This is a genomic window from Coleofasciculus sp. C1-SOL-03 (assembly GCF_040220555.1).
Classification (GTDB): domain Bacteria; phylum Cyanobacteriota; class Cyanobacteriia; order Cyanobacteriales; family Coleofasciculaceae; genus Coleofasciculus.
On the sequence record NZ_JAVJUO010000251.1, the window covers coordinates 1 to 41,427 of the forward strand.

The window sequence follows — 41,427 nt, forward strand, 5'->3', positions numbered from 1 at the left end:
TGCAAAGAACAAGTTACAGTAAATGTCTATTTTGGGTGTATCGAACCCCAAAATAGACTTGGGGAGTGAAGGCATCTCGACGCTTGCGTCAAAGATTATGGCGTGAGACTTATAGCTCCCCAAACCCCTCGTCAGTTAAAATGTGGCACTAATACCCAGCCGAAAACTGCGTCCCACGGCAGGAAAACCGGGAAATTGCTCATATTGTTCGTCAAATAAATTATCCAGGTTGCTGGAGAGGTAAATGAGCCATTCACTAGGCTATTGAAATCTTGTCGCACCCCCAAGTTGACGCTGAAACTGGGGGTAAAGTTAACCTCATAGCGAGCGAAAAGTGCGCCTTGGCTGATGTCGCCATCGTAGTTCACTTGGGTACTGTTAGTAGTGTAACTGAAGGTGGTATTGCGCGATCGCGTGTTGCGGTAATCGGCGCCATAGGTGAGTGTTTGGTTCTTCGCCACTTGCCAGTTATGCTGTACCTGAACTCCTATAGCCCTACGGTTCACTTCATCTCGAGTCCCGAAGGTATTTGGGTCGGGATTATCGAAGTTATAGTTGAGAAAGTCGGTATAGACGCGGCTGGTTAGCAAAGAGTCGTCGCTATTTCCTAACTTAGATTGCCAAGTCAGATCTAACAACACTTCATCAGTATATTGCCGTGCTTTAGGGGCGATCGCACTTGGGGTAGAAGCGATCATCACTACCGTTATCAATCCTGTCAAACTCCCGCCCAACATCCCCACATTCTGGGGGGAAAACAAACAACTGCTATCCACTGAAACCTCGCAAAATGCCTGAAAAGGGTGTCCAGATGCGTTACTCACGACTACAATTCGTCCCTTTATGACGCCTTGCCGTCGCCATAACAAAGAAATTATCCTAAGCAACAACGTAACTGTTGCCCAAAACAACTAATTGAATGAAAAAAGTTTGGTGAAGGCTGACGAGAGCGTTCTACTCTACGTCAAAACCAGCGAGTCAAAACCAGCGAGTCAAAACCAGCAACGCTAGAGATGTAGCGGCAAAATTATTCGAGAGAGTTATTGAACGGGGAAAAAATACATTGACCATCCTCTGTACCTCGCAGATAGAATTACAGTTCAACCAACATCGGCGGGCATCCTGACTCAGAGACATCAGTCTCATCACAGTTGCGGGACAGCGCCGGATTTACACCGAACTTTCCCCGTTACCTCTAACGGCTGTTCCCCGTTAGAACCGAGTTCCGGTTTTAACTATATCACCATTCCAGTCATTAGCACTTGTCAGGCTTTGACTTTTTAGCTATTCGTAGAGCGTTGTGATGATTTCTGGATTCGCCTTAAATGAAACACCATGACTCTGCCCGCGCCAAGATGTGATCGCTCAATGGCTCAACAGATCCAACGAGTTTCACGTCCTTGGCAGTATCTTGGGTTGCTGCAAATGAAGTCTTTAGCACTATCCCGACTAGCTGTCAAATTTGGCTCTTTAGCATCTCCTGTCCTTAGCTAAAATATTTTTTATTAAAATACGGCTTGGGTACGCCGATCAAGTCAAATCTTGTTGATCCAGTTGCCATCAATACTATGGTGTCAAGGTGGCTGAAAAGCACGGATATCGGCAGTTTTAGCCTTTAAAGTCTTTGTGGACATTTGATCACCACCCCTTAAAGGTCAGATTTTTTGCACAGAGATACTTGACAAGGAAACCCATTTAGCAATACATCTATTGAAAATAATTATCAGCTTGTACGCCCACGGTACGCCGGAAAGCTGGCTGAGCTTATTGAATCATAATTGCAAGAGAGGCTATGCCCATTATTCCATTTTTCCAGGCAGGCGGAATCGTCGCTTGGCCCCTACTCCTGTTTTCCCTAGCGGCAGTCACCCTGATTGTAGAGCGATTGTTTTTTTGGTTTCGGGTTACTCGTCGGCAACGCCGAGTTGTGAGAGATGTTCTGAAGCTTTACCGAGAAAAGCCAGACGTGGCGATCAACTATCTACAGCAGAATGCTGATTTGCCGATTGCCAAGATTTTTCTGGAAGCGTTAGAGCTTGATAACCCCAACCCGGAGGAATTCCGTCTGGCTTTAGAGAGTGCAGCTCAGGCAGAATTGCCAACGTTGAAGCGATTTAATACCGTATTTGATACGATTGTCGGCATTTCTCCTCTCCTCGGTCTTTTGGGAACGATTTTGGGCTTGATCACAGCGTTTTCTTCCCTAAATATTGGTGATGTTGGCGGAACCCGCACGACGGGAGTCACGGGGGGAATTTCCGAAGCTTTGGTGTCAACCGTCATGGGGTTGGTTGTGGCAATTTTCACCCTCTTTTTCGCCAATATTTTCCGAAGCTTTTATCAGCGACAACTGGCGTTGATTCAGGAGTATGGCGGTCAGTTAGAACTGCTTTATCGTCGTCAATATGAGCAAAGGAGAGAGGTTTATGCGGCTTCCCGATGAGTCAGAGAAGCCAGGGGAAATTAACATCGTGCCGATGATCGATGTGATTTTCTCGATTTTGGCATTTTTCATTATTTCGACGCTATATTTGACCCGTTCAGAAGGGTTGTCGGTGAATTTACCGAATGCTACAACTGCCCAAAATCAGCCGAGTACTGAAATTACGGTTACGATTCAGCCGGATGGAAAAATTGCCCTGAATCGCCAGCCGATTGAATTAGAGGCGCTTGAAGAAGCTGTTCGCGCTTTAGTTGTGCCGAATAGTGAATCCCTTGTTATTGTCAATGCTGATGAAAAAGTCGATCATGGTCGGGTGGTGAGCGTGATGGATCGGTTGCGTCAAATTGAGGGAACCAAATTAGCGATCGCCGCTCAGAGACAGTAGAGGCGATCATTTTTTTTGAACGTTGGAAAAATTAACTCTGCCCGACAAAATTTATGTCCAGGTACTTACCGCAAAATCCGATCTAGCTTCCACATTCATGCAGCAAGCCCTAACTACTCGATCAAAAAAGCACCGAGTAGCTGGGGATTATCCTACATTGTTGTCAAGGAGGATTAATGTTCAACGCGGTTTCCAGAAAGGGTTTAAAAATTAGACAGCAAACCAGTTCTCAGATACTGCCAGGGACAATCGTTCGATATCGGGGTAGTATTGATCGTCTCAAAGAGTTCTTATTGATTCACGAAGTTAACCCAGAATATACGGCGCTCAAAAATGCCGATGGCAGTCCACAGAGAGAACATGATATGGTCAAAGCCGAAGTTCTCAAACCGGAAAATGGTTATTGTGATTACTGCCTATTTTGGGTGGAAAAGAAGCAGTTAACCCCTCTGAACGAAAAGGAGTATAGAGAGATTTTGGCACACCTGATTTAGACGCCTGATTATGAATTCGTTGTCATTTGCCAGAGAACAGACAATTAAAGTTCATCGGTCAGACTATTTTCCTTTAATACTCTCATAGTTCTCGACAAACCATTGATAGGTCAATTCTAAACCTTTCTTTAACGAAATGTTGGGTTGCCAACCAGCGGCATTAATTTTTGAGGTATCTAACAGTTTACGCGGTGTGCCATCGGGTTTAGAGGAATCAAATTTTAACTCACCCTCATAACCAACCACCGCTTTAATTAACAGCGCCAAGTCTTTAATCGAAACCTCTTCCCCTGTCCCCACATTCACGAATTGGACATCGTTATAGTGATTCATCAGGAAAACTAAGGCATCAGCTAAGTCATCCACGTATAAAAATTCCCGCAGTGGCGAACCCGTTCCCCAAATTTCCACAGCCTCAGCATTGTTAATTTTAGCTTCATGGGTTTTTCGCAACAGGGCGGGGAGAACGTGGGAATTGGCTAAATTGAAATTATCATTAGGACCATAGAGATTCGTGGGCATAGCTGAGATGAAATTCACCCCATATTGCCGACAATAATTTTCGCAAAGTTTCAGTCCGGCAATTTTGGCGATCGCATAAGGTTCATTCGTCGGTTCCAGATACCCACTGAGTAGGTTTTCTTCCTGCATCGGCTGGGGACAGAGTTTGGGATAGATACAGGATGAGCCGAGAAATAACAATTTTTCCACACCAGACAAATAGGCGCTGTGAATAATATTCGACTCGATCATTAAGTTGTCATAGAGAAACTCAGCCCGGTAGGTATTGTTAGCATTAATCCCCCCCACTTTTGCCGCTGCGATCAACACATACTCCGGGCGTTCAGCCGCAAAGAAATCCTCGACAGCTTGTTGGCGTCTTAAATCCACCTCTTGGCTGGTTTTGAGGATAAGATTGGTATACCCGTTATCGCGTAAACATCTAACAATGGCGCTACCCACTAAGCCGCGATGACCGGCTACATAAATTTTTGAGTCCTTGTTCATGATAATATTAGATACATGAAAACACTGAATAATGGGTAATTCCAGGGCGGATAGTCTTGATAGGTTATTGGCTACCGTCTCCTCAGATTGACTCGCATCCGCCCTTAAGAATGCGTACTTTTGACCTTTTCTCAATCAACAGGGGCGTGATACCGGGAATGTTCGTAAGTATTTTCCTTGTATTTTTCAAACAGTTGTGATCCTTCACTGTTAGAGGATGACTTGCCGAAGGTTCGTAAATCAGCTTCTACCATTAAGGCGACTAACTGTTCAAAGGATAAAGAGGGTTGCCAATTTAACTTTTCCTTAGCTTTTGCGGGGTCACCAATCAGTAATTCCACTTCCGCTGGACGTAGATAACGGGGGTCAAACTCTACATAGTCTTGCCAATTCAAATTGACACATTTAAAGGCAATATCTAGGAATTCGCGAATTGAGTGAGTTTCACCTGTGGCGACGACGTAATCGTCGGGTTCGTCTTGTTGCAGCATCAGCCACATGGCTTGAACATAGTCTTTAGCATAGCCCCAGTCTCGCTTGGCGTCTAGATTCCCCAGATAGAGTTTTTTCTGCTGTCCAGAGACAATCCGGGCGATCGCCCGAGTAATCTTACGGGTGACAAAGGTTTCTCCCCGACGCGGCGATTCATGGTTAAACAAGATACCATTGCAACCAAATATCTCGTAAGACTCGCGATAATTCACCGTTTGCCAATGGGAATACACCTTGGCACAAGCATAAGGACTACGGGGATAAAAGGGAGTGGTTTCCTTTTGGGGGACTTCCTGGACTTTACCAAACATTTCCGACGAACCCGCCTGATAGAAACGCACATCAATACCCGTGCGATTACGATAATCCCGAATCGCTTCCAACAGGCGCAGGGTTCCCATTCCCACGGCATCCACCGTATATTCGGGACAGTCAAAACTGACGCGAACGTGAGATTGAGCGCCCAAATTGTAAATTTCTTTGGGTCTGACTTCCTCCAGAATGCGGCGCAAGGTTACGCCATCGGTCAAGTCCCCGTAGTGTAGAAATAATCGGGCAACTTGATTGTGAGGATCAACATAGATATGGTCAATGCGATCGGTGTTAAAGGTAGAAGTCCGCCGGACAATCCCGTGAACTTCGTAGCCTTTGTCCAGTAATAACTCACTCAAATAGGAACCGTCTTGACCAGTTATGCCTGTAATCAGCGCTCGTTTGGGTTGCGTCATCCTTGAATCGTCCTGTGATGCGTATGGGCAACAGTGCTTGACAAGAGTGTTAATGTCCCGACTGGATCTTGGGATCAGGGAAATGATTCCTTAGATTATCCTAAAATTCCCAGCATTGATCAACTTGCTCTTGACTCATGACCTATCAAGCCTACCATGTCGGAGTTCGATGATCTCTCTTGCCCGATTGTATCACCGTCGTTCAGTCAAAACTCAGGGAAGTCCTGTCTAGAATAGTCTGTCTAGAATAGTCGCCTCCCTGGTTTGAGGTTTAAACGCCGATCGCCTATTCCCAACTTTCCCCGTCAATAGCGATAGAGAACGTCAGCATTGAACGCTGAAGTCATCACAATGCTACACTCATGGACTGGGTTTGAGCCGAGAGGTTTAATTCCGAATTAATCCTCCCATGCTCCCCAGGATTAACTGATCAGTAAGCCCCATTATTCTTTGGGGCAATCATTACGCCAATTGTCTTCAATATCAGCCATAAGTCAAGCCAAAAATTTTGAAAATTCACGTAATAAACATCGATTTGCACCCGACGGTTATAGGGAATGTCATTGCGCCCTGACACTTGCCATAGTCCAGTAATGCCCGGTTTAATGGTCAAGATTTTATCCATGTAACGCCCGTACTTATGCATTTCTTCCGGGACTAAGGGGCGAGGACCGACCACACTCATATCTCCTTTCAAAACATTCCAAAATTGCGGAAACTCATCCAGGCTCGTATATCGCAAGAATTTACCAATCCAGGTCACCCTAGGGTCTTCCTTGAGCTTGAAATTTTCTTCAAACTCACAACGAATAGAGGTTGATTCGGTCATCATTTCTAGCAATAGTTCATCGGCATTTTCCACCATGGTTCTAAATTTAATGCATCGAAACGGTTGATAATCTTTACCGATTCGCTCCTGGATATAAAAAATGGGACCCGGTGAACTGATAGCGATTAAGACCGCTAAGATCAGGTAAATCGGGAAAAACAACGTGAGAACCGATAGGGAAAACACGACATCAAACAGCCGCTTGGCAAAAATTCCGTCTAAGCGATATCGAGACAGACCTTTGGGTCTGCGGCGTGGAGCGCGGGGCTGGATACCACGCTTCACGAACGCTCGCAACGTCTTGACGGAGATAAGTTGGCTTTGGGCAGTCATCTTACTCCTTCACTTCACACCACACGTCACGATCATAAAGCCAGAAGCGGTTAGCTACGGCACTAGCGACCAGGAAACTGGAATTTATACTCATTCATCGCGACAGGTGGTCTCGATAACAGCCGTCCAGAAACGTCAAGTAGCGATCGCTAAACACAGTTGGCGCAAATTGAGCCGCGTTGAATTGTATCTGTTCGGGACTAAAAGCAGTGGCTTGGGCTTCAAAGGCTTCCACCGCCTCCATCAAAGCCTGGGGACTTTGGTCTAGAAAAAACAGACCCGTACCCTTATCCGGATGTTTCCGGATATCTCGAACGGTTTCCAACGCCCCCCCCGCACCATAGGCAATCACAGGTGTACCACAGGCTTGTGCTTCCACCAAGGCAATGCCAAAATCTTCACAGGCAGCATAAACAAATGCCTTTGCCTGTGCCATATACTCCTCGACCACCTGATCAGGACAAAAGCCCAGCACCTGCACATTGGGTTGAGCCTGATCCCGCAGCGCCTGCAATTGCGGTCCATCACCAATGACGACCAAAGGATATCCCAATCGATTGAATGCCTCCACGATGACAGACACTTGCTTATAACTCACCAATCGCGAAACCGTCAGGTAAAAATCCGACTTTTGCGCCTGGAACGAAAACCGTTCAAGATGAACTGGCGGATAAATCACCTCTGCCTCTCGCCTGTAACAACGCCAGATCCGTTGTGCGGTATGGCGAGAGTTGGCAATAAAATAATCCACTCGATTGGCGGAGATCACATCCCATTGGCGCAACCGATGCAGCAGATACCGGGTGAGTAACCCCGGTACTCCCCGCCCCATCTTGCTGTTGCGGAGGTAATCGAAGGTCAAATCCCAAGCGTAGCGCATCGGTGTATGGCAGTAACAGATGTGCAACTGCTGCGGACGAGTAAGGACACCTTTAGCCACAGCATGGGAGGAGGAGAGGATCACATCGTAATCCCGCAAGTCTAGCTGTTCAATCGCTAAGGGCAGCAGGGGTAAATACTTCTGCACCCCCTTACTCGCCAACGGAAAATGCTGTAAAAAAGTCGTGCCAATCGAGCGTCCAAACAAATAACTTTGGGGATTGGTTGATTCAAAATCAATCAAGGCATACAAATCCGCCTCAACGGACTTGAGGATTTCTCGAACCACCAGTTCCGAACCACCCGTTGCGTTGGGAGTCAGCCACTCATGCACCAAGGCATACTTCAAGAATAGTTATCCCCCAATCCAATACTGCTCAGATAAGCTGTAATTTCATTTATTGTCCCCCAGCTCCCAGACGTGCCATGGCACGTCTCTACATGATCCTCGGCTTCTCCATCTCCCCCATCTCCCCCATCTCCCCTATCTCCCCCATCTCACTATTGACCCGAGCAATAAGCATTCAGGTCATCCACTAATTGCTTTTCTGGAGTCGTGGCTTGTTGCAATTTCATCTGTGCCGCTTCCGCCGCTTGACGGTCTTTCTGCTCAAACGCCACGGCGAAATCACGCATCGCTTGACTCATATCGCGATACATGTTAGCAAAACTGTCTTGATAGTCTTGTAGCGTCTCGTCGGTTACTTCGATCGCGTTCATTTCTGTAGCTGCCTTATCCATCACCGCCGCCGCTTGTCGCATTGTCTCAGCTTGCGGATTGTCCTCTTGCAGACCATGGGTAACAACTTTGGCGTCACTGACCGCCTGATTCGCCACTTGAATCATTTGGTTACACTGGGCAACTCGGCTCTGACCACAGCTTACCGCGAATAAGCTAATCACAGCCGTGACACTTAGCCGCAGGACTTCTCGCCGGGGACGATACATGAATGTTCTTGGGTTCATTTAGGAATCAGCCGTCCAACATTTTAATGCTACTCCTAGCTTACTGACTTCTGCTGGGCTTCGATGGCAGTAGCAAGGCGTTGAAGTGTTTCCGTAAGTTCTCCTAGTTCTGCGAGTGACTCATTTTGATTTTCGGCTAAGGTTTGCACCGCATCACTCAAGGCGAAGAGTTGGTAGCCTTGTTGTTGAACTTGATGCCCTTGGTGTTGAACCTGCACAGCTAAGGCATCAACTCGTTTTCCTAGACTCTCAACCGTCTCAGTTGTGGCAAGCACCGCCTCACCAATTTGCCCCACAATGGATTCCAAACGGCTGAGTCGAGATTCCAGGGCAAGAATCCCTTTGTTGGTAGAGTTGAGGTTGCTTTTAGCCTTTTCGGTCTGGGTGTGTCTATTCACCGATAATTGTTTCACTGCTTCAAAAAACTTATGTGAACTCCCAGTTTCGTGAACTAAACTAATGATGACGCCGTTGATGCCACTGCCAAGCATCGCTGATAATTTTACTGAGTTCCGGGTATTTGGCAGACCAACCCAAAATTTTCCTCGCTTTGTCACTACTACCCACCAAAATCGGTGCATCACCAGGGCGGCGATCGCACTCAACGATTTTAATCGGTTTCTGGGTGACTTGCTTGGCTGTGTCAATCACCTGTCGCACAGAGAACCCGTTACCACTGCCTAAATTAAAGATTTCACTTTTGCCGCCACCTAACAAATACTCTAGCCCGAGGATATGGGCATCTGCCAAGTCACTGACGTGAATATAATCGCGCAAGCAGGTTCCGTCGGGGGTGGTGTAGTCGGTTCCCCAAATGGCAATGGAGTCCCGTTTGCCTAATGCGGTCCACAGGACTAAGGGAATCAGATGGGTTTCTGGATAATGGTCTTCACCCAGTAGTCCTTCGGGATTCGCCCCAGCTGCGTTGAAGAAGCGAAAGACGATGGAACGTAAATTGTATGCGCGATCAAAGTCCGCTAGCATCCGCTCCATCATCCATTTACTCGTGGCATAAGGATTAATCGGATTTTGCGGATGATCTTCGGTCATTGGCACTCGCTGAGGCATCCCGTAGACCGCACAGGTAGAGGGAAACACTAAGGTTTTCACATTAGCAGCGACCATGGCTTCTAAGAGGGTCAGCGTACCACTGACGTTATTGCGGTAGTATTTGGCAGGGTAGGTAACCGACTCACCCACGGCAATATAGGCAGCAAAGTGGAGTACCGCCGCAATGTTACGGGTAGCGAAGAGGTGGTCTAACAGAGTGCGATCGCCCACATCCCCGATCACCAGTTCCACTTTCAGGATCTCTTCGACGAACTCTCGATGTCCACACACTAGGTTATCCAGAACAACGACATGATAACCTGCCCGTTGTAAGGCTAATGCTGTGTGAGAGCCAATGTATCCAGCTCCGCCAGTGACTAGAATTTCCGGTTGGACTTGCGACACACTCAAACTGCCCCTGTTATGTTTTATAGACTCACTTTACAAATATTTTCCCTCTTTGTCTGTGCCTGAATAGTAATTTTGCTCAAACCTGCTTCTGTCCTATCGTCTCTATCCCCCTCTCCCTGATTTCCCTCATACTGGTGGGCAATGCCGAGTATAATGCCCGTGTTAGGGGAATTTCAACTGTGGCTCTACCCAGGTGATACGTTACACAAAATCTAATCCCCATCGCCCCTAACTTGTTAATTGTTATTTTGAGGAGCCAACTAACCCGTAAAAATTCCTCGCTCACCATCAAAACGTTACACCATCAAAACACAATGTTTTTACTACTGACTCGAGTCCTACTCTGGCTGCTGATTGCCGTTATTCTCTATAACCTGTTTAAGAAGGTTATCCCCAAGGAGTATTTTACCTTGCTTGGGGGTTTATTTCTGTTTGGCTTCATTGTTGTGGCGTTTTTCTCTCCCAACAATGACCTGGTATCAACGATTTGGAATGTTCTCTCATTTCCCTTGAAGCCTGTTGGTGCTTCCATCGTGCTGTTGAGTTTTGCCCTGCGCCAAGGGTTGGAGAAGTCAAAGAACCAGGTTTTGGCAGCGTTACTGATTTTACTCCTCACCAGCACGCCCTTTTTCTCCAACCTGTTGGCGGCGACGACTGAACAACAAGTCGTCACCCCGGAAGCGGCGGCGACGCAAACCGCCGCAGCGGTTGTGGTACTCGGACAAGGAACCACCCAACCCGATGAACCGCCTCGCACTCAAATTCAACTCACCGATACCGGCGATCGCATTCTGTATGCGGCTCAACTGTATCGCCAATCGGGGAATAACCCCTTAGTCGTGGTTAGTGCCGGTCCTCGACCGAATCTGGAAGGAAATGAAGACCAAGTGGTCGAAGCCAATGATATCCAAACCTTACTGGTTCAGTTAGGAGTTCCCCAAACCCGGATTGTGGTCGAACCCACCGGGACTGATCTCCGTAGCAGCGCCGAAGCCGTTGATGATATTTTACGCGATCGCGGATTAGCGGACAATCGCATTTTCTTGGTTTCTTCAGCCTATAACAGCCGTCGCGCCCAGCAAACCTTTAGCAATGTTGGTTTAACGAATGTTGTGGCTAAACCAACGGGTTTCTTTACCTTTCAACCGGGAGCAACACCCAGCGTCCCCCTGCGAGTTGAATCCTTTATCCCCTCGGTAGAAGCGCTGACGGTTACAACGCGAATTGTGGAAGAGTTTTTAGCCTCGATTTACTATTATTTGCGAGGGTGGCAAACTCCTATTACTGGTGTTTAACCATTTCGGGAATCGAAAAAATTGTCTAGGTGAACCCTTCGTTTTGCTCAAGGGAACCTGGTTTTTCGGGGCGGGTTTCACCATTATCGTTGCTTACCTTACCCAGATGCAGCTAAACCCGCCCTATCTCCTTCCCTCAGAAGGCAGAAGTCCGAAGGCAGAGGGCAGAAGGCTATAAGGAACCTAATGTAGCTGCTTTTAGGGAGCTTGTTAACTGGTTAGTTATTTCTGCCGTGCTGCACTACAAGCATAGTCTAATAAAGGTTCTTGAAATCGATCCGCTTTGAAATAGTTTTCATCTACGGAAATAGTATCCGTTACTTGACCATTTTGCACATCGCCAATTTTAATTCGCGATAACAACTCACGTTGGCAATTTCCTGAATATCGGACATATTTGCCATTGGCATTCACATCGAAGTTAATCGCATTTCCATTACGACTAATGGTATTAATTCCGACTTCCCAAGGTTGAGTATCGACCTGACCTAATTCACCCCCAGACTCGGCTGTAGTCCCAGGAACAGGTCGCCACACAACACCTTCAATGGAATTCAAGCAGGCATTTCTACCACTCATATCTTTAAAGCAGTCGCCGTTTTTGTCGAGAATAACCACTTGGTCAACACTATTAAACTGTTTGAGTGTATTGGTAACTGCTTTTTGGATTCCCGCATCTTCGCCAAGTCCAGCCGTATAGACGGTGCGACAAAATTTGAGTTGGGCAATTCCATTGGAGATATCAACAGTAAAGTTTTCACCACAGGTCGATTCGCCTCGGAAGTCAATCAAGTCAGCAAATCCTTCCTCTTGTTCGGCGGATGTAGGTCCTTGAACGACTTGCTCAATTGCAAATTCAGCAACATCGACGCGGGATGTAGTGCGGGTAACGGGTTCAACGTACCCTAAGGTTTGATTGTCGGCGGAAGGCTTGGGTAAAAAGACTTGAATTTGCCTGGGTTCATCTGGATTTTGGCTAATTGTCTGGGGTTGAGGTTGTGAGGTTTCAGAGTTCTCCGGAGTGGTTACAGAGGTACTCTGGGCTTCCCCAGCCGCTGCGGTGGTGAAGGATAGCGCCAAGACAGCACTCATTAAAATTGATTGGTGTTTTAAATTTATTTTATTCCTACTCATAAAATATCTAACATCATAGTTTGCCGAGTATTTTTATGATCACCATTATTTCAATACGCTTCATCTTGCTAAAGTCATATCTTGTGTAAGGCTTTTGGGTGAAGCCTTCATGATAAAAATTTGGCAGTTAATCCGAAAACTATGGGGGCGAAGGCTTCGCCCCTACGTAAGGTTTAATTTTGGTCGTCTGCTGACTTTCTCAGATTGGGTGCAGATTTTGGGGTTTGGTTCAATTGCTGTAAGATGCTCTCCAGTTCTTGTTGATATTGACCATATTTTTGCCAATTCCCTTGACGCATGGCTTCCTGTGCTTTTTGATAGGTTTCCAAGGCGGATTGGGCGAGTTTGGACACTCCTTCTTTGGGTGGAGTAGAGGGTGGAGTCGGAGTCGGTTGTTGCACCTCTGGTTGGGTTGCACCAAAGATAGCCGCTAAGGCTTCCTCCAAGGTTTCTTCCATCACCACTTCTTTAGCGTAAGCCACAATCACCCGCTTCAATTCTGGAAGTTCCCCTTGTTCAGCTCGCAGATAAACGGGTTCGACATACAGTAATGATTGATCAATGGGAATCACTAATAAATCGCCACGAATCACTCGCGAACCTTCCTGACTCCATAAGGTTAATTGTTGAGAAATTTGCGGATTTTGGTCAATGCGAGCTTCAATTTGGGAAGGACCATAGACGAGTTCTTGTTTCGGGAATTCGTACAAGAGCAATTTGCCGTAGTTTTCCCCATCAGAACGCGCTGCCATCCACGCAATCATATTATCTTTATTGACGGGCGTAAAGGGTAGAATCAGAATAAATTCTTCACTCGACGCTTCGGGTAAGCGCATGATCACATAGTAAGGTTGCATGATCTGCTCATTCCCTTCATAAATTTCCGTGGGGAAACGCCACAAATCCTCCCGATTGTAAAAGACTTGGGGATTATTCATGTGGTAGGACAGATACATCTGCGCCTGAATAGTAAACAGATCCAGGGGATAGCGAAAATGGGCTTTTACATCGGTAGGAATCGCGTCGTTGGCGGTAAATAAGGTGGGGAATATTTTGCGATAGGTTTGCAGTACCGGGTCATCTTCATCAACGACTAAAAACTGCATAGTACCATTAAACGCATCCACGACAACTTTAACCGAGTTGCGAATATAATTAATATCGCCTTGAGACATTTGGGCGATATCGCCGCCTTGGACGATCGCGCTGGCATTATTACTTTGAGAAACAGGTTCAGAATAGGGATAGCGATCGCTGATCGTATAGGCATCAATAATCCACTGCAATCTGCCGTTAATTAGGGTAATGTAGGGGTCTTTATCGAACCGTAAAAAGGGTGCAACTTGGTTTACTCGTTCCTGAATCTGACGATGGTAATGAATGTGGGAGGTGTTGATAAAGTAATTGGAGATTAAAATCTTGAGATCGCCTAAATCATAAGCATACGCCAATCTTTGCCAGAGAGAAGGGATGGGTACACCACCTTTCCCGGCGTAGGTGGTGAAGGCATTTTCATCGCCACGGGGATAGTCAAATTCTTCGGTAGTTGTCCCGGTAAAGATATAGGTATCGGTTTCTTCGCCGTAGTAAATGGCGGATTCATCCACTTGCAGATCGACTTGGGAGATAGGCGGAATATCTTTGATAAACAGTTCGGGTAAGCCATCCTCTGTCACTATATTAACCGGACTCATCACCAGACCATAGCCATGGGTATATTTTAGCCGTTCGTTGACCCAAGTCTGAGCGCGATCGGGGACTTGGGAATACACTAATTCCCTGGGTGAAAGCATCACCTGTCTGTAATTCTCGTCAATGGTATAGCGATCAACATCGACATCTTTAAATCGATAGTAAAGGCGAATTTCTTGCAGTTGGCGATAGGTACTTAATAATGGTCGATAATCCCACAAGCGAATATTACGAATCGTGGATTGATTTTCTTGCAACGCTTGGCGACTTAATTGTTCTTCTGCTGGATAGTCCTGAGTGGGGACTTCATCTAAATCATAAGCTTTGCGCGTATAGGCGATATTATGTTCAATGTAAGGCTTTTCTTTTTCTAGTTCATTGGGTTCGACAATAAATCGTTGTTGAAACCAGGGAAAAAGACCACTGAAAACCAGAAAAGCAATCAGATAAATCCCGATTCCATAGGTGGGTAAGGTAATGTTGTTTTGCCAAATCGCCAGGATAAATGACAAGCCCAGCACGAGTGATACAATGCTCATAATCCAGAATGCCAGACGTTGAGCATGAGCATCGGTGTACCCTGCGCCATAGACTACACCATCGTTTGTGTAGAGTAATTCATAGCGTTCTAACCAAAAGCCGATCGCGATCACTAAAGCAATTCCCGCTAACAGTAGACTGAGATGGGTTTTCACATCTTTGGTTAGGAAATGTTGCCAGTAGCGATCTAACCTTATTTTGCCTTTTAACACATAAACCGCAACAGCTAGAACAAACCCCCAGCCCAAGAGAGTCAATACCCAATCTTTTAACCCCTCATAGAACGGAAACTGAAACAGGTAAAACCCAATATCCTGTTGATAAATTGGGTCAGTCAGATTAAAATCAGTGGCATTCAGATATTTTAATATCGTCTCCCAAGCCGATGCACTGGTTGTGGCGGCGGCTAAACTAATCAGGAAGATTACCACTAAGACGGCGGAATTGGCGATCGTATCGGTATAGGGAGCTAAATCGCTGGCGTCTAGGAAACGAAACGCGCGATCGCGAGTTAGACGCTGCGCCATCCAATAGTTAAACCATAAGAATAGTCCGTAAATAATAAACGTCCCCACCCAAGCCATAATTTTCCAGGTGATCCGCGTCCAGAAAACATCTGAAAAGTTCACCGCATCAAACCACCAGGCTTCAGTAAGAATGTGAACCAAGGTGTGCGAGAAGGGTAAGCCGAGGATGACGACTAAGAGAAAGCCTATGATAATTTTATTGGCTGATTTCATAATTTTTTAATTAACTCACCGGAATCCATAAGCCATAATCCAACCCTAACACGAATGTTATGGACTAACCTAAGTTCGTAGTTGCGCTTCAGCGCTAAAAATCCTAGCATCACCCACTACAAACCCATAAATCAACGCTATTCTTCTGCAACATCAGGTTTCCAACTCACAGTTAAGGTATCAGCACTTCTGATTATAGGAAAGAGACATCATTTTTCCCTCTAACAAACGGTAGAAAAATAATGGGGTAGTGATTATTTTGTCACATCGCTACAAGGAGCTAGTTCTATAAAAGATATGAGTTGATAAGTTAACTATCAACATAAATTGTCAACTGTAGATAAAAATTGAGATTTTTTATCAATAAAAACTACTTGAAATTAGGAACGACTAATAGTTACTGACATACCTACCAGAAGAGAGATGAGAGATCAGTAATAAGTCACTACATTAATTACTGTATCGAGCGAGGTTGCTACTTATCCATTGATGTGACTGATGCTTTTGACGTTAATAAATAGGATATTGCTGTCTCTACATTCATTAGGGAGGAAATAATGTCTATCCAACTTAATCATCTAAAACAAGTATTAAACCAGCAACACAGGCAAAATGTTGTCCGGATTACGGAAATTATTCGCCGCACGATTTACCTGTTGGGTTTATCTGCCATTTTTATCAATCCAGTTGCAGCTAGTGCAATCCAATTATCCCAAACCCGTGCTATCACAACTGACAGTTACATTGCCCAAACCACTGCAGAGGATTTTGTTCAGCAAGGAGTACAAAAATTAGAAACAGGAGACTTAAAAGGAGCAATTGAGGACTTCAATCAGGCGATTCAAATTGATCCAAATTCTGCCTCAGCTTACTCCATGCGAGGGCAAACCTATACCTTACAGGGAGAATTTCAGCAAGCGCTTAATGATTTCAATCAAGCAATAGAAATCAACTCAAACTTTGCTCCAGCCTATAACAATCGCGGGTTTGCCCACCTGCAAATGGGAGACTTGGAAGGCGCGATCGCGGATTTTAATAAGGCAATTGATATAAATCCAAACTTAGCTCTGGTTTTCAACAATCGGGCACTTGCCCATTTGCAACAGGGAAATATTCAACAAGCTATTGCTGATTTTAATCAAGCTATTGAGATTAACCCTGACCAAGCTGAATATTACTATAAAAGAGGCAGGGCTTATCTAAACAATGGAGATATTCAAAAAGCGATTGCTGATTTTAATCAAGCCATTGAGCTTGAGCCAAACTTAGCTGTAGCCTATAATGGTAGAGGATTTGCTCATCTACAACAGGGAAATATTCAACCAGCAATTGCTAACTTAAACCAAGCAATTGAGATTAATCCCAACTTGTCCATGGCTTATAATAATCGAGGACTTGTTTACCTGAGACAGGGCAAGATCCAACAAGCAATTGATGATTTCAATCAAGCTATTGAGATTAATTCAAATGAGATTAATTCAAACCTATTTTTAGTCTACAACAACAGAGCAAGTGTCCGTTTAAAACAGGGAAAAATTCAGGAAGCTCTTGCTGATTTGAATCGAGCTATTGCCATTAATCCTAATTATGCCCAAGGATACTCGAATCGGGGGTTTATCCGTCTGCAACAGAACAATCTGCAAACAGCCCTTGCTGACTTAAACCAGGCAATTGAGATTAATCCTAACTACGCCCAAGCTTATTATCATCGCGGGCTTACCCGTGTTCAACTCGGTAATAAAGAAGGTGCGATCGCGGATTTTCAAAAGGCGGCAGATTTATCTAGACAACAGGGCGACATGACGCTTTACCAAAATGCCCAACAACAAATCCAGCAGCTTCAGTAGTGCTTATATTTGGGCGCAGGGCGCAAGCCTTGCGCCCCTACAGCCGATATAGTTTACACGCTTGAGAACCGCTATACATCATTCAGAAACTTGAGTGAAATACATCGCTATCAGTGTCCCAATCATTCCAGTTACTACTCATGCAATCCAACCTGTTCAAATTAGGTCTACCCAAGTTAACCGCTACAGTGCCCAAAATACGGCTGATGATTTTCTTCAACAAGCAGTAGAAAAATTAGAAAGAGGAGACTTAATCTAAATTATGCTTTAGCTTACAATAATCGCGGACTTTTGTATCGAGAACAGGGACAGCTAGAGGAAGCTTTGGCTGACTTCAGTAAGGCAATTGAGATTGAACCTAACCTAGCGATCGCCTACAGCAACCGAGGTACTATTTACCTGAAACTCATAGAAATACAGAATGCTATCCGCGACTTTACTCAAGCCATTAAACTGAACCCCAATTATGCCATTAATCAAGGTGGATAAATTTATATTTCCTCGATTGTAGTCTACTAACTTGAAAACTGCTGTAAATTGGGTATTAGTAGCGAGCAAGATGCTCGCACTACAAGGATTTTGTCATTGTTGACATTAAGGTTTGAATACCGAACAGCTTAATCCTCACCCAACTATCAGCAAACATCCTTTGCTGATTTAACCATAAATTTTTCGGTAGTAATCTTTGTACTCCTTCGACAGCAACGGTTCCCACCAATCCCGATGGGTCAAATACCATTCAACGGTACTACGTAATCCTCCTTCAATCGTTTCTTGAGGCGTCCAACCCAGTTTTGCCTTAATTTTGCGAGCATCAATTCCGTATCGGCGATCGTGTCCGGGTCGATCTTTTACAGAAGTAATTAACTTTTTACTGGGAGAAACTGGCAAATCCGAGGCTAATTCATCCATAAGCTGGCAAACCATTTGAACCAAATCTAGGTTTTTGATTTGGTTATTACCGCCAATGTTATAGGTTTCGCCGGGAATTCCTTGGTGAATGACTAAATCAATTGCCTGACAGTGATCATTCACATAAAGCCAATCCCGCACATGCTGCCCATCCCCATAAACGGGTAAGGGTTGACCCAGCATGATGTTAATGCACATCAAGGGAATCAGCTTTTCGGGAAACTGATAGGGACCATAGTTATTGGAGCAATTGGTAATTAATGTGGGGACGCCGTAGGTATGATGATAGGCACGAATGATGTGATCACTACCCGCTTTAGACGCCGCATAAGGACTATTGGGTTGATACGGTGTCGTTTCACTAAACAACGGGTCATTTGGAGCCAAACTGCCATAGACTTCATCCGTAGACACATGGAGGAAGCGATCGCTCTTTGGACACCCCCGCTTTTTCCAATGCTGGCGAAAGGCTTCGACTAGAGTTGATGTACCCAGAACATTTGTTCTCACAAATGCTTCAGGTCCTAAAATTGAGCGATCCACATGGGATTCCGCCGCAAAGTGGGCAACGGTATCAATCGTCTCACTGCGGAGTAAGGCATCAACCAACGTGCGATCGCAAATATCTCCCGGTACAAACCGCAAATTCTCTCGTCCCTCGACTGGCTCTAGATTCCGACGATTGCCGGCGTAACTGAGCAAATCGAGAACAACGACTCGATCATCGGGGTAGCGATCGCACCAGTGATGGACGAAGTTGGAGCCAATAAACCCCGCTCCACCTGTTATGAGTATGCGGCGAGGTTCTCGTGAAGGCATAATGACTTGGGTTCCTTTTTGCTGTAATCTCGGAGGGGATAATTCTAACCGTCGATCATCTTAACATCCGGTTGGGGATCAAGGAGTAGACCGATTCAAAATTGATCCCGAACGCCCTTTTAGGATTAGAGTGTGGGTACAACTACGTCAGGTGGGTTGGAGGCTTCAGGGCTTTCCTCTGCTGGATTCGCTGATTCTTCAGGCTGGTCTTTTTGAGCCTCGGACTCTGATGACTCTGATGTTGTGTCTGATGGCGATGGTTGTTCAGAGTTTTCTGGATCACGATCCGAGGTGTCTGGAGTGGAAGAGGAAGAACTTGGAGAATTCGAGTCCTCAGCCGCCTCCGGATTCTCAGGTTGGGGTGTTGGCGAATTAGAACCCTCAGGAGTCTGATCCGAGGCTTCGGGAGGTGTTGGCTTCGGACAAACCTTGTCTTGACCTGAGAACTCAACCGAGACTTGGTATTCCTGTGGCTGTTCCGTGCGATTCAGAAAACGATGAGCTTGAATTGTATCTTGTGCCTTTTGCTCAAGAATGGGATCACCGGCTCGTTGAATGAGTTGTAAATTCGTCGGTTTGCCATCAGTGCCGACAACGACGCTATATAGAGCGTTGCCATTAACCTGCTTCTGGCAAGCGGCTTTAGGATAGTCAGCAATCAATGTTCTTGGTTGTACGGGCGGAGGTTCTACCTTATTCCCTTCAGCACCAGTGCTATCTGACTGTTGCTCAGAGTTGGGTTTTTTTGCTACTGACTGATCCGATTCTGATGCCGAGTCTTCTGGATTTGGGGTTGGATCATCTTGATTAGCAGCAGGATCAGTCTCTGGATTGAGAGTAACTTCCTTTTTATCTTTGGGGGGTTCCGGTGGTTTAGAGCGTGGATTCGTCAACACCGATGAGTTGCGATCGCGTAATTGTGCTGCCAAACCATCAATACTAGGCTTAGGCTTTGTTTCTATGGATCTCGACTCAGGATTCATTGTTCCTGGGGGAGGCGGTGGCGGAAGTTGGCTGGGACTCAAAATCGGGATTCCTAGCGTTCTCTTCCGAGTTGGAAATGGGGTACTCGGTGGATTGGTTCGGGTTCGTTTCCGAGTCGATGAGGATGACGGAATTTTCAACGATTGTGAAGGAGGAGCCACCGAGATGGTGCCATCGAGGGGTAAAGACTCTTGGGGAGGGGGAGAGGAGAGAGAGGGGAGCGGTGGGAATGGCGATTGTAATGGTGTCTGCTGATAAATATACGGGGGAACCGTTGGCACCGATAAATCGGGTAGGCGACTCAAATCGGCTTCGCTTAATTCCAACATTTGTACAGTTCGCCGCGTCAGTGGCGCTTCATTGGAAAAAACGGGGACATAAGAGGGTAAGGTTAGCCCCAAGATGACATGAATACCCACCGATGCCATGACCGCGATTCCAGTTGGCTGATTAAGTTTCTCGGAAACCGTTCTAAATAAGAGATTCGACATAGCCGTTATCATTCTCTCCGTTGCGGGGTTGTCGGAAATTCTATAAGATCGTTTTAATAAAAATAATCTAGAGTTTAATTGAACTCAGGGATTGGGTAACGTTGACAATCATGATGGAAAAGTAGGGTAATTTTAGGGTTGGGCGATCGCGTAAATCGTGATAAATCACTTGATCGGGTAGGGTAGCGCGTTCGACTACCCAGGCGGTGTCCAATAATTGACGGTGATGCAACACCTGCCAGACCTGTTCATACACTGAACTCACTTTCATCAGGACTATGACATCCGCCCAGTCTAAAATTGTTTCCAGTTCCTTTACATTATAGAGAGCTGGCAGCACCACCAAGCGATCGCGTTGCACCGTTAGCGGTAATCCTAACACTGAGGCGGCTGCCATGGGTGAACAGACGCCAGGAATCATTTGCACGACGGCGCTGGATTGCTGCTGTTGTAAGGTTTGCGCCAAATACGTGAACGTGCTGTAAAAACTGATATCCCCTTCACAAACAAACGCCACATCTTGCCCGACATTGAGATAATGCCACACCTGTTCGGCGGCTTCTTCCCACGCTTGGGTAAGAATGTCAAGGTCTTGCACGTAAGGAAATGTTAAAGGCAGTTGAATCTGTTGAGCATCTAACCATTGCCCGACAATCTGCTGTGCCATACCCAATTTTCCCCTTACTCCCGCCGGAAACGCCACCACTGGCGCTTGTTTGAGGATACGCAGGGCTTTGAGCGTGATTAATTCGCGATCGCCTGGACCGACACTCAGACCGTAAAGCGTGCCAACTTGCCCCATCACTATTTGTTACGTTTAATTAATATAAAAAAAGCTAAAATCCCAAATGCCACTACCGACTGTTATTCTACCGGGTTTTTTTGCCGGGGCAACTGAATATCGAGGATTAGAAACCGCCTTAAATCAGTTAGGGTTTCCTACGGTAACAGTACCGCTACGACAAGGCGATTGGATTCCCACCATTGGCGGTCGCTCAGTTGTACCAATTTTACGCCAACTTGACCAAACCATGAAACAGGTGATGGCAGATTACAACGCCACTCAGGTTAATCTGATTGGTCATTCCGCCGGGGGCTGGATTGCCCGAATCTACCTGGGCGAAAAACCCTACGATATTCATGGCGATGTGACACCCTCAGTCCCAGGATTATGGAATGCTCATCCGACTATTGCCACACTGGTAACATTAGGGACACCTCATACTAGCCAAGAGCGCTGGACGAAACGCAATCTGGATTTTGTGGCAATCAACTATCCGGGAGCGTTTTATCCCCAGGTTAAATATATCTGTGTCGCGGGTAAAGCTATCTATGGTCAACGACGTTTGGGTCAATGGTTAGCGTATAACAGTTATCAGCAAACCTGTGGAGTCGGCAATTGTTGGGGAGATGGGATTACTCCCATTGAAGCGGCTCATTTAGAGGGGGCGGTGAATCTCACCTTAGAAGGGGTGCTGCATTCACCGCGAAGACAGGGACTTTGGTATGGTTCGCCAGAACCAATGAAATCATGGATTTCCTATTTAAGGTAAAAATCGTAGGGGCGCAAGGCTTGCGCCCTTTATTCAGTGAGCGATTCCTCTGAATCATTAGACAGTATTGAATAAAAAAACCTGCATTTTGAGTCAGGGCGGGTTTTGTTGAAATGTTATCGATACCCCCACTAAGGAAGCGTCTAAACCCGCCCCTACACACTCGCACGCCATGCCCGAAAAGCTTTGCGAAGAGTCAAAACTGTTTCATCCTTCAACCTTCGCCTCTTTTCCACCCTTAGGTTTATTGGCAATTTCTTTAACCGCTTTCTCTTCCACAGGTTCGGAAATCGGAATCTCCTCAACCTCTGGCAACTTTTCTACCGCCAGCCGGGAGGAGGAACTGCCACCGGATAAGCGTTTCAAGAGTTTAGGTCTGGGATCATGCAGCAGATAAATAATTTGATCATTAGCTTGCCAGGTTTCATTCGCGCTAGCCACTTGTAAACTGCCTTGGCGTTCGATTAATAAGGGAACCAGTTCCCCCGCCCGAATCAACGCTTGTAAATGCGCTCGCTGAAAGGCTAATCCCGACTCTTTCAACGTGGTTGTACCTAACTTGACTTGCCCCTCGACAATATACTTATTCCATGTCTTAATCGGCAGTTGCGGAACAAAGGCTTGATGGACTTTGGTTTTATTGGTTTTATTATTCGGGGCATTGCCTTGGGGATCACGGGGAAATACAGCAACCACTCGTGGCGGCGCAAACTCTTCCACGGCGCGTTGCGCTAAGACTAGGTTCACTTCCCCATTCTTGGTCATTGCCAGAAATGTACCCACCGATTCAATCCCAGCTTCTTCTAAAACCTCAACATCTAAACCACTGCTTTGGAACACCCGTAGATTTTCCTCCTCGGCTTTTTCACAGGCTTCGGGATCAGTGTCGATGAGAACCACCTCTTCTCCCTGTTCTTGAAACAAACGGGCAATCAGACGACCCAAGGGATTACAACCGACAATCACTGCACCTGTTGCCTTTTCCTGAGGATTCAGTTGCAGCCATTTGGCAACCCAACGCGCGGTTAAGCCTTGTAAAAAGACGGTCAGCATAATCGTTAGGAAGACCAGGGCTTTAATCGAGTCTCCCCCATTAATCCCCCGTTCAGTTAACAGAATCGCAAACAAGGAGGCGACGGACGCACTGACAATTCCTTTGGGCGCAATCCAGGATAAAAAGATTTTCTGTCGCCAATTTAAGCCGCTATTCCAGGTACATAAGCTGACACTCACCGGGCGCACCAGCGTCATTAATGCCAACACCGTGAAGACACTGCCCCAGCCTAAGGCAAACACACTGTCAATGGACAAATCGGCGGAGAGGAGAACGAAGAGTACGGACACCCCCAGCACGGTTAATTGTCCTTTAAACCGTCGCAACAGCCGTTCTTCGGGTAGAGAAGACGCGCCGACGACGATTCCGGCGACGACGGTTGCCATTAATCCGGATTCGGAGCGAATCGTTTGTGCCAAGCCAAATAAGCCTAACATCCCGGCTAACACGACCAGGTTTTTCAGGTCTTCGGAGAGAAAATCGGCTCGTTTGAGAAATAAACCCAGCAGCCAGCCACCAATACCGCCAATTACGCCCCCAATACCTAGGCGTAATCCTAGACCGACAATCGCAGCCGAGGCTCCCGCCTCGCTGTTGAGAATGGTATCGAGGACGACAACGGATAGAATCGCCCCCACGGGGTCAATTAATACCCCTTCTCCTTCTAAAAGGGCAGCAACTCGTCGGTCTACTTTCACTTGTTTGAGCAGTGGACCAATCACCGTCGGACCCGTCACCACCACGAGAGCAGCATAGAGAAAGGCAATAGACCAGGGAAATTCTCCTAACCAATGGGCAGCCATTCCACCGCCTAGCAGGGTAATCAGTGTTCCCAGGGTGACGAGGTTTCTCAGCGAACCGGATACTTTGCCTAAGTCGCGTAGGTTGAGGTTCAGTCCTCCCTCAAACAGAATCACGGCTACGGATAGGGCAACAATGACTTCCAAACCCACTCCCAGTTCTTGGGGGTGTAATAACCCTAAACCATCGGAGCCGAGGGCAACGCCGAAGATCAGCAGAAAGACAATGCTGGGAACTTTGAGGTACTCGGCAATCACCTGAGCGCTGATTCCAGCACAGACAGCGATGACCATTTGTAGGGTTAATTCAAAAGATCCTTCCATAGGTATGCTTGTCGCAGGTGATCGATTAAGTTCTAGATGCCTGATGATTGGCTCTATTTAACAAAATACGCACGTTGAGTTGATAAAGCCTAACTATACTACTGTGAATAAGCGGCAGGAGTGATTCGGTTAACCCGTTGGTGTGACACTAACGTTGATCCTAACGCGGCTCCGTCTATCGATCTATAAGGGGTTGGACAAAATTCACGTTGAGGGGTGAGATTGGGGAACAGGGAATCATCAGGATTTGAGACTTGTTTACATTTGTTCGTACCGCGAATCGGGGACACCAGAGTTTTTTATTTTGAACTGAAAAGTCATAATTGAAAAGTCACCGTTTGATTAGGTCGCGCCACGGGTTGAGTCACGGTGAAGGCAAAGGCAACCTGTTGGATAGCAGCAAGGTGAACGACTGGCGACCAGCAGCACTCTAACTTGTTCGTTTAAAGATGAATCGTCAAACATTTATTTGGGGACGCTCAGAGAGTCGAATTCGCAAAACTCAACGTTGGGTTGAGCGGATGTGGATGTTCGGCTTACTCTTAGCCGCTTTGCTCTTATTTTGCATGAATCTGGATAGTCCACCGCTCTTAAATGGGAGTGAACAAACAATCCATCAGGTCGCTGGTGAATTAAGTACCACGCCTTTGGCATCTTGGCAATGGTTTTATCCCAGGTTTGGGGACAAATCTTATGTGGAAAATCCACCGTTACTGTATTGGTTAATTGCTTTGGCTTATAAGACAGGGAATGATAGCACCTGGATCACCCGCTTACCCACGGCGATTCTGAGTACCCTGTCTGTTCCCCTGTTCTATGGAATCGGTCGGGAAATTTTCCCCTCCCGCCAAAATGCGCTTTTTTCCAGCTTCATTTATTTAACTGTATTACCGATTGTGCAGTATGGACGTCTGGCGATCGCCGATAGTACGGTGTTATGCTTTGTCATGCTGATGATGTTCTGTCTGTTGCGATCGCGCCGTGATTTTCGTTGGGCTTTGGCAGCCGGTTTTGGCTTGGCGTTAATTTGCCTGACTCAGGGCATTGGATTGGGGTTTCTCTTGCTGGCGATTGGTTTGATTTTTATTGCCTGGGATACGCCGAGATTGCTCAGATCCAGCTATTGGTGGTTGGGTTGGGTTTTAGGTCTCATACCCGGATTGGTTTGGTATACTCTCCCCTGGATTGATGGTCAAGGGTTTCTCACTGCCAATCTGATCAAAGCATCACTACAACCGTTTTGGCATTCCTTAGAGATTAAGAGCACTCTTGCTGGCTATGACGATTACCTCTGGGACTTCTTAAAATTTTCGGTTCCCTGGTTACTGTTTTGGTCTTATGGATTAGGACTGGCGTGGACTCATCGTAATTGGGGCTGGGCAAAATTCGTATTAGTTTGGACAATTGTTTATGGGGGAGCTGTTTGTCTGATGGGGTCTCCCTTACCAGAGTATAGTTTGCCAATCTACCCGGCTTTAGCCCTAGCCGGTGGCGCTCAACTCGCTGCTGTGTGGAATTCGCCCCGCTCTCAGTCCTATCCTCGTCTCTGGGTCTTAGGATTGGGTGTTATGGGTTTAGGAGCGATCGCCGCTACTCTTTATTTCCTACTCGCCGCCTCTGAAAGCGTTGTACTTGTCATTTCTAGCTCAGTCGCCTTAACCTTCGCGATCGCGGCTATCCTTGTGGCTCGACGCGACCTACAATTTATTTTCATTTTGTTTTGGGGAATGTATGTGTCTGTGTTATTGTTGATGACTTCTCCCCATTGGGTTATGTCTTGACCATTTTAATTCATGGCAAGTTCAGCCGTTTATACCAGCAATATATCCCCCGTTCAATCATCCAGATTCTAACGGGGGTATTTTTTGCCAACTCCAATAAAAATCCTATCGCCCAACCTGATGGTTGGGACGCGGACTTATCCGTTGTCGCTACTGTGACTCAAGACAATTGAAGGGCTGGTAAACAGTCAGCATCTTTAGGCTCTAGGCTTTTCCTTCGCCATCGCCTGATCCTTACTCATCAATCTCATCTTCTGCGCCAAGTTGCTTGAGATGAATGTGTTTGCGACCTAAGGTGATTTCAAATTCATCCCCAGGTTGTAAACCCATCTGTTTCGTATAAGCAGAACCAATAAGCAGATTACCGTTAGATTGCACAGAGATGCGATAGCTCGCACTCCTACCCCCACGTCCATTGCCATTGGCTTTGCTATCTAATTCAATACCCTCAGCGTCAATTAGCGCATTGAGGAATTTCATCATATTGACGCGCTCTACATCGTTCTTCGTCACGGTGTAGTAGCCGCAGGCTCTCGCTTTTTCTTCTTTGCTGAGGTTACCTAGCTCTCTAACTTTCTCAAGCAGTGCTTGACCCTCTAAGGGTTCCATCTTGGACTCCATTTTTTTCTTTTTAGCCATCAACTTGAATCTAAACCTAAACAGTGAGGTCTCGGATAGCGATTTCGCTATACTGATACATAACCAAGATAACAAAATCTTGGTCTTATATCACCCTCTATAAAACTATATTACACGCATACTGTCAACTTGGTTGCTTATATTTGTTGAATTTATCTTTGTAACAAATCAACGCCTGACTAGAGCAGGTGTCAGTAATGGATACAAGGCGATAAGCTGGGGCGTTTCTAGTTGCTCGAGTCAGCAACAAAAACCCATGACCTGCAAAACTCAGGATTGATGGGAGGCGTTATCAGGCTTCAGGAAAAACCCATCAGGTTATAGTTGACAGTACAACCTTACGGGGACGGCAATAAAACCCGTTCAACTCTCAACCCTGTACAACCCAACCTGAAACTGGCTGAAGTAGACTCCAGCTTCAAACCAACTCCAAGCTAGGAGAGATTACAATCCCTATGAAGTTGACAACTCGCGGACATTATAGTGTCAAAGCGCTGCTTGATCTCAGCCTACAGCCCGGTTATGGACCAACATCCGTGAAAATGATTGCCCAGCGCCAAGATCTACCTGCACCATATTTAGAGAAACTACTGATTGAAATGCGTCGTGCTAATTTAGTCAATTCAGTACGGGGTTCTCAAGGTGGCTATCAATTAGCTCGCGACCCTTCAAAAATTTCTCTGGGTCAGATTTTAGCCGCCGTTGGCGAAACAATCGAACCGTTACACCACCACAGGGCAGATGCGACTCAAGCCGAAGACTGGGTAACTTTAACCTTGTGGCATCGACTGCACGAAAAACTCAAAGAGGCACTATATAGCATAACCCTTGCCGATCTTTACTATGATGCTCGGAGTTGGCAAGCCGCTCAAGGAGAACAAACCAATTTTGTGATTTAATAGAAACTTTGATCGGGAATCACCAGTATGAATCAACCGATTACCTATCATGGAGGCTGTCACTGCGGTGCTGTCCGTTTCCGTGTGACCGTTGACCACCACGAGGCAATCGATTGCAATTGCTCAATTTGTCGCAAAAAAGGCTTCATCCACCTAATTGTCCCCCCAGAACGGTTTACCCTATTAAGGGGTGGTGATGTTTTAACCACTTATACATTTAATACCCATACCGCTAAACATACATTCTGCCGTATTTGTGGGATTCACCCCTTTTATCGCCCGCGTTCTCATCCCCAGTCGATTGATGTTAACCTACGTTGTCTCGATGATGATGTACTGTCTCGATTTGCCAGAGTGTCCTTTGATGGTGCGAATTGGGAAGAGAATATAGATACGCTCAAAGGCGACTCCATTGACTAGAAGTGCCATTGTTTTATTACTTGCCGCCAGTCTCGATTACTGGATAGGTGATCCTTGGGGTTGGCTTCATCCCGTCCAGGTCATGGGTTGGCTGGTTTCTCACTTCAGTCAATGGATGATTCACAATCTTTATCGTTCCTGGGAACGCCGCCTCGCCGGAATTGGATTGGGGTTAGGATTAATTATCGGTAGTGGCATGGCAGGCTGGTTCATCGTGTTGGCAGCAAACTGGTTTCATCCTGGGGTAGGGATTGGGGTGGAAAGTATTCTGTTGGCAAGCTGTTTTGCGGGTCGCAGTTTACGAAATGCGGCGGATGATGTGGTAGAACCGCTAACTAATGGAGAGTTAGAGCAAGCGCGTTCTCGTTTGCGTCAATATGTGGGTCGAGATACAGAAAAACTGACAGCACCGGAAATGTTTCGGGCGGTGCTAGAGACTGTGGCAGAAAATGCCACGGATGGTGTTACAGCTCCCTTATTTTATGCTATTATTGGCGCATTTTTTCCAGCCGTGGGTAGCGTTCCCTTGGCTTTAGCCTATAAAGCAGCTAGCACTCTAGATTCAATGATTGGTTATCGACGCGAACCTTATACAGATTTAGGCTGGTTCAGTGCTAAACTTGAGGATTACTTAACCTGGCTGCCTTGTCGGTTCACGGTAATAACCTTAGCGCTTTGGTCAGGAAAACCTGAAAAAGTGTGGAGTTTATGCGACCGAGATGCAATGAGCGATCCTAGCCCCAATTCAGGTTGGAGTGAATGTGCTTATGCTGCTATTCTGGGCGTACAATTGGGGGGAACCAACTGGTATCAAGGCGTTGCCAAATATAAACCTCTTTTAGGTGATCCGGTTGAGCCAATTACACCGACCAAAATTGACCAAGGGTTACAGTTGACCCGATACTGCTGTTTGATTTGGCTGGTCATCGCGATCGCCATACTGGAGTCTTCTCATTTATTCCCATCCTTATATATATGGCATCAAAACTCGATTCTCCACTAGCGAAACAAAGGGTCATACCTCAAAACCCCAAACTTAAACAAAGGGCGGGTTTTGCAACCAAATTAGGAAAGACAATTTATATTAGTCCTTAAACCCGCCCCTACTCCAAACTATATGCCGTGAACTCTAGACAATATCCCTAATTCTCTCCCCTAGTCCTATCCCATCCGCCATCAAACCAGCAACGAGAATGCCAACTCAAACTATTGAAATTCTCTCCCCTGAAGAACTGCGCCGCACGGTAACACGTTTGGCATCTGAGGTGATTGAACGCGCCGGAGATGTGTCAAAACTTGTCCTTTTAGGCATTTATACTCGCGGAGTTCCCCTGGCAAAACTGCTAGGACGGCAAATTGAAATGTTAGAACAGGAATCGGTAGCAGTAGGCGCGATCGATATTACCTTCTACCGCGATGATTTGGATCAGATTGGTGTTCGTACTCCAGCGAAAACCGAAATTTCCTGTGATCTTTCGGGCAAAATTGTGGTATTGGTCGATGATGTTATCTTTAGTGGGCGCACGATTCGTGCCGCCCTCAATGCGGTGACTGAATACGGTAGACCCGAAGTGATTCAGTTATTAGTTCTGGTCGATCGCGGACATCGGGAGTTACCGATATGTCCCGACTTTACCGGGAGACAGCTACCCACCTCTAGAGATGAACAAGTCAAGGTTTACCTACAGGATGTTGATGGACGAGATGCGGTAGAGCTAATCAAAGTATTCTAGTGCAAGAAGGCAAAACTTACCACCCCTAATTTTCGATGACAGAAACCCAAACCCGCAAAGCCGATCACATCAGAATTTGTCTCAATGAAGATGTCCAGTTTAATCAAATCACCAATGGATTAGAACGCTATCGGTTTACCCACTGTTGTTTACCAGAAATCAACCGCCATGAGATTGATATCTCTACCCAATTTCTAGGTAAAGCCTTAGGCGCCCCCTTACTCATATCCTCTATGACTGGGGGAACCCAACAGGCGCAAACGATTAATTGTCGCCTTGCTGAAATCGCCCAAACGTATAAATTAGCCATGGGTGTGGGTTCCCAGCGAGTCGCGGTGGAGAATCCCCAAGTGGCGGATACGTTTGCCGTGCGATCGCTCGCACCGGATATTCTATTATTGGCGAATCTGGGCGCGGTGCAACTCAATTACAGTTATGGCTTGGATGAATGCTTGCGCGTGGTAGAACTGTTAGCCGCCGATGCCTTAATTTTGCACCTCAATCCTTTACAGGAATGTATTCAGACGAACGGGGACACCAATTTTCGCGGCTTACTTGACAAAATACACAAATTGTGCTGCAAATTACCTGTACCTGTGATTGCCAAAGAAGTCGGTAATGGCATCTCAGCCCCCATGACACAGAAACTACTGGACGCGGGGGTTAGCGCCATTGATGTTGCGGGTGCAGGGGGAACCTCTTGGGCAAAAGTTGAAAGTGAACGGGCATTAAATCTCAAGCAACGTCGCTTAGGACAAACCTTTGCCGACTGGGGATTACCCACAGCCGATTGTATCAGCAGTATTCGAGACATTGCCCCGGATGTTCCCCTAATCGCGTCCGGTGGATTACGCAATGGGTTAGAAGTTGCCAAAGCGATCGCGCTGGGTGCAGATTTAGCCGGATTAGCCTTTCCCTTTCTCCAAGCCGCATCCGAGTCTACGCAGGCGGTAGATGAACTCGTACAGTTATTAATCGCGGAAATAACCACAGTACTCTTTTGTACAGGAAATGCCAATCTGTCTCAACTCAGACAATCTGACGCCCTACAGAAGTTAAGATGAATGTTTGTAGTTGCGCTTTAGCGCCATCAGTGAATCCCTAACTACAAACTATTAGTTCAGTGACATTCAAGTTACGATAGAGGCAGTTATCCGTTGTTGATCGCCAGGGTGTGCCAATGTCGAAAACAAACTTCCAGACATTACCAGTTTACCGCTTGGCAGAACAATTAGCTGATGCAATTTGGGACATTGTTCAGGATTGGCAGCCACTTGCCAAAGATACGATAGGCAAACCCATTATTCTTGCAGCCGATGGGATTGGCGCGACGATTGCCAAGGGAGTAGGACTCGGTGATGTTCAAGATAACCAACATTGCGTCAAAATGGCGATAAGCTCTTTGTCCGAAACTCAGCGTTGGTTAAGACAAGCCGATACACAGCAGCTTATAACGGAGCAACAAATTAATCAACTCAATCCCCTAATTAGTGAACTCGAATCCCAGTTAAACTTATATCTTAAATCCAATGTCACTGAAATAAGCCGTTTTGGATCGCTGCAACCCTTGATATACCGTAGGGTGGGCATTGCCCACCAACCTTAAGTCAGTGCCATTCATCTTAAATCAATCGTAAACGTTTAATAAAGTCACTAAAAACAGACAACGGATAACGGACATCTCACAACAAACAACTCGAAAATGCGTAAATTTATTACCCAAACCTTCGCCAGTATGCTGGGTAGCCTGCTCGGTTTTACCTTATTTTTCGGTATCGGCACCGTTGGACTCATCAGTTTAATTATCTCCGCCGCATCCAGAGATACTGGACCCCAAGTCAAAGATAAATCGGTACTGGTTTTTGACTTATCCTTAACGGTTCGGGATACCGATCCCACATCCAGCACCAGTCGAGCGATTGAAGAAGCCCTATCTGGAGAAGAAACAGATACAATTACATTACGCACGGTTGTCGATACCTTAAACGCGGCGGCTGAGGATTCCCGGATTGTGGCACTTTACCTGGATGGATCAGATACCACGACCAGTAGTGGGACAGGGTTTGCCACACTCAAAGAAGTTCGAGAAGCCTTGGAACGGTTTAAAGAAAGCGGCAAAAAAATTATCGCCTACGATGTTGATTCAGGGGAAGAAGAATATTATCTAAATTCAGTCGCAGATACAATTGTCCTCAATCCCATGGGTAGCCTGGAAATGAATGGCTTTAGTTCTCAGCCCATGTTTTTCACCGGAGCCTTAGAAAAATTTGGCATTGGGATTCAGGTGATTCGGGTGGGCAAATATAAGTCAGCGGTGGAACCCTTTGTCCTGAAAGAATTGAGTCCCGAAAACCGACAACAGATCCAAGCGTTACTCGGAGATCTGTGGACAGAATTTCGGACAACGGTAGGGAAAAGTCGTAAAATAACGCCCCAAGAGTTACAAGCGATCGCGGATACTCAAGGTATCGTCTTGGCATCGGATGCAATTGGACGCCGCTTAGTCGATAAAGTTGGCTATTACGATCAAGTCATCGCCCAACTTCAGGAACTCACAGGTGAACGTGAAACCGAGAAATCCTTTCGTCAGATTCCCATATCCACCTATGCAGATATCGCTGATAAACCTGGACATCAACGCGCTTCTAAAAATAAAATTGCTGTCCTTTATGCCAGTGGTGAAATCGTTGATGGTGAAGGAAGTGTCCAAGAGGTGGGAGGGCAATCCTTTGCCGCACAAATGCGAAAATTGCGCCTTGATGATTCGGTAAAAGCGGTTGTCTTACGAGTGAATAGTCCGGGAGGTAGTGCTACCGCATCTGAGATTATTCAACGGGAAGTCAAACTCACCCGCGACTCCAAACCTGTGATTATTTCCATGGGGGATGTAGCCGCATCGGGGGGATATTGGATTTCCACTTATGGTAATCGGATTTTTGCCGAACCCAATACTGTAACGGGTTCAATTGGCGTTTTTGGACTACTGATGAATGTCCAGCAAATTGCCAACGAGAATGGGATTACGTGGGATGTGGTAAAAACGGGACGTTTGGCTGATCTGCAAACCGTTTCTCGTCCCAAAACGCCGCAAGAGTTAGCCCTGATCCAAAAAATAGTTAACCAAATTTACTCTAAGTTTTTGGATAAAGTTGCTGAGTCTCGGAAGTTACCCAAAGATAAAGTTGCCCAAATCGCTCAGGGACGAGTTTGGTCAGGGATTGATGCTAAACAGTTGGGGTTAGTCGATGAAATTGGCGGACTCGATGATGCGATTGAGTATGCCGTCAAAGAGGCAAATTTAGGCGAGGATTGGAAATTAGAAGAATATCCTCGATTCCAAACCTTGGAAGAACGTTTGATTGATGAGTTTATGGGGAATGGTGGTGCTAAAACTCGACAGACTGATCCGTTAATGGCAGAGTTTATGAAATTGAAAGAGGATTTGGCAATGTTACAAGCGATGAATGATCCCAAAGGGATTTATGCGCGTCTACCGTTTAATTGGCGGTTTGATTGAGAAAAGTAGGCGATTAAAATCGCTACTACACAAACCAAGTCCGCCTGCGCGGACTGGATTATAAAAGGAGTCATGAACCCAGATTTTGTATAAGAAAGTAGGCGATTTAAATCGCTGCTACACAAACCAAGTCCGCCTACGCGGACTGGATTATACAAGGAGTCGTTAACCCAGATTTTGTATCAGTCAATGCGACTAATTTTAAGTTGGATGGCGCTGAAAATTTGCAGTTTTGGATCACCAAAATCATGGATATACCGTAGGGTGGGCATTGCCCACCAGCCTTAAGTCTTTAAGTTGGATAAATCATAAAAGAGTTTTGATTGTAGAGACGTAGCCTGCTACATATTAGTTTTAAGTTTGAATAAAAGGAGCCAACGATGCAACTTGAAGACTATTTCAATAGTCTCACCCCCAATGATATTCGGCTTAAGGGTTCGCGTATCGGAATTGAGACTATCTTGTATGAGTACATTTATCGCGCTCGTACCCCAGAAGAAATTGCCAAAATTTATACCTCACTTACCCTAGAACAAGTCTATGCTACGATCCTTTATTATCTACATCATCAAGAAACAATTAGTAACTATATGGCAGATTGGTTAGAGTGGGGACACAAGATGCGGCAAGAACAACAACAGAATCCATCACCTGTGGTGAGAAAACTTATGCAACTAAAGGCGGAAAAAATCACATTATATCCAGAAAATCTGTAGGGTGCGTTAGCGTAGCGTAACGCACCATTGCCACTGCGTAAGTTATTTTCATTTAAACCCTGATATGGGTATTGGTGAAACAATAGATGAATTGATACTTATTGCTGGAGGAGCTTTAGATAACGAATATCAAGACCAAATTATTTACCTACCCATTTGAACCTTTAGAAGTATTTTCGTCAACTGTATTCTTCAAGTCCAAAGCCTGCTCCATATTAGCCAAAGAATCATGGTTTAAATTTTCTGAAGAGGATGTGGTCGGTATGCGTAGATTGAAGGCGATTACTATTTGATTATGCTCAATACTAATATTACTGATATTAACTACGCTCTTTTCCGGCAACAAATCACTGACGGCTATATCAGCAGATGACTGAACTTTATAGCCTGCATCCTCAAGCCATTCTGTAATATTTCTCCAATTTTCTATTTTTTCATTACATTTGTTTACCAAACTTTTAACATATCGATACAAAGTGGCACAGAGATCCGTTTCAACTCCCTTAACATTCTTACCTAGCTTTTCGGCTATTTCCGTCGGACTATAACCGCAAAGCAAACCCCGCAAATGTAGCTTCTCAACGGGTGTCAAACGTTTGCCTTTAGCCGAAGCGAGGTCTGTATACAGCGTGTCTAAGTCCCAGTGGTTTGACGCCTGGGTAAACTGCTCATCGATGGATGCCATAGTAGAATCCCTCTAAATTCCTGATGTGATCCTAGCGTAATTACTGATGTTTATCAGTTAATGTTTATATTTTTCCTGGTTTACACTAGACTTAAGCCAAAATTAAGAAACTGCGTAAACATAAAGTACCAGTGAGGAAAGCTGTATTTATGAATTCAGCCAAGCTTGATTGGTATATTATTAAGCCGAAAGTTCCTTAGTTTATCAGGGGATATTGCTTAGTGATTGAATAGGGTGGTAAAAATGGTGTCATCACAAGCTAATCACCATTCATCTTTCTTATTGGAGTATTATCATGCAAATTCAACAGGTAAGATTATCTGATATTCAAACTGTCTCTTCCAGTGAACTAGAACCCAAAAAACTGAAAGCATTAGAAAATAGTTACGATTCTTTTGAGAGTCAACTAAACAGTCAAAGAAATCCAATTGCTCTTGATCGTGGTGCAGGGAAACCCTACCAAATCCTAGATGGTAGGCATAGAGTGTATCTAGCCCGCAAAAAAGGATACAGTTCAGTTCCGGCAACATTTGGTTAAACGATTTTTAGCGCGTCTATCAATTGTATACAGCTCATGTGAAGAAAAAAGCAAGAGCCTAGCTTAATAATTATAAGCTACAAATGTTCGACAAATATATAAAAACAACGTTGTTTTTTAAAATGATTTAGACGCGCTATATCTTTACTGTTGGATTAATCCAATCGGCAACAACAGAGACAAAAGCCGCCGTTGACTCATAAGGTAAAACGTTTCGACCCGGAATTTTACACCCCTGACCTTGGGGCAAATGCTTGATATAGTAATCTAATCGTTGTTCGGGTGTTTCCGTTTTTCCCTCGCGACTAATACTGCTAGCTTGTTCTCCGAAAACCACTAACGTCGGTTGCTGAATGGATGCAATAACCTGTTGATAGTCTTGTCGCCAGAACCCAGATAGGAACGAAAAAACGGCGTGGCGACTCGCGGTATCAACAGCACCGTTTTGAAGACTGTCTAACCATTGGTCATCAATATCTTCAGGTTCAGCAAATAACTGCTTCGCGGAAAATGAACGCAAAAATTGGCGGCGACGGGCGTAGCGATAGAATAGGCGACCAAACGGCGAATCAAATAGATTCCAGGCAAGTTTGTGCTTCAATGTTGACGTTTCTTGAGTCATTACAGCCCAAGACGGAGGACCCGATAATACGAATCCTTTAACATAATTAGATGCATCGGGTAACTGGATGAGAGAAAGGGCTACGGGCAATTCTGCACCTTGCACCACCACAATAGCGGGTTTTTTGACAATAGTGTGTAAAAAATAATTTAACTGCTGCGCCCAATCTGTAGGATGATAAGCAACATGGGGCATATCACTGTCACCACATCCGAGTAAGTCAGGATTATAAATGGGTTGAGAATATCCCGCTTGATACCACTGTTGGCAAAAACGATGCCAAAACCAACGGGATAATCCGACGCCAATCGGATGCAGTAACACCAATGGTGTATCGCTAGCCTGATTCGGCTGATAATAGTCGTAAGCACAACGATAATTACGCCAACTGTAAAACTCAGTTGTTGCTGACGGGATGGGAAAGTTTGAAGTAATCGTCATAAAAAGTCAACAGTCAAAAGTAATAAATTATGTAGGGGCGGGTTTAGCCATTAAAACGACTTGTCATCAATAAATGAACAACAAAACCCGCCCTAACTTATTGATAACATATCAACAAAACCCGCCCTGATTCAATTGTCGAGGTGTGACACAGTTCGTAGTAAGGGCTTTAGCCTTTGGTTGTGTTGGGTTTACTGCGTCAACCCAACCTACAACTTCCACTATTAAAAACAAATGACATAAGACGAATAATTAAATCAGAGACGATACTGGCGAATCTTTTGTTGATTTGTTTCACCAGTCTGTACCCAAAGACTAATCGGAACAGCATTTCCCCAAGTATCAACTTTAACTTCCATAACAATAGGCGGAATTGGTTGGATTTGTTCAGGATTGGCTTGTCGGGCTGTCCGCAGATCATCATTAAGCTGTGTTCCCTATTCCCTGTCATTCAACCCTGACATCAATCACGCTAGCGTTGAAATTGTAATCCTTACCCTCTAATTCCACAGGTGTTCCAATTTTAAGCTTGCTATTTCCCAGAACTGGACCATCATCGGTAATAGTGGCTTGACCACCGAGGGTCATGAGTATATCAGTACTAAAGGTGTCAGGTCTGGGATCGGGTAGCGCTTTAGCCGAACCATCGGGTTGAGGTACAATAACCAGGCGGGGCAATTCTTTTACCGATACGATGTCTACCTTACCAGCGGGTTGATTACGAATAACGATATTTGTTTTCTTTTCTTCTCTAAATTGAGACATCAAATCCTCTGGATGACGCACGCTCAAGCCGCGAACAATCAAATCCACTTCGACCGCTTTCGTCGCGCTGCTTCCAGGTAGCTGGGCGACGGAACCCGATGTACCTGGAACGACAAAGATTCCCACAATCACTAATAAAATGACCAAGGCAGCCCCTAGATCAAGAATACTGACTTTACCAAAAAGACGACCTTTAGAATCCAAAATAGTCATAAACCCTTACGATTAGTATTTTTAAATTACTACGGCAGCAACAACAGATCAGTATAACCTGTGGGAAGCTTAGACGTTTCAGTAAATGCGATCATCAGAAAGCGTTGCTTGAGAGTCAAGGGCAACTTATATCCTGTAAGTAGCGTCTATTGTTAGAGTGCCTTAACTGTAGCTATTTTAATTTTATGTACCATGGTTAATCCTTTCTCCATCTGGTCTCATCGTCACCGTCGTCGTTTATTATATCCATTCGTGTCAGCAATCTTGGCGTTTAGCCTGATCGTGGGTACACCTCAGGTCAGTCAAGCCCTTCCCTGGATGGATCTGATTTTCCGAGGCGTCCAGATTATCCAACTTTCCAATATTTCCGATCGCCAGGAAGTTGAGATCGGGAAGCAGATCAATCAGAAGCTGGTGAGAAACCAGATCCAACTCTATCGCAATTCCAGTGTCAACCGCTACATTGATCAGATTGGTCAGCGATTGGCAAAAGAAGTTCAGCGCTCGAATATTCCCTATACGTTTCAGGTGGTTGAGGATGACAGCATTAACGCCTTCGCCACTACGGGGGGATTCATTTATCTGAACACAGGTTTGATTGAAGCAGCGGACAATGAGGCTCAACTGGCGAGTGTGATTGCCCATGAAATCGGGCATATCGAAGAGGAACACATGATTGAACAAATGCGCCAAACCGCCATCGCCAGGGGAGTAGCTGTTGCGGCGGGTCTAGATCGCAATACCTTAGTCAATATTGGCGTAGACTTAGCGCTGCGATTACCCAATAGTCGGGAAGATGAATTTGAGGCGGATCAGGTTGGGTTAGATCTCCTCAGAAAAGCAGGCTATGCACCGTCAGCCATGGTGAATTTCATGGAAAAACTCCAGAAGAAAGGGGGTTCCGTCCCCTCATTCCTCAGCACTCATCCCGCCGTGGACGATCGCATTAACGCCTTGAAGCAGGCGATCGATCCGGCTGAAGCGAATGTTGGTGATGGCTTGGATGAAAGTGCCTACAAAGCCCAAATTCGTCCCCTGCGATAGTATTATGTATTATCTAGGGTCTGCTGAATAAGGTATCCAGCTCCCAGACGTAGCATGCTACGTCTCTACATTGCTTCCACTAAGAACGGAGTAGAGAACGACGAGGTAAGAGTTGTGCAGGCTCTACCTTGGTCACCGCCTCCTCAAGTGGCATTTGGCGAACCCGTTGTCGGAAAACATTGGCTTGATAAACCCGTGAATTTGTCAAGTCTAATCCTGTCAGCCAACCACTTTTAGGATGATACGCACCCGTGTCGATATCCAACCATCCTCGCCCTTGAGCAAGTCGTCCGGGTTGCACTCCTGGCAAGGTAAAGGTAATCGTATGACCGACGATAATCAACTTATCGGTAAAATAAGGCGCTTGAATGCTATGAAATTCATCCCTAATCCAACAAAATTGTTCTGCGGTTTGCTTTTCCAGGGGGAGACGGGGATGAACTCCAGCATGGACTAACCACGTATCTCCTAAATCGATATGGGTGGGTAAGGTACGCATCCACTCGATATGGTCTTGGCGGACACCACTCTCACCATAACTATTGATGGTACTGTGACCACCACTATAGAGCCATGCTTGCAGGGCTGGACCATAGATTTCTCCCTGACCCAGGATTTCTAATAGCATTTGCTCATGATTGCCTAACAAGCAAGGATAAGGGCTTTGCTTGACAAATTCAACAACTTGAGAGCTTTGGGAACCCCGATCAATTAAGTCTCCCAAAAAATAGACCTGATCCTCTTTACTAGGAGCGATCGCGTCCAATAAGGTCATCAGGGTATCGTAGTGCCCATGCACGTCACCGATAACAATCCGGCGATGAGTCATTGTTTATTGATCCAAATCTGTGTCGTCAAAATAATAAGTAGCACCCATAAACGTTTGCTTGCACCAGTTTTGTTCCCAAACGCTGGACTATTGTGTGCCGAGGTATGTTCACCAGGGGTGGGCAAGATTCTCAAGGTCAGGATACTCTATTATCTATTAGTTAAAACAAGTGCTAACATCTATCTTCCGGGTTTCAGAGGAAATTCATTGAATTTCACACCTTTTCCGTTTAGCATCCGGCACGCCAGCGATAAATACCAGTCTCTATCCTACTCATCTTTCCCCTATTGTGATTCACAAGACAGTTCGATGTCACCAAAACCTGTGTTAGATTCTCCCTGGGTCATGATTCATACCCTCCAACAACCCACGAGCTGGACTTGGGTTGAACAAGCCTTAGCTCACCTTGATCTCATTCTACTCGACCATGCCCAGTGCGAACGCAAAGCAGCAGGTGTCGCCCTGAATTTGATCTTTCGCTACCCATCGAGTACCCAACTGGTTCGTCAGCTTACTGCGATCGCGCGTGAGGAACTGGATCACTTTGAACAGGTCAATCAATGGCTGGAACGACGGGGTATTGCCTTAGCCTCTCTACCCCCGCCACCGTATGGTGCTAAGCTAACAGCCCAGATTCGTCGTCAGGAACCGGATCGGCTATTGGATTCTTTACTGGTTGCGGCTCTAATTGAGGCTCGCTCTCACGAACGGTTGGGATTACTAGCAACTCATTGCCCTGACCCGGAACTCGCCGCGTTTTATCAAGAGTTGATGACATCTGAAGCCCGACACTACGGGGTGTACTGGGTGCTAGCGGACACCTATTTTGAGCGGGAGGTTGTCAGCCAGAGGTTAGCAGAACTGGCGACTGTAGAAAGTCAGTTACTTAGCACACTTTACCCAGAACCTCGAATTCACAGTTAGGGTCAGGGTTAGGAGATTTCGCTTATTGATTATGTAAACTATTATGTTTAATCATGGAGAAATAATAACTTTTTTAAAGTAATTTATTTTAAAGAATTGATAAGTTTAACCCACAAATTGAACTTATTAACTTACATCAGAGTATAGTCAAAGTGATCAGTAAACAGTCACTCATGATTCGCCCATCTGTTGAATCGTGTTAGCACTTAGATGGATACAATCCATAGTGCTATCCAATTGTAGACATCGGCTAGAGTTGCAGACATCGGTTAGTGACAGCGACTGTCTTTGGGGTGAGGCGATTAAGCTTGCTTCGAGAACCGACCTATTAGCAATCAACTAAGGATAGCCCGTCAAACCAAATCTACCGTGGGCAACTCTAAAAACTCATATTCAAGATCTAAGTGAGCGAATGATGAGTGACTAACGTTCACCGAGGAAACTAAACTATGAATTTAGCAAAGACTTCCACAGTCCTTGGCTTAGTCGCTGGCAGTACCCTAGCTTTATCGGCGATGCCAGCAGAAGCTGCCTCATTTGGCACTGACGGTATTTTGTTTGAGACCGATACGAAAGTTGATTTTGAGTTCTTGGAATCTCACGGTAAGTTCCAATCGACCTTGTTTATCGTAGAAGCAGATGCTAAAGATACACCTGTGTATACCCTGTTTACCGAGAACGAGGCATACATAATGCCGGAAACAGATGATTTCCTAGGACTTTGTCCCGATACAGTTACTGCACCTAATGGGTCTTGTACAAACGGGTTCGAGTTTAAAGCTGGTGTAGAGTATAGCTTGCTGCTTGACTCTATGGGAAAACCAAATCTACCTGAGGACAGTGACGGTAAGGTTTGGTCTACCAATGTTCTCAATGAACCTGTAAGTCAACAGGCAATGTTTAGCTTTGAAGAAACTGATTCTGGCAAGTACACGATTCGCTTCGATGATAAAGGAGCAGGACCTGATGCAGACTTCAACGACTTTACGATCACGGCAGAAACGACCGATATCCCTGAGCCAGCTACATTGGCAGGTTTAGGATTAGTGGGTGGAGCATTGGCTCTGATCCGTCGTCGTAAAGCTCATTAATGGTTTAAGGCTAGCTTAATCATTTTTCGATTCAATTTCCCACACTAAGCTGACATTATAGTGTGGGAAATTGATTGTTCATCAGTATCACTTAGCTTGAACAGACCCCAACTAATTGCAAGCAATCTAGTTGGGGATTCTCTCCTGCTGTTACCACGAAGAGCCGCTGTTCTCGGTGGACATCAGGAACTTTTGCCTTTATGCCCCTCCTCGCCATTTCTGAATCGGAGTTAAGACTGAAAAGCCTTATGAACGCACTAAGATTTTTACCCAGTAGATGCGTTATTGTAACAAATAGTCTCTACTGGAACCCTATAATCTTAAGTTTTCTAGGTTCTACCTGTAGGTCGTGCCGAACAAATAAATG

At 45.6% G+C, this 41,427-nt stretch carries 40 protein-coding genes and 1 riboswitch; of the genes, 21 read left to right on the forward strand and 19 right to left on the reverse strand.

Annotation, left to right across the window (positions count from 1 at the left end; all coding sequences use genetic code 11):
• Positions 1–131: 131 nt before the first annotated feature.
• Positions 132–824, reverse strand: a complete 693-nt coding sequence (locus RIE73_RS37435) for a TonB-dependent receptor domain-containing protein (RefSeq protein WP_446405999.1) — start codon at positions 822–824, stop codon at positions 132–134.
• Positions 825–1,095: 271 nt separating this feature from the next.
• Positions 1,096–1,238: riboswitch (cobalamin riboswitch) on the reverse strand.
• Positions 1,239–1,792: 554 nt separating this feature from the next.
• Between RIE73_RS37435 and RIE73_RS37440 the strand changes: the two genes are divergently transcribed.
• From RIE73_RS37440 to RIE73_RS37450, 3 genes are all read left to right on the forward strand, one after another.
• Positions 1,793–2,443 carry a MotA/TolQ/ExbB proton channel family protein gene (locus tag RIE73_RS37440; RefSeq protein ID WP_446406000.1) on the forward strand — a complete coding sequence of 217 codons (651 nt, stop codon included), beginning with the start codon at positions 1,793–1,795 and terminating at the stop codon, positions 2,441–2,443.
• On the forward strand, positions 2,427–2,828 hold the full coding sequence (locus RIE73_RS37445) for an ExbD/TolR family protein (protein ID WP_446381174.1): 402 nt from the start codon (positions 2,427–2,429) through the stop codon (positions 2,826–2,828). The genes RIE73_RS37440 and RIE73_RS37445 overlap by 17 nt, the downstream gene beginning before the upstream one ends.
• Positions 2,829–3,004: 176 nt before the next feature.
• Positions 3,005–3,322, forward strand: coding sequence for a hypothetical protein (locus RIE73_RS37450; RefSeq protein ID WP_446406001.1), 318 nt, complete (start codon positions 3,005–3,007; stop codon positions 3,320–3,322).
• Between the two features lie 63 nt (positions 3,323–3,385).
• Here RIE73_RS37450 and fcl read toward each other — a convergent pair whose 3' ends face one another.
• The 7 genes from fcl to galE all read right to left on the reverse strand — a co-directional run bounded on the left by fcl (position 3,386) and on the right by galE (position 10,012).
• Entirely contained in the window at positions 3,386–4,330 is a 945-nt protein-coding gene (gene fcl / locus RIE73_RS37455) for a GDP-L-fucose synthase (RefSeq protein ID WP_446406002.1), read from the reverse strand.
• 131 nt (positions 4,331–4,461) lie between these two features.
• A complete protein-coding gene (gene gmd / locus RIE73_RS37460) occupies positions 4,462–5,550 on the reverse strand; it encodes a GDP-mannose 4,6-dehydratase (protein ID WP_446406003.1) in 1,089 nt (362 codons plus the stop codon).
• Between the two features lie 430 nt (positions 5,551–5,980).
• Positions 5,981–6,712, reverse strand: coding sequence for a sugar transferase (locus RIE73_RS37465; RefSeq protein ID WP_446406004.1), 732 nt, complete (start codon positions 6,710–6,712; stop codon positions 5,981–5,983).
• Between the two features lie 94 nt (positions 6,713–6,806).
• Positions 6,807–7,940: a glycosyltransferase gene (locus tag RIE73_RS37470; protein ID WP_446406005.1), complete on the reverse strand. Its 1,134-nt coding sequence runs from the start codon at positions 7,938–7,940 to the stop codon at positions 6,807–6,809.
• Positions 7,941–8,092: 152 nt separating this feature from the next.
• Complete coding sequence (locus RIE73_RS37475) at positions 8,093–8,557, reverse strand: hypothetical protein (protein WP_446406006.1); 465 nt, start codon at positions 8,555–8,557, stop codon at positions 8,093–8,095.
• A gap of 35 nt (positions 8,558–8,592) precedes the next feature.
• Positions 8,593–8,955 carry a hypothetical protein gene (locus tag RIE73_RS37480; protein WP_446406007.1) on the reverse strand — a complete coding sequence of 121 codons (363 nt, stop codon included), beginning with the start codon at positions 8,953–8,955 and terminating at the stop codon, positions 8,593–8,595.
• 58 nt (positions 8,956–9,013) lie between these two features.
• Positions 9,014–10,012 carry a UDP-glucose 4-epimerase GalE gene (galE, locus tag RIE73_RS37485; protein WP_446406008.1) on the reverse strand — a complete coding sequence of 333 codons (999 nt, stop codon included), beginning with the start codon at positions 10,010–10,012 and terminating at the stop codon, positions 9,014–9,016.
• Between the two features lie 320 nt (positions 10,013–10,332).
• Between galE and RIE73_RS37490 the strand changes: the two genes are divergently transcribed.
• Positions 10,333–11,313: a YdcF family protein gene (locus RIE73_RS37490; RefSeq protein WP_446406009.1), complete on the forward strand. Its 981-nt coding sequence runs from the start codon at positions 10,333–10,335 to the stop codon at positions 11,311–11,313.
• A 222-nt stretch (positions 11,314–11,535) separates the two neighbouring features.
• Here the strand turns inward: RIE73_RS37490 and RIE73_RS37495 are convergent, their stop codons facing one another.
• Entirely contained in the window at positions 11,536–12,447 is a 912-nt protein-coding gene (locus RIE73_RS37495; RefSeq protein WP_446406010.1) for a GerMN domain-containing protein, read from the reverse strand.
• Between the two features lie 173 nt (positions 12,448–12,620).
• The gene (locus RIE73_RS37500) at positions 12,621–15,419 is read right to left on the reverse strand and encodes a UPF0182 family membrane protein (RefSeq protein ID WP_446406011.1); all 2,799 of its coding nucleotides are present in this window, start codon (positions 15,417–15,419) and stop codon (positions 12,621–12,623) included.
• Positions 15,420–15,976: 557 nt separating this feature from the next.
• Here RIE73_RS37500 and RIE73_RS37505 point away from each other — a divergent pair.
• Positions 15,977–17,266, forward strand: a complete 1,290-nt coding sequence (locus tag RIE73_RS37505; protein WP_446406012.1) for a tetratricopeptide repeat protein — start codon at positions 15,977–15,979, stop codon at positions 17,264–17,266.
• Positions 17,267–17,500: 234 nt separating this feature from the next.
• Positions 17,501–17,755 (forward strand): tetratricopeptide repeat protein, encoded by a 255-nt coding sequence (locus tag RIE73_RS37510; protein WP_446406037.1) that lies wholly within the window; start codon positions 17,501–17,503, stop codon positions 17,753–17,755.
• Positions 17,756–17,923: 168 nt separating this feature from the next.
• Here RIE73_RS37510 and rfbB read toward each other — a convergent pair whose 3' ends face one another.
• The 3 genes from rfbB to RIE73_RS37525 form a co-directional block, all read right to left on the reverse strand.
• Positions 17,924–18,997, reverse strand: a complete 1,074-nt coding sequence (rfbB, locus tag RIE73_RS37515; RefSeq protein ID WP_446406013.1) for a dTDP-glucose 4,6-dehydratase — start codon at positions 18,995–18,997, stop codon at positions 17,924–17,926.
• Positions 18,998–19,122: 125 nt separating this feature from the next.
• Positions 19,123–20,472, reverse strand: a complete 1,350-nt coding sequence (locus RIE73_RS37520; protein WP_446406014.1) for a TonB family protein — start codon at positions 20,470–20,472, stop codon at positions 19,123–19,125.
• 67 nt (positions 20,473–20,539) lie between these two features.
• On the reverse strand, positions 20,540–21,274 hold the full coding sequence (locus RIE73_RS37525; protein WP_446406015.1) for a precorrin-2 C(20)-methyltransferase: 735 nt from the start codon (positions 21,272–21,274) through the stop codon (positions 20,540–20,542).
• 46 nt (positions 21,275–21,320) lie between these two features.
• Here RIE73_RS37525 and RIE73_RS37530 point away from each other — a divergent pair, with 46 nt between their 5' ends.
• Positions 21,321–22,025, forward strand: a complete 705-nt coding sequence (locus RIE73_RS37530) for an esterase/lipase family protein (RefSeq protein WP_446406016.1) — start codon at positions 21,321–21,323, stop codon at positions 22,023–22,025.
• A gap of 207 nt (positions 22,026–22,232) precedes the next feature.
• Here the strand turns inward: RIE73_RS37530 and RIE73_RS37535 are convergent, their stop codons facing one another.
• Positions 22,233–24,203 carry a cation:proton antiporter gene (locus tag RIE73_RS37535; protein ID WP_446406017.1) on the reverse strand — a complete coding sequence of 657 codons (1,971 nt, stop codon included), beginning with the start codon at positions 24,201–24,203 and terminating at the stop codon, positions 22,233–22,235.
• Positions 24,204–24,652: 449 nt separating this feature from the next.
• Here RIE73_RS37535 and RIE73_RS37540 point away from each other — a divergent pair, with 449 nt between their 5' ends.
• Positions 24,653–25,984, forward strand: coding sequence for an ArnT family glycosyltransferase (locus RIE73_RS37540; protein WP_446406018.1), 1,332 nt, complete (start codon positions 24,653–24,655; stop codon positions 25,982–25,984).
• Positions 25,981–26,157: a hypothetical protein gene (locus tag RIE73_RS37545; RefSeq protein ID WP_446406019.1), complete on the forward strand. Its 177-nt coding sequence runs from the start codon at positions 25,981–25,983 to the stop codon at positions 26,155–26,157. The genes RIE73_RS37540 and RIE73_RS37545 overlap by 4 nt, the downstream gene beginning before the upstream one ends.
• 61 nt (positions 26,158–26,218) lie before the next feature.
• Here RIE73_RS37545 and RIE73_RS37550 read toward each other — a convergent pair whose 3' ends face one another.
• A complete protein-coding gene (locus RIE73_RS37550) occupies positions 26,219–26,623 on the reverse strand; it encodes an AbrB family transcriptional regulator (protein ID WP_446406020.1) in 405 nt (134 codons plus the stop codon).
• Between the two features lie 455 nt (positions 26,624–27,078).
• On the opposite strand from RIE73_RS37550, the gene RIE73_RS37555 reads away from it, so the two are divergent.
• From RIE73_RS37555 to RIE73_RS37590, 8 genes are all read left to right on the forward strand, one after another.
• On the forward strand, positions 27,079–27,522 hold the full coding sequence (locus RIE73_RS37555) for an Rrf2 family transcriptional regulator (RefSeq protein ID WP_446406021.1): 444 nt from the start codon (positions 27,079–27,081) through the stop codon (positions 27,520–27,522).
• Between the two features lie 27 nt (positions 27,523–27,549).
• A complete protein-coding gene (locus RIE73_RS37560; RefSeq protein WP_446406022.1) occupies positions 27,550–27,942 on the forward strand; it encodes a GFA family protein in 393 nt (130 codons plus the stop codon).
• The gene (cbiB, locus tag RIE73_RS37565) at positions 27,935–28,945 is read left to right on the forward strand and encodes an adenosylcobinamide-phosphate synthase CbiB (RefSeq protein WP_446406023.1); all 1,011 of its coding nucleotides are present in this window, start codon (positions 27,935–27,937) and stop codon (positions 28,943–28,945) included. The genes RIE73_RS37560 and cbiB overlap by 8 nt, the downstream gene beginning before the upstream one ends.
• A gap of 190 nt (positions 28,946–29,135) precedes the next feature.
• Positions 29,136–29,675, forward strand: coding sequence for a bifunctional pyr operon transcriptional regulator/uracil phosphoribosyltransferase PyrR (pyrR, locus tag RIE73_RS37570; RefSeq protein WP_446406024.1), 540 nt, complete (start codon positions 29,136–29,138; stop codon positions 29,673–29,675).
• A gap of 35 nt (positions 29,676–29,710) precedes the next feature.
• Positions 29,711–30,739, forward strand: coding sequence for a type 2 isopentenyl-diphosphate Delta-isomerase (gene fni / locus RIE73_RS37575; protein WP_446406025.1), 1,029 nt, complete (start codon positions 29,711–29,713; stop codon positions 30,737–30,739).
• Between the two features lie 116 nt (positions 30,740–30,855).
• Positions 30,856–31,281 carry a four helix bundle protein gene (locus RIE73_RS37580; RefSeq protein ID WP_446406026.1) on the forward strand — a complete coding sequence of 142 codons (426 nt, stop codon included), beginning with the start codon at positions 30,856–30,858 and terminating at the stop codon, positions 31,279–31,281.
• Positions 31,282–31,377: 96 nt separating this feature from the next.
• Positions 31,378–33,192: a signal peptide peptidase SppA gene (sppA, locus tag RIE73_RS37585; RefSeq protein ID WP_446406027.1), complete on the forward strand. Its 1,815-nt coding sequence runs from the start codon at positions 31,378–31,380 to the stop codon at positions 33,190–33,192.
• A gap of 380 nt (positions 33,193–33,572) precedes the next feature.
• Positions 33,573–33,908 carry a DUF433 domain-containing protein gene (locus tag RIE73_RS37590; RefSeq protein ID WP_446406028.1) on the forward strand — a complete coding sequence of 112 codons (336 nt, stop codon included), beginning with the start codon at positions 33,573–33,575 and terminating at the stop codon, positions 33,906–33,908.
• Between the two features lie 148 nt (positions 33,909–34,056).
• Here the strand turns inward: RIE73_RS37590 and RIE73_RS37595 are convergent, their stop codons facing one another.
• Positions 34,057–34,593 carry a helix-turn-helix transcriptional regulator gene (locus RIE73_RS37595; RefSeq protein ID WP_446406029.1) on the reverse strand — a complete coding sequence of 179 codons (537 nt, stop codon included), beginning with the start codon at positions 34,591–34,593 and terminating at the stop codon, positions 34,057–34,059.
• Between the two features lie 295 nt (positions 34,594–34,888).
• On the opposite strand from RIE73_RS37595, the gene RIE73_RS37600 reads away from it, so the two are divergent.
• Positions 34,889–35,131, forward strand: coding sequence for a hypothetical protein (locus RIE73_RS37600; RefSeq protein WP_446406030.1), 243 nt, complete (start codon positions 34,889–34,891; stop codon positions 35,129–35,131).
• A gap of 136 nt (positions 35,132–35,267) precedes the next feature.
• On the opposite strand, the gene RIE73_RS37605 is transcribed toward RIE73_RS37600, so the two are convergent.
• Together RIE73_RS37605 and RIE73_RS37610 are read right to left on the reverse strand one after the other, a co-directional pair.
• On the reverse strand, positions 35,268–36,194 hold the full coding sequence (locus RIE73_RS37605) for an alpha/beta fold hydrolase (protein ID WP_446406031.1): 927 nt from the start codon (positions 36,192–36,194) through the stop codon (positions 35,268–35,270).
• Positions 36,195–36,641: 447 nt separating this feature from the next.
• The gene (locus RIE73_RS37610; RefSeq protein WP_446406032.1) at positions 36,642–37,172 is read right to left on the reverse strand and encodes a DUF4330 domain-containing protein; all 531 of its coding nucleotides are present in this window, start codon (positions 37,170–37,172) and stop codon (positions 36,642–36,644) included.
• A gap of 192 nt (positions 37,173–37,364) precedes the next feature.
• Between RIE73_RS37610 and RIE73_RS37615 the strand changes: the two genes are divergently transcribed.
• A complete protein-coding gene (locus RIE73_RS37615) occupies positions 37,365–38,216 on the forward strand; it encodes a M48 family metallopeptidase (RefSeq protein ID WP_446406033.1) in 852 nt (283 codons plus the stop codon).
• A 79-nt stretch (positions 38,217–38,295) separates the two neighbouring features.
• Here the strand turns inward: RIE73_RS37615 and RIE73_RS37620 are convergent, their stop codons facing one another.
• Positions 38,296–39,045, reverse strand: a complete 750-nt coding sequence (locus tag RIE73_RS37620) for a metallophosphoesterase family protein (RefSeq protein ID WP_446406034.1) — start codon at positions 39,043–39,045, stop codon at positions 38,296–38,298.
• A gap of 309 nt (positions 39,046–39,354) precedes the next feature.
• Between RIE73_RS37620 and miaE the strand changes: the two genes are divergently transcribed.
• Complete coding sequence (gene miaE, locus RIE73_RS37625) at positions 39,355–39,969, forward strand: tRNA isopentenyl-2-thiomethyl-A-37 hydroxylase MiaE (protein WP_446406035.1); 615 nt, start codon at positions 39,355–39,357, stop codon at positions 39,967–39,969.
• A gap of 449 nt (positions 39,970–40,418) precedes the next feature.
• Complete coding sequence (locus RIE73_RS37630; protein ID WP_446406036.1) at positions 40,419–41,060, forward strand: PEP-CTERM sorting domain-containing protein; 642 nt, start codon at positions 40,419–40,421, stop codon at positions 41,058–41,060.
• The last annotated feature ends 367 nt before the right edge of the window (positions 41,061–41,427 follow it).

Excerpts from the sequence above, each read along its gene's own strand:
- RIE73_RS37600 (WP_446406030.1), top strand. The coding sequence starts at position 34,889 with ATGCAAATTCAACAGGTAAGATTATCTGATATTCAAACTGTCTCTTCC.
- RIE73_RS37520 (WP_446406014.1), bottom strand. The coding sequence starts at position 20,472 with ATGTCGAATCTCTTATTTAGAACGGTTTCCGAGAAACTTAATCAGCCA.
- RIE73_RS37440 (WP_446406000.1), top strand. The coding sequence starts at position 1,793 with ATGCCCATTATTCCATTTTTCCAGGCAGGCGGAATCGTCGCTTGGCCC.
- RIE73_RS37615 (WP_446406033.1), top strand. The coding sequence starts at position 37,365 with ATGGTTAATCCTTTCTCCATCTGGTCTCATCGTCACCGTCGTCGTTTA.
- RIE73_RS37445 (WP_446381174.1), top strand. The coding sequence starts at position 2,427 with ATGCGGCTTCCCGATGAGTCAGAGAAGCCAGGGGAAATTAACATCGTG.
- RIE73_RS37490 (WP_446406009.1), top strand. The coding sequence starts at position 10,333 with ATGTTTTTACTACTGACTCGAGTCCTACTCTGGCTGCTGATTGCCGTT.
- RIE73_RS37505 (WP_446406012.1), top strand. The coding sequence starts at position 15,977 with ATGTCTATCCAACTTAATCATCTAAAACAAGTATTAAACCAGCAACAC.
- RIE73_RS37475 (WP_446406006.1), bottom strand. The coding sequence starts at position 8,557 with ATGAACCCAAGAACATTCATGTATCGTCCCCGGCGAGAAGTCCTGCGG.
- RIE73_RS37530 (WP_446406016.1), top strand. The coding sequence starts at position 21,321 with ATGCCACTACCGACTGTTATTCTACCGGGTTTTTTTGCCGGGGCAACT.
- RIE73_RS37450 (WP_446406001.1), top strand. The coding sequence starts at position 3,005 with ATGTTCAACGCGGTTTCCAGAAAGGGTTTAAAAATTAGACAGCAAACC.
- RIE73_RS37595 (WP_446406029.1), bottom strand. The coding sequence starts at position 34,593 with ATGGCATCCATCGATGAGCAGTTTACCCAGGCGTCAAACCACTGGGAC.
- RIE73_RS37560 (WP_446406022.1), top strand. The coding sequence starts at position 27,550 with ATGAATCAACCGATTACCTATCATGGAGGCTGTCACTGCGGTGCTGTC.
- gmd (WP_446406003.1), bottom strand. The coding sequence starts at position 5,550 with ATGACGCAACCCAAACGAGCGCTGATTACAGGCATAACTGGTCAAGAC.
- RIE73_RS37500 (WP_446406011.1), bottom strand. The coding sequence starts at position 15,419 with ATGAAATCAGCCAATAAAATTATCATAGGCTTTCTCTTAGTCGTCATC.
- RIE73_RS37535 (WP_446406017.1), bottom strand. The coding sequence starts at position 24,203 with ATGGAAGGATCTTTTGAATTAACCCTACAAATGGTCATCGCTGTCTGT.
- RIE73_RS37590 (WP_446406028.1), top strand. The coding sequence starts at position 33,573 with ATGCAACTTGAAGACTATTTCAATAGTCTCACCCCCAATGATATTCGG.
- RIE73_RS37555 (WP_446406021.1), top strand. The coding sequence starts at position 27,079 with ATGAAGTTGACAACTCGCGGACATTATAGTGTCAAAGCGCTGCTTGAT.
- sppA (WP_446406027.1), top strand. The coding sequence starts at position 31,378 with ATGCGTAAATTTATTACCCAAACCTTCGCCAGTATGCTGGGTAGCCTG.
- RIE73_RS37465 (WP_446406004.1), bottom strand. The coding sequence starts at position 6,712 with ATGACTGCCCAAAGCCAACTTATCTCCGTCAAGACGTTGCGAGCGTTC.
- RIE73_RS37630 (WP_446406036.1), top strand. The coding sequence starts at position 40,419 with ATGAATTTAGCAAAGACTTCCACAGTCCTTGGCTTAGTCGCTGGCAGT.
- miaE (WP_446406035.1), top strand. The coding sequence starts at position 39,355 with ATGTCACCAAAACCTGTGTTAGATTCTCCCTGGGTCATGATTCATACC.
- fcl (WP_446406002.1), bottom strand. The coding sequence starts at position 4,330 with ATGAACAAGGACTCAAAAATTTATGTAGCCGGTCATCGCGGCTTAGTG.
- RIE73_RS37620 (WP_446406034.1), bottom strand. The coding sequence starts at position 39,045 with ATGACTCATCGCCGGATTGTTATCGGTGACGTGCATGGGCACTACGAT.
- RIE73_RS37540 (WP_446406018.1), top strand. The coding sequence starts at position 24,653 with ATGAATCGTCAAACATTTATTTGGGGACGCTCAGAGAGTCGAATTCGC.
- RIE73_RS37525 (WP_446406015.1), bottom strand. The coding sequence starts at position 21,274 with ATGGGGCAAGTTGGCACGCTTTACGGTCTGAGTGTCGGTCCAGGCGAT.
- RIE73_RS37495 (WP_446406010.1), bottom strand. The coding sequence starts at position 12,447 with ATGAGTAGGAATAAAATAAATTTAAAACACCAATCAATTTTAATGAGT.
- RIE73_RS37605 (WP_446406031.1), bottom strand. The coding sequence starts at position 36,194 with ATGACGATTACTTCAAACTTTCCCATCCCGTCAGCAACAACTGAGTTT.
- rfbB (WP_446406013.1), bottom strand. The coding sequence starts at position 18,997 with ATGCCTTCACGAGAACCTCGCCGCATACTCATAACAGGTGGAGCGGGG.
- pyrR (WP_446406024.1), top strand. The coding sequence starts at position 29,136 with ATGCCAACTCAAACTATTGAAATTCTCTCCCCTGAAGAACTGCGCCGC.
- RIE73_RS37580 (WP_446406026.1), top strand. The coding sequence starts at position 30,856 with ATGTCGAAAACAAACTTCCAGACATTACCAGTTTACCGCTTGGCAGAA.
- fni (WP_446406025.1), top strand. The coding sequence starts at position 29,711 with ATGACAGAAACCCAAACCCGCAAAGCCGATCACATCAGAATTTGTCTC.
- RIE73_RS37550 (WP_446406020.1), bottom strand. The coding sequence starts at position 26,623 with ATGGCTAAAAAGAAAAAAATGGAGTCCAAGATGGAACCCTTAGAGGGT.
- RIE73_RS37610 (WP_446406032.1), bottom strand. The coding sequence starts at position 37,172 with ATGACTATTTTGGATTCTAAAGGTCGTCTTTTTGGTAAAGTCAGTATT.